Below are 55,445 nucleotides of genomic sequence, written 5' to 3' on the forward strand. Positions count from 1 at the left end.
AAGTGCATGTGCGCGGGACGCCAAGGATGACGTTCGACCCGTTCGAGCATCTGACCAACAGGCCCATCGTCGGGGATCGGATAGGAAACGGGCTTTATGCCGCGAAACCAGTAACGTCCATCCTCTCCGGTTCGGAAAACACCGCGGTTGTTCCATTTCGGTTGGGTGTCTGGCTGCTGCACGTCATAGAAACCCTCGGCATTGTCCGACCAGACATCCACGATTGCGCCCCTCACGGGCCGGCCGTCAAGGTCAAGAACCCGCCCCTGGAACAGGCAGGTTTCACCCCGCCCGTCTAGCGAGATGTTATCTCCCATCGCGCGTTCGGGTGCACCCTCGACGTGGAAAGGGCCGAAAACGGTGTTTTCCGTCGCTCCGTCCGGGCGACGGTGATTGATTGCGTCGACCAGCATCGAAACGCCCAGCACGTCCGACAGCAGGATGAACTCTTGTCGCGTGTCCGAGCACATCTGGCCCGTGCGCGTCAGAAAATCGATTGCAGACTCCCATTCCTTCGTTGTCGGCTCGACGTCTTTGATGAAAGCATGCAGATGGCTCACCAGCGCGTGCATCACCTGCCTCAGGCGTGGGTCCACCTCGGCACCCATGCGGGCGTTGACGACCTCGGCCGAGGCTTCTTCGGTAAAATAGTCGGTCATCTGAGCCTCCTCTCAGCGCGCCAGGATCTTGGTCAGGACACGGCGCAGCTCGGCAACCGGGTCGGCGGCCATCGCCTCGGTGCGCCAGGCCACGTGGTGGTCGGGCCGAACCAGAACGCAGCCGGAATCCGAGATCTCGCGCGCGCGGGCCCAGTCACCGGTGTGATCGACGATCGATCGGCGTGGGCCGATGACATGCACCTTGATATCCAGACCGAGTTCCGGTCCTACCTTCGTCGCGGCGTCCTGCCATGCTTCGCCACCTATTCCCGTCAGTATGGTGAACTTGCCACGGCCGCAAAGATCGAGTGTCGAGACCTGATCGCCAGTATCATGTTCGAATACCCAGACATGCGGAAGCCGCGCCCCGGGCCAGGTCGTCGGCTGATAGTGCAGTTCGGCGTCGATTTCGAACGCCGGCTCGATCTGCCCATCCGCTTCGACCGCATCCGACCGGTAACGCTGGTTCATTTCCACGCCATGGGCATCGAATTCGTACTTCTTGAAGGCGATGGCGTCGCGGATCGCCTCGCGCTGCTTTTCGCCCTCGGGCGTGGCATTGGTCCGGGCATCCATTGCCGCCTGAATCTTTTCGACATCGGTACCCCCGGTCATTCCCAACGCTTCGAAAATCGGGCCGAATTCCCCGATGGATTGGTTCGCACGGGTCACGATCTGCTTGGCAATGGGCGCGCGTTCGGTCGAGTAGCTATCAAGAAGCTGCTCGCCCGCCTGTCCTTTCAGCACCGCAGCCAGTTTCCATGCAAGGTTGAACCCGTCCTGAATGGAGGTATTTGACCCCAGACCGTTCGATGGTGGATGCCGATGGGCGGCATCCCCCATTATGAAAACGCGGCCCTTCTGCATCTGGGTCGCGTACATGTTGTTCACGGTCCACGTATTCGCCGACAAAAGCTCGATCTCGAGTTCGGGATCACCGACGAGTTGCCGGGCGACACCCGTTGCGAATTCCTCATCGACCTCGGGGGCCGGTTCGTTGATGTCGTACCCCCAGACGATCAACCACTCGTTCCATGGCCTGACCATGCGAACAAGGCCCATGCCGATGCCGCCGACATCCGCACCCGGCTGCATCACCCAGTACAGCACAGAGGGACGATGCGCGACGTAGCGCGACAGATCGGCCCGGAACAGAATGTTCATCGACCCTCCAACGCCCATCTGACCTTCGAAAGGCAGGTTCTCGGCTTCGGCCACAGCCGAATTGCCCCCGTCTGCGCCAACGAGATACTTTGACCGAACCTCGAACACCCGTCCTGAAACGCGGTCACGGCACGTTGTCGTCACACCCTCGGCATCTTGTTTATGGCTGAGATACTCGGTGGACATCCGCCCCTGCGTGCCGCGCCGGCAGGCCGTGCCATATAGGATCGGCTCCATGAAGGTCTGCGGCAGATCGATCATGTGGCAGGGCGATGCAAGCAGGTGTTCCGCACGGCTCAGAGGGTGCTTGCCCCAACTTTTCATCCGCCCGATCTCTTCACCGGCAAGGCTTTCGCAGAATACGTTTTCGCCCATCAGATCCTGATGCGTTCCGTGCAGATAAGCCTCGTCCTCGACCTCGCGTCCGAGGTCACGCAGAACCTCCATGCAACGCTGGTTGGTGATGTGGGCCCGCGGCGTGTTGGCCAGCCATCGGTAACGGTTGATCGCCATGTTCTCGATCCCGTAGCTGGACAGCAACGCCGCAGTTGCGGACCCTGCCGGCCCGGTGCCGATGATTAGAACGTCGGTTTCGATTTCGGCCATGTCAGCCCTCCCTGCCTTTCAGACTCCCGCCGACGAGACGCCGCCGCACGGGAAAGAGTTGCAATCCGGTTTTCTCCGAGATCAGCCCCCAGAGACCACGAGGCGCAAAAAGCATGACAACAATTCCGATCAGCCCGAGGACCATCAGGTACCAACTGCCATAGTCGGCCAGCATGTTCTGGAGAATGAAGAAGACGATAACGCCGAGGATCGGCCCCTCGATCGTCCCGATACCGCCGATGACGACGATAAAGATGACATAGGCCGTCCAGTCGACGACACTAAAAGCCGCGTCAGGCGATATCCGTGCTTTTTGGAGGTAGATCAGCCCGCCGGCCAGGCCCGTTCCAAAGGCGGATGTCAGAAACACCAGCCATTTCATGCGCCCCGCATCGACACCTACGGACTTGGCAGCCTCGGTGTTGTCCCGCACAGCTGCTAGCGCCAGTCCACGCTTGGTCCGTAACAGCCAATAGATGCCTGCGATGGTCAGAACCGCCAGCACCAGCGCCAACCAGTACGCGAGGATATCTCGTGCGGCACTTGCGCGCGTGTCGAACAGGTCCCCGATCCATTCGACCAGTATCATTTCCTTCAGCGCGTCGCGTGGTAGCGACGTTCCCGTGCCACCCCCGACAGATCGCCATTGCGCGACACTCAGCCTTGCGACTTCGGCGATGACCCAAGTACCGATGGCGAAATAGGCTCCCTGCAAACGGAAGGCGAAAAACGCGGTCGGAACCGCAAGGATAAGAGCAGCGATGCCCGCGAGAAGGATCGACACAACCGGATCGACACCACCCAGTATCACTGCGCCGTAAAGCGCATAGGCGCCTAGCCCTACGAATGCCTGCTGCCCGACCGATACGAGCCCCCCATAGCCCGCGAGCAGGTTCCAGAATTGCGCCAGCGTCAGCATGGTCAGAATAAAGAACAGATCCTGGATCAACCCACGCGACACAAAGGCAGGCGCGGCGAACAGCGCGAGCACAAGGACAAGGGCGACGACAAATGCAAAGGTCGAAGCAGCGGTACGCGTTCTTACGGAATAGACGGCGGCCATGTCTCAACCTCCCCTGGGAAACAGGCCCTGAGGGCGTATGAGAAGAACCAGAAGGAACGCGACATGCCCGGCGAGTATCTGCCATTCCGGATTGATCGCCGCCCCGACCGTCTGCGCGACCCCGATGATCACACCTCCGGCAAGGGTGCCCCACAGGCTGCCGAGACCACCGATGATCACGGCTTCGAACGCATAGATCAGCCGGGCCGGCCCAACGGATGGATCGAAATTGGCACGCGTCCCCAAATAGAGCGCGGCGATCGTCACAACCACCAGGGCGATGGCCGTGGCGGTGGCGAAAACGCGATCCGGCCTGACACCCATGAGGCTGGCGGTTACCGGGTCGTCCGATGTTGCACGAAATGCGCGCCCGATCGCCGTACGGTAGAACAATTGGTTCAGCGCAATAATGACAGCCACGGCCGACAGGAACGTCAGAAGCGGCATGACACCCACCGTGACCGGGCCGACCGGCAGGGACGCGGTTTCCAGCGCGCCGACCGAAATGCGCTGACTGTCCGCCGAGAACCCTTCCAGAAGAGCGTTCTGGATCACGACACTCAACCCGAAAGTGACCAACAGCGGCGGTAGAATGTCCTCGCCAAGCGTACGGTTGAGAACGATCTTTTGAAGAAGCCATCCAAGTACGAACATGATCGGTGCGGCCAGCAGAACGGCAATGAAAGGATGCAGCCCGAGAACCGTTACAACGACAAGGATGAGGTAGGCACCGAGAACGATCAGGTCGCCATGCGCAAGGTTCACCAGCCGCATGATCCCGAAGACGAGGCTGAGACCGGCGGCAAACAGGGCGTATAGCCCCCCGAGCAGAACGCCCTGGACAATAGTGTCGACCCAGATCATGCTGCCGCTCCGAAATAGGCCGCGTGGATATCGTCACGGGAGATCTCCGATGGCCGGCCTTCGAGCGTTACGCGCCCTTCCATCATGCAATAGACGCGGTCGGCCACGGCCATGGCCTGACCGATATCCTGCTCCACGACGATGACACTGGCACCGGTTTCCTTGATTTTCGGAAGCGCGGCGTAAATGTCCCGGATCACGATCGGGGCGAGACCGAGGCTGATCTCGTCGCAGAGAATGACATCGGGGTTCGACATCAGCGCCCGCCCGATGGCCACCATCTGCTGCTGCCCGCCCGAAAGCGCGGTTCCGGGATTGTCCCGCCGTTCGCGAAGGATCGGAAACAGCTCATAAATCGTATCAAGCGACCAGTATCCGCGGCCATCATGTCCCTGAGCCAATTCCATCGGGTCGGGAGCGCCGGTGAACCGACTGATAATGCTGTCGATGCGATCTCCGAGGTCGCTGCCGCCCTTGTGTTGCCCACCAATAACCAGGTTTTCCTCGACACTGAGCGAAGGGAACAGCTTGCGACCTTCGGGAACCATCGCAATGCCGCGTTTCATGATCGTGTCCGCGGGCAGGTGCCCGATCTCAACGCCGTCGTGAACCACTTGGTCAGCCTGGTTCTTGAGAACCCCGGTGATGGACCGCATCAACGTCGTCTTGCCAGCACCGTTGGCACCGATGATGGCGACGGTCTCGCCACGGTTCAGGCGGATGTCGACTCCGAAAAGGGCTTGGAAATCCCCGTAATTTGCCGTTAGCCGACGTGTTTCCAACAGAGCGTTCATACGTCGATCCCCAAGTAGATTTCCCGCACTTCCCGGCTCTCCATGATCTGCGACGGCTCGCCTATCGCGATCACCTTGCCGAAATCGAGCACAAGCAATCGCTCCACAACGCTGATAAGGGCGTGCAGAACATGCTCGATCCAGATGATCGTGACGCCTTCCTCACGGATGCCCTGGATCGTTTCGATCAGAGACTTGCACTCGCCATCCGTCAGCCCCCCGGCAATCTCGTCGAGCAGCAAGAGTTTCGGACCGGTCGCCATCGCCCGCGACAACTCCAGACGCTTGCGCTCCAGCAGGGAAAGCCTGCCTGCGGGTTCGTTCGCCTTGCGCAACAGGCCCGTTCTTTCAAGAACACCTGCGCAGATCCCGGTGACCTCCGTTTCGGACAGACCGCGCCCATGCGTTGCGGCAACGACGAGATTCTCGAAAACTGTCAGCTTCTCGAACGGTTGAGGGATCTGGAACGAGCGCCCGACACCCGACAGGCACCTTCGCATCGCTGGTTCGCGCGTTACATCCCGCCCGTCAAACCGGATCGTTCCGGCATCAGGTAAAAGGTTACCGGTGATCAGATTGAAAAGCGTGGATTTTCCCGCGCCGTTCGGTCCAATGATACCCAGCGCCTGCCCGTCGGGCACATCGAAGGTCACGTCGTCCGTCACGGTCAACGAGCCGAACGCTTTTGAAACGTTATGAAGCGACAGGATGGACATGTGATCTCTTGGACGGGCCAAGAGGGCGCGAAGAACGTTCGCGCCCTGTTACCTCAGCCTTCGATCGCCTCCATGGAGCCACCGGTCGGGATGTCCGGGGCGGTCTGGTTGTCGACGATGACGAGGTCGTATCCTCCACCATCGCGTCGGCGCCACTGTCCGCCGACCAGCGGCGTCTTGGCCACGTTCCGCGCGGCGAATGGCGGCAGGCCTGCACCGTTCCAGGCCAATGGTCCGACGATGGTGTTCAACTCGGTCGCAGCGATGGCCTCGGCGACGGCATCCGGGTCGCCCGCATCATCGACTCTGCTCATGGCGTCTGCGGCGACTTCGAACAGTGCATGCACAAAGCCGATCGGCTGGGTCCACTGGCGTCCCGTGGCTTGCGTGAAACCTTCCGCCAACTCTCCCGCCGTCATGCCGTTCAAGGACGACGAAAATGGGTGCGACGGGGACCACCAGACCTCGGACGACAGGTTGTGGCCGGTATCGCCCAGCGCTTCGACGGCTTGCGGGAAGAGTATCGCTTTGCCGATCGAGGCCGCCTTGGGCGTGAAACCCTGCTGCTTGGCCTGGGTCCAGAAGGTCGTGAAGTCGGGAGGGATGACAACTCCTGTAACGATCTCGACGTTGTTCTGCTTGAACGCGTTGATCTGCGCCGTGAAATCGTCGGTCAGGTTCTGGTAGCGGCCGGGGTCGGTCAGCGTGTAACCAAGCTCGTTCAGGACCGGCGGAAAGCCCACGTTCGGATCGCCCCATGCATTGCCGTCCCCGTCATTTGGGAAAAGGCCACCGACCGATTTGTTCGTATCGAGTTGCCCCCACATGTTGGTGAATACGGCGATGACATCTTCAAGACCCCAGAAGAAATGATAGGCATAGTCGAACGGCTGCCAGCTTGCCGGATCGCCGGGGTTGCCCTGCTGGCCGATGAACCACGGCTGCCAAGGTGCCACGGTCGAGATACAGGGTATGCCTTCGTTCTCGCAGGTCGTCGTGACCGGGTTGGTGGTTTCGGGCGTCGAGGCAACCAGCATGAGGTCGATCTCGTCATCGACGATCAGTTCCTGCGCAACTTCGGCGGCACGGTTCGGATTGGATTGACTGTCCTTGACGATCACTTCGAAGTTCGCACCCGCTGCTGTCGCCTCGAACCCTTCGAGGATGAAAGGGTCCGCCTCGGCAAATGCCGCTAGTGGCCCGGATTGAGGGGTGACATAGCCGATACGAATGCGCGCCCCCTGTGCGATTGCCGGAGCGGCCAGCCCGCCGGCTGCAAGCGTCAGACCGGAAGCTGCGGTTGATTTCAAAAGTTTGCGTCGTGTCAGCATCTCGTGTTCCTCCCTTGAGATGGTCGGGGCCTCAGCTACCCGGGCTGCGCCCGTGAAAGGCCGCCACCAGCAGATTGCGTATGCCTGTCTTGTCGATCGGCGCAGGGTTCCAGTATGCGCTTTGCGTGGCGATTTCCGCGGCGCGGTCGATGTCAGTCTCTTCGAAACCCAAGTCGGCAAGCTTGAGAGGCGCCCCCATACGGTTCGCGAAATCATGCAAAGCCGCGCCGGGCGACGTTCCTCCGAAGACTTCAGTGACCGGGGCGAGAAGGTCGGGCACGGCGGTTTGGTTGAAGCCGATTGCATGGGGCAGGACCACGGCGTGCGTCTCGGCGTGCGGCAGATCGAACGAACCGCCAAGCGTGTGACAAAGCTTGTGATGCAGCGCCATCCCCACCTGCCCCAGGACCGCGCCGCACAGCCATGCACCGTAGAGCGTTTCGCCCCTTGCATCGAGATCGGCAGGATCGTCTTTCACGCGTGGCAGGGCGGATGCAAAGGCACGCATCCCTTCAACGGCGAGAGCGGTCGTCAGCGGGTTTCGATTCTGTGCATACAGCCCTTCTGCCGCGTGGGCGATGGCGTTGAGTGCACTGGTGACGGTCATCGAGACCGGCAGCGAAACGATGCGTTCAGCGTCGTACAAGATGACCTCGGGCTGCACCCTGGGATCAGTCAGGGTCGTCTTGCGCCCCTTTTCGGTCTGACCGAGGATGGGCGTGGCCTCTGACCCGGCATAGGTCGTGGGGATGACGATTTGAGGCAGGTCCGTCCGATAGGCGATGGCCTTGCCAAGCCCCGTTGTCGATCCGCCCCCGATCGCGACGAGGCAATCGGCACCGACGTCGCGCGCATGGGCCAGCGCCTCTTCGGTCACTTTGACCGGGGTGTGCATCGCGGCCTTGGAAAAGATCCCGGCGGACCGTGCGCCCACGTCTTCGGCAAGCAACAGGGCCTGCGAAGCCTGGTGAGGGGTAGACAGAATAAGCGCGCGGGTTTTGCCTAGCCGGTCGATCTCGGCCCCGACCTCGCGGCTCACGCCGGGGCCGAACCGCACTCTGACGGCGGCTGTATCGCTCACGAATTGCGGCTGGAAATACGACATATTCTTACTCCCCAAACCAGAATAACATGTCATGGCATGCCGATTGATCGAATAGATGCGAAAGTTTATAACTTCGCGTTATGAAACTGGACCCAAGGCACCTCGAAATTCTGGCCGCGATCGTCGATCAGGGCGGCTTGACGGAAGGTGCGCAGTCTCTGGGCAAGTCGCAGCCATCCGTGTCCCGCACCCTTGCCCAACTCGAGGCGCGGATCGGGTCGCCTCTTTTCTTGCCGGGACGGCGCCCGCTTCAGCCGACCGATCTGGGTCTCGCCCTGGCAGAGCAGGGCCGCACAGTCTTGCGCGCCAGTCGCATCGCCGGCGAAACGGCCGACCGCTACCGCTCGGGGCGATCCGGCATGGTACGTTTGGGGGGTACACCTATCTTCATGGATGGGGTAATTGCGCCCTTCATAGCACTGTTCCAAGGCAGCTTGCCTGACGTTCGCGTCGACCAGACCTATGGCTATGCGGGGGATCTTGTCGAAGGCGTAAGAAACACCCGCTTCGACATCGCGGTTCTTCCCCTGCAAAAAGATCAGGTGCCCAGCGACCTCGATTTCCACCCGCTCCTTCCCGGTCACAACGTCATTGCATGCCGTGCCGGTCACCCGCTGACCCGCCGAAAGCTGGTAACGCTGGCCGACATCGCCGAGTTTCCCTGGATCGCGCCGCCGACCGAAAGCCCGCTCTACAAAGACCTTCAGCAAGCCCTCGCAAAAATTGGCGCCGAGGATTTCAGGATCAGTTTCTCTGGCGGTTCACTATCTTCGGTCTTTGGTGTTCTGACCGGGTCCGATAGTCTGACGGTTCTTCCATACTCTGTCATTTTCTCGATGAAATCGCGAGAGCAGGTCGCTGCGCTATCGCTCGACATCGGTCACCCGGACAGAACACTTGGCCTTTTGGTCACGGGCCCGGATATCGATCCGGCCGTAAGACGTTTTCGGCAGTTCCTCATAGGCCAGTTCGAGGCAATGAGCCGCCGCATGGCCATGCACGGCAAGGAACGGCTGTGGCGCTAACACGATGAGCGCACCGCAGTCACAGGATCGTCGCCTAGAAAACCACGCGCGCACGCAGGCCCATGATCGCGATACTGGATTGGCCGGGATTGAGAAGCGGGTTCTCTATGAACTGGATCGAGGGGGTGATCTGCAACCCAGGCGAGACGGAGAAGCGATAGAACGCTTCTGCCGTGAACTGGCGACCGGCGATGCCCCGCGCCTCGGCCCAGTTCAGGCCGATACCGGCAAGATCGGTATTGCGCGAGAAATACCCGATGCCAGCCGAAACCGAGCGATCATAGAGAGCCGCGGTTCCCTTGGACCAACCGGCCCTCAAGAACGGCATCCATGCGTTGTCCACGAACCACGCAGCGGAAACAGCCGCGCCGTAATCCTCGGCCCTGCTGCCATCATCGGCCGCATCCGCGTGCCATAGTGTCAGGTGAACATTGTCGAAATAGATCCGGTCGGGCCCTGACGTGTACCCCACTTCAAGGCTCTTGAAGAGGTTGCCATGCGAGAAGACATCGAAATCCGGCGAGCTTGGATCCGCGTTTGCATCCGCAACCGAGGCAACCGCATAGAAGTTTGAGCCCAACTTCACTCCACCCGCGATACCCAGCCCCGGGTTGGGTGCGTTGATGGTCGGATTCGTGTTGAAGGCAAGGTTCTGGAACGCCGAGTAGGGGCTGACCAGTCCATAAACGTCAAGAAAATCCGTGACGTCGATCTGGCCCACCTGCAGCGACCACAACCCTTCGGGGTCGCGCTGCGTCCAGAAAAGGTTGGTCAGCAGTAATCCGTTGTCGTTGAATGCTGTGCCCGAGATCGAAACCGCGCCGCCGTCAAGGCCCAGAAACTGCGGGGCAACTGTCCCATAGGCGTGGCGATGTTCCACCTTGAAGGTCAGCGAACCGCTCTCGGTCGCCTGCCAACTCCCGTAAACCCGCGCGATTCCGCTGCCAGCCTCTCCCACACCAAGGTTGGACGAGGAGTTTTGACCCAAAAACAGGTAGTCGATGTTGAATCGGAAACCACCATCGGCCAGCCGATCCTTCCACGCGAACCATGCCGGAGCCGCGCTTCGTGGAAAGTCCGAGCGGAATTGCGGATCGGTCAACCCGTCGCCGGGCATCAGGTCAGCCTGTGTGGAAGACGGCCCCGACAGCCCGTCTGCCTCTGCCGCGCATTGGGTCGCCATGAACAACGCAGCCCAGAAAAATGAGCTCCTGATCGGATCACCGCTCTTTCGGACTGGAACGGGGGTTTTCACAATGAAGGACCTCACTCCCTTGATTTACCTGTGGCAGCCATTCTTCAAAATGATGCTGGACCGTGCTCAACGGGTCGTCATGAAACGCCCTGAATGAGTACGACCACCGATAACGACACAAAGAATGTTATCGTTATCCATCGACCTCCCGTCTGCCAACAATTTCAATGTTTTCCGCGTTCAGCGTCCACGCGCTCCACATCGGAACCGGACCATCGACGACGAACACGTCTCGGTTGGACTCGACGGCCTCGAGGCGACCACGCACGATAACCGGTTCGTGCATGCGCTGAAATTCGGGCAACGAGGACGCGACGATCCTGATGAGCTGGTTGGGTGGGGGCGGCGGCATGTGAGAGCACATGCCGCGTTCGGGTACAAGATATGCAGTCAACGTCCCGTTCTTGTCCGGAGGTGCTGGAATCACGAAGCCCGCCAGTAGCACTTCGACCCCGTCTACGGCCGGATTACCCCGGCTCGCCGCGCGCTTGCGCTTTTCTGCAACGACCCATCGCTGCGCGATCAGCCAATCAATATCTATGCCCGCGGCGACCAGAGCAGCCTCCGCCTTATCCAACCGGACCTCGATCCGCGCGCGGACGCTATCTGGCAGTTCCGCGTTCGACAGCTGTGTTCGCATTCGAACGATGGTCACCAGCGCTTCCATCTGATCATAACTCAGATCGCGGTACGGGTCGTCGAATGTCTGTGCGGCAGGATCGATCAGGTCGCCCCAGTCAAACTGCCCATCAGCCGCGCCTGCCCCCGCCGAGAGCAACATAAATACGAACGCAAGAAACCTGTGCATTGGTGCCTGCCCTTTCAGAATACGCCGCCCTGCGCCTTTCACACCCCGCCTCGAAACAAGATGCATCCAAGGTACAAAGCGCGCGGAACACCAGCCTTGTGAGCCTCGATTCAGTTCAGCGTGTTTTTGTACATGACGCCGTCCTTCATGATGATCCGGATGGTCTCCGGGCTCTCCGGACGCGGTTCTGCGCCAAACCATTTGTCACCCGTTCCCACCACCGAGAAATCCTCAAGCGGGTTGCCGTCGATCAGAAGGATGTCCGCATAGGCGCCTTCCTCGATCACGCCAAGCTTGCCCTCGGTGTAGGGGTTGGTGAAATCGCCGGAAAGCGCCGCAATCTCGCCGCCGATGGAGGTCAGTGTGACCATCGACTGGTAAGGGCCGAAGAACTCGTTGTTCAGGTGCTTTTCGTAAGCGATCTGGATATTGCAAGCCTCAACGGTTCCTACGCAATCGGTTTGGAACCCACGCTTGACCGGGCACTCCTTCATGTTCGGAACATAGTTGGCAAATGTGGCCGATGCAGAGATCGCCTTCGCGAGGCTCGAAGGCTGGTTCTTGACCGCTGGAATATCGAGAAGACCTGGATCGAATGCCGTCAAGTTCGTGGTGATGTAGGCCCCGATTTCGTTCATCTTTTCAGCGATCTCGCAATCGAACGAGAACCCGTGCTCGATGGACATAACGCCCGCGTCGAGCGCATTCATGATCGCTTCCTTCCGATACGAATGCGCCATCACGTAAGAGCCATATTCACCGGCGACCTGAACCGCGGCCTCGATCTCTTCCTTTGATCCGGCGAGCAGTTGCCAAGGGTCAAAGGCCGACACCACGCCACCCGACTGCATGAATTTCAATTGTGTCGCACCCATCCGAAAATTGTTGCGACCATACAGGTAGATGTCGTCGACCCCGCTGACTTCTTGCGCCATGTTCAGACGGCCGAAATTCGTCTCGCTTCCCGGGGGTGCCGTGAAATTCCCGAAATCAGCGTGTCCGCCCCGAGTGCTGAGGAAGGCGCCCGACGGATAGTAGCGCGGACCGACAATCTGCCCTGCGTCGATGGCACGGCGCAAACCGCCGTTGGCCCCCCCGGCATCTCGTACCGTCGTGAAACCCTGCAAAAGGTACATCTTCGCCATCAGGGTTGCGTGGATCCCGAAATCTTCCCAAGTCGAATTGGCCTCCATCGCGCTGAGGCTCGGCCCCATCAGCATCAGATGCGCGTGGTTCTCGATAAAGCCAGGTGTCAATGTGCGGCCCTCGCCGTCGATCACCTCTGCATCGGGTGCCTCAATCGGGTTGGCCGATACTGTCTTGATCAGGTTGCCTTCGATCAGGACCGATCCGTTTTCGATCAAGTCGGCGTTCACACCGTCAAAAATATTCACGTTGGTGAAAAGCACTTGTCGTGGCGCGTCTTCCTGCGCCTCGGCAAGGCCGAGATTTGAAAGCGCGATAACCGTCGCGAACATTACCGACCTGAATGAACTTGGCATGGCACAAGCCTCCGAAACCGTGTTGTCCATCAATTCATATCAGCGGGTGCACGTATTTCGGTTGCCAGTTTCGGAGGAAAAAGTCGGTTTCTTGCGTCAAAACAGGCAACAGAATCCCGAATGGTCGCTCTATGCTGGCCTTAGGAGGCACCGATGCCAATCAACAGCGATACGCACACTCATCATGAAGGGTTCGTCCGTCTCGCCCTTGCGGCCCCTTTCCTGCAACACCTCATGGAACGGCAGATCGACCCAAGCCCGGCGTTGGAACGGGTCGGCCTCAGCCCAGGTCAGGTTAACGATACAAACCTCTACGTCCATTCCGAGCTTGTCTATGGACTGCTGAATGCGCTCTCGGACCTCGCAGGCGACAGGTATTTGGGTCTGCGCGTGGGCGAGGCGTTCGACCTTAACGCATGGCCGCCATTCGCAACGTCCCTGCAGAAGAGCAAGACACTGTTTGAATTTCTTGCCGCGTATGTGCGCCGCGTCCCGCAAGAAGCGAGCTCGGTGCGCCACAGCCTTATCGTGGAATCGGATCAGGCCGTCTACCGCGTCGCCCGCCTGCAGGAACCTGCAGTAGCTCCGGTCCAGTCCGCCGGTTTCGGCTTGGCGGTCCACGTTAGAATTCTGCAATCAGTCACCGGCGACAGCTGGGACCCGAGCCTTGTAGCCTGTGAAACAAGGTACATATCCGGGGTTCCACCGCGATATGCAGGTGTCGAAACCCGGCTCAGCCCCGACCCCGGAATGCGGCTGAGTTTCCCGGTGGACTGGCTGTTCCGCGAAGTCACCAAAATGTCCAGGCAAGCCCCACCGCAGCCGGCAACCCGAAACGAGGAGGTCACCCTAGTCGCCGCGATGCGGTCCATATTGCGCAACCGTCTGGACGAGCCGGACCTTGGACCGGAAACCATCGCGGGCTGGCTGGGCATTCAGGCGGACCGTCTTCAAAAGGCGCTGAAGCAGCACGGCACGAGCCTCCCTCGCGAGATCAAGCGGCTCAAGACTGACGTTGCCAGGGAGCTACTGTGCAACTCAGACAAAACTGCCGCTGAGATCGGAGCGAAACTGGGCTACGCCGACAAGGCGCATTTCACGCGCTTCTTCAAGTCTCAGACAGGCATGACACCTTCGGAGTTCCGGACAGACTCCTCGAAACCGCAAACCTAGTGGAAATGCACGTGTGTCGTGTTCTGGTGCGCGTGTTGCAATCCCTCACCGCTTGGTGCCGAAGCGATCCAGAACGTTGCGCGTTACCTGTTCCACTTGCCAGTCGCGGCGGGACAGGCCCATGACCCACTCGCAAGTACCGGCGGTGAACACCTCGCCCTTGCCGCGCGACCATGAAACGATGACGCCATTCCCGCGGGTGGATCGGTCGAGTGTTTCGGGGGTGATCTCGCCGAACAGGACAGATGCCTTGTAGGCCGCGTCGGCATCTCCGATGTAAATCGTCTCGCCCCATGTTCCGTGATCAGGCTCCAGGTTCGTGGCAAGGCCCATAGCCAGGATTCGTACATCCGGGTCCGCACCGTCCGCGCCCGTGGCAAAGGGCAGGCCGTCCTCCATTCTGTAATCAAGGCCATCGACCTCGTAGCCGAAGATCCGCGAGGCCGCGCCCAACTGGTCACCGTAGCCGAGATGCGCGCCATCGAACGCCCAATGCCCCGGTCGGTACACCGTAAAGCCGCCGCTTCCCTGTCCGACACAGCGGCCAAGCCCCGCATACACCCCCTTTAACCCGTTGACGCCGAAGGTACGGGCCCCGGGCCAGTTAACTGGTGCAACCTCCCATGCGCCGGTGACCAGATGCTGCCGATCCGTGCCGTAAAGCGGATCCTCGGTGGCGGTATACTTGTAGCAGACCTGCCTGCGGCCCTCATCTTCGATCCGGGTTTGCCAAGTGAAATTTCCGGCAAACCGTGCAATCCGACCACCGGCATCGGTGAACCTGTCCACGGCGCTGCGCATGTTCGCGCTCCAGTATTCGTCATGCCCGACGAACACGGCACAGGCATGGCGGTTGAGCAGGTCGGGATCGGCTTCGAGGTCGTGCTGCGTGGCAAAGTCGAATTCATAACCATGCGCCTCGGCCCAGCGGGCGAAATGACGTTCATAGCTTGCCCACCCGGCCGAGGCGTATTTCTTGGAATACCCGTATGAATATGCCCATTCCATGTAGGGGTATCGCACCATCCCGCCAGGAACATGCGCCATTTCAGGCACAGCGCGCGGGGCACCTTCGGGTAGTTTGCAGAAACCTCTCGTCCACGGGCGCAGGGCAGACAGGACGGGAGAGAACGCATTGCCCTTCGGTCCGGTTATGCCTTCGTAATGGTTGGATCCGCCCCAGCAATTATAGGCCATCCACGTGCCGGTCGAACACACAAGCACATAAGGCGCGACTGGACGGTTCTCGGCACGCCGCAACAGGAAGAGGTGATGTTCTTCGACCGCGTCACCGTCGCGGTCTGCCCGAAACGTGACCAGGTATCCGCCTTCCTTCCAATCATGCGGGATGACGAACTCATAGCTTGGCGCCCAGTTGCAACCATTCACCGAGCAATCCGTCGGCGTGTGCTGATAGACCCCAGGCAAGCCTATCTCTTGCAAGATCGGCTGATAGCTTGCGCCGTCGCGACCAACCTCCAGATCCCATGTTTCGGCAGTGGTCGAGACATGGAGCGCGACCCGGTCGCCCGGGGAATAGGAAAAGCGCTCGGTATAGCCCCAGATCTCCAGCACGTTCACATCCCGCGCAGGGCCTATGTAATAGTTATCGAGGATGTGGCGCGCCTTGGCGCGGGTGCGCGAGGTGGTCGAAGGTCCGGCGGTCTCTGAAATTGACATCTTGTCCAAACCTCCGGGTGCCGCGAACGCGTCCTGCCTTCGCAGGTTATCCCGGTCCGCACTTTTCGGGCCAGCATTGTTTCGCATGGCCCGAAGCAACGACCCTCTGCGACATCAACGTCCCGGCAACCAGAGAGCCAATTCCGGGAACGCGATCAGGATGCCGACAAGGACCAACGAACACCCGATGTAGGGAAAGGCCGCCATGTAGATATCGCGCATCGTGGTTCCCGGTGGGGCAACCCCCTTCATCACGAACAAAAGCAATCCGAATGGCGGCGTGGTAAAGCTGATCTCGAGCGCCAACAACATAACCAGACCGAACCAAACCGGGTCGAACCCGAGCGTCTGGATCAGCGGGAAAAAGATCGGAACGGTCAGCAGCATGATCGAGATCTGCTCCATGAACATTCCAAGCATCAACAGCACCCCGAACATCACCAACAACATCATCAGCGGCGCCAGCTCGAACCCGGTTGCCCAGTTGATCAGCCCACGCGACGCCCCCGAAAAGGCCAGCAACTGGCTGAAGGTAGCCGAGCCAAAGACGATGAGATAGGCCATCAGCGTGACCTTGAGCGCACCATGCACCGAGTTCTTGAGCGACGCCCAGCTCAGACCGCGATAGATGACCGCCAGAACAAGAACACCCAGCGCACCAAAGGCCGCCGCCTCGGACGGGGTAAAGACACCACCGATCATGCCGGCGACCGTCAGCACCATCACCGACAGCATCGGGATCACGTCGCGCAGAACCAGTGTCAGCTTTTCCGCCAGCGACATCGGCGTGACCTCGTAAGCCGGTGCGGCCTCGGGGTCGATCTTGACCTGAAACCAGATGAGCAGGATGTAAAGACCGGCCAGGATCAGCCCCGGGATCACCCCCGCCAACAGCAGCGCGCCAACGTCGATCCGCGCAAGCGTGGCAAGCAGAACGGCCAGGGCCGAGGGCGGTATGATGATCGCAAGGCCACCGGTTCCCATGATCGGCCCGATCGACATGTGCTTTTTATAGCCGCGCTTGATCATCTCGGGCACCATGAGCGAGCCGAGCAGCGCGGTGGATCCCATGGATGAGCCCGACAGTGTCGAGAACCCTGTTCCGCCGATCACGGTGACATAGGACAATCGGCCCGGCACCCTGCCAAGGAGCTTGTCGATCGCGCTGAACATCCGGTTGCCAAGACCGGTATGAAAGAACAGCTCTCCCATCAGCAGAAAGAGCGGGATCGGGACAAGCGCGAAACTCGTCACCGCGCCGAAGCCGTTGTTCAGCATCTGGGTGATACCGGCCCATCCGCCCATGAACACCCATGCCCCGATGACATTCGCGGCCAGAAACGCCAGTGCCACCGGCATCCCGATTGCCATCAGAACCAGGATCGAGCCCAGCAAAAGGCCGAGCGCGTCATACCATTCCATCATTCGTGCAGTCCCGCTTCGCCCGAGTGCAGCAGATCGTCACCATGGACGAAACGCGCGAATTCCAACGCCATCAGGGTGAAGCTGACCGGAAAAGCGATGGTGAGTATCCATTTCGGCGTGAAGTACGCCCTTACGTCATAGTCCTGACGCTCGATATTGCTCAGGAACAGCTCGGCCCCGCTCCAGGCCAGAATAACACAAACCAGTACGCAAAGCACGGCCACGAACCGGCTGACACCGCGTTGCAGGCGCGGCGGCAGAGCCGATGTCAAAAGCTCGATATGCACGTGACCCTTCTCACGGACCAGCCAGGGCGCACCCAGCATCGTCATGTAAAGAAGCGCATATTCCGAAGAGGTGAAGAGCCAGGCATAGGGTTGCATCCCGAGGTTTCGCATCGTGACCGATACCACGATCGAAACCATCAGCCAGATGAGCATGGCGCCGGCAACGATCGCCATCAGGGGAACGATGCCAAGATAGATGCGACGGAGGATTTCCATGAAAGCGCCTTTGCCGTGGCAGATAGGCGGCGCCGAATGCACGGCGCCGCCAAAAGGGGTTACTGTGCGTCGGCCGCAGGATCGTAGAACCGTTCGATCAGCGCATCATAATTGCCGGCACCTGCGGGATGCTCTTCCATCAGGCCGCGCATACGGCCCCATGTCTTTTCGCGCGCGGCGGCAAGGTAATCGGCGGCAGCCTGACCTTCCAGAGTGACCACCTTCATGCCCTGCTCGTCCAGCGCGGCGAAATCGTCGTCCCGCTTCGACATCAGCGCCTCGGTCGAGCTGGCCTCGTGCTCGATCGCGACCTCTTGCAGGATCTGGCGCGATTCATCGGACAAGCTGTTCCACTTGTCGAGATTCACGATCACGCCAAGATCGGTCGAGAAAAAGCAGGGCTCGATCCGGTAGTTCAGGAATTCGTTCCATTTCAGATCGATCAGGCCAATCTGCGTCCATCCGGTCGCATCGACCACGCCGCGTTCAAGCGCCGAGTAGACGTCGGTGGTGGGCAGATCGATCACCTGCGCGCCCAGATACTCGGTGAAAAAGGCGTTATAGACGGCGTTCCCGCGCAGCTTCAGCCCCGAAACGTCCAGGTTGCCGTCTGCATCAAGCTGGGGCTCGTTGCGGGTCCAGAGATTGTAGCAAACCCCGGAATCGAACCAGCCCAGGTATTTGACACCCATCTTTTCCTGGTGGATCTGGTCGAACAGTTCGATCCCTCCATTCTCGCGCGCCATGGCGGCAGGAATGTTCGACGCGACCAGCGCATCCTTTTCCGGCACGGTGCCCGCGTAGAAAGAACCGGGGGTATAGACCATGTCCACAACGCCGTTGCGTACCGCATCCGGCTGCTGGAACATGCCGATGGCTTCGGGTCCGCCACGCACGTCGATCCGGACGACGCCCTCTCCACGTTCGTTCACCTTGTCGACGAACTCCAGAAAGCTCTTGGTGTAGATCAGCGTTTCGGGAAACGCATGCACGGCGCTCAGCGTGTCCTCTGCCTGCGCCGCGGTCGTCAATGCCAGCAGGCCTGCGAAGGTCCCACCAATGGTCATCATTTTCATTATATCACTCCTTGTTATGTGCCGCGGTTTTCATCCGCCGGTCGTTCGCTGTTTGATTTCTTGATTCCACCCGGGCCGAACACCCAAGGGGCAGCTTTCGCGCGGCCCGCGCGAAAAGTCCTTATTTCGTCAAGATTGGCGCGGGTCAGGTCGATGTCGTCCCACCCGTTCACCAGCTTTTGCCGCCACATATCGGGCAGGGCAAAACCGTATTCGCGCCCGTCAATGAACAGGCTCCCGGCCTGCAGGTCGACACTCGCCTTGACCTTGCCGGTCCCGATGATGCTCAGTATCTCGTCGGCCTGCTCCACCGCGGCGGGCAGCAGCCCGTTATTCACCGCGTTTCCGGCAAAAATATCGGCAAAACTCTCGGCAATGACGAGACGAATCCCGGCATCCACCAGGGCATAGACCGCCGCCTCCCGCGAAGAACCGCAGCCGAAATTGGGCCCGGCCACAAGCACGCTGGCATCGACGTGGCGATCCAGTGGAAACTCTTCGGCGCCGTCACGCAGATCGGCGAACAGGAAACCGCCATATCCTTCGGCCCGACTGGCCGACATGAATCGGGCCGGGATGATCTGGTCCGTATCGACGGACGCGCGCGGCAGGGCTATGGCGAAACCTTCATGCGTGCTCCAACCCGCCATCACGCGCACCCCTCCAGATACTGCCGCGCATCCGTCAGTCGGCCGGTTACTGCGGCTGCGGCAACCATGACGGGTGACATCAGATGCGTTCGTGCGCCCCTGCCCTGACGGCCCCGAAAGTTGCGGTTCGTGGACGAGGCACAGCGTTTTCCGGGACCGACAACATCCCCGTTCATGCCAACGCACATCGAACAGCCCGACGCGACCCAGTCGAGCCCCGCGTCTGTGAAAATTCGGTCGAGACCCTCTTTCTCGGCCTGCGCGCGCACCAGCATGGAACCGGGCGACACCAGGCCCGGAACACGTGCCTTGCGCCCTTTCAGCACCCCGGCCGCGGCGCGCAGATCCTCGATCCGCGCGTTGGTGCATGAACCAAGAAACACCTGGTCGACCTCTACCGTGTCGAGCCGTTGGCCGGGCCTCAGCCCCATGTATTCCAGCGCGTCACGCACGGTGTCGGCTTGTGCCCCGCCCAGCGCGTCCGGGTCCGGAACAGTTCCGGTAATCGGCAGCGCCTGATCCGGTGTCGTACCCCAAGTAACCGTCGGCGCGATCTCGGCGGCATCGATCTCCACTTCGCGGTCGAACACGGCATCCCGGTCCGAAACCAGCGTCCGCCATGCGGTTACGGCGCTGTTCCAGTCGGATCCGTCAGGTGCGTATGGGCGGCCCTTGACATATTCAAACGTCACATCGTCTGGCGCCACAAGCCCGAACCGCGCGCCGCCCTCGATGGACAGGTTGCACAGCGTCATGCGCCCCTCCATCGACAGGGCCCGTATGGCAGAGCCCGCGTACTCGACGGCATGGCCCGTCGCAGCCCCGGTACCAAGGCGCGCGATCCAGTGCAGCGCGATATCCTTCGCGGTGACCCCAAGCGGCAGTCGCCCTTCCACCTGTATCCGCATGGATTTCGGACGCGTTGCACGGATGGTCTGCGTGGCCAGGACATGCGCGACCTGCGTGGCCCCGATGCCGAAGGCCAGCGCGCCGAACGCCCCGTGGGTCGAGGTATGGCTGTCACCGCAGTTGATCGTCAGCCCCGGCAGGGTCAGCCCCTGCTCGGGCCCGATCACGTGAACGATGCCCTGCCGCGGGTCGCGCAGCCCGAATAGCTGGATACCGTGTTTGCCGGTATTCTCCTCCAGTCGGGTCAACATCTTGGCAATATCGGGATCGGCAATCGTGTCTCGGTTGCGCGTAGGCGCATAATGATCTGCCACGCCAAATGTCAGGCTCGGCTCTGCCACCGGCAATCCACGCTCATCGAGCTTGGCAAAGGCGTGGTGGGATCCCTCATGCACCAGGTGCCGGTCGACCCACAGCAAAGAGGTACCGTCCGCCTCCACCCGCACCTCGTGCGCATCCCAAAGCTTGTCTACCAGGGTGCGGCTCATGTGGCACCGCCTTCGGGCAGTTGCTCGCCCACGACGGCCTCCCAATGCCGGGCGTCATCACTGCCAACCCGGTTGAGCGACATTTCCAGCTTAAAGCGGTCGGACCGGTACAGCGCAGAAAGATATTCGACCGCGCGCCCGTTTTCGTCCCGCACGATTCGGCGCAGTGACAGCAGCCCGGCGCCGGTCGACACCTCAAGCGCCCTTGCCACCTCGGGCGAGGCGAGTGTTGCGCTTACCGTCTGATGCGCCGACTCCACCACCACGCCGGACCGTTCGAGCAGCTGGTACAGCGGCACGCTGGCCAAATCGGCCTCGGAGTAGTTGCTGGCGATATCCTCAGGCACATAGGTCGTGAGGTGAGAGAACGGCTGCCCCTCGGCCGATCGGACGCGTACCGCGATCTGCACCCGCTCATTTGGGCCGATCCCCATTTCCTGCGCGACAGTCGCAGGAGGGGCATCATAGGAAAAAGACAGTAACCGCACCGAATGCTGGCCCATGCGCACCAGTTGCGGAATCAGGGTCGTCAGATCCGCGGACATCGCCTGGTCGGCACCGGTGCTGGCCACCCGCGTACCGCTGCCGGCGCGCCGATCGATCAGACCATCGGCCGCCAGCGAATCCAGCGCCCTTCGCACCGTGACACGGCTCACATCGAATTGCTCGGCCAGCCGTTTTTCACCGGGCAGCATGGCACCGGGTGGAAACTGCCCCGACGAAATCTCGTCGCGCAGCAGCAGATAGACCCGCCGGGCCTTCCCACCTTCCGGTAAAATGGGGCGCACAGTCTCGCTCATCGAACCTCCAATTCAGGCCAGAGGCTAACCGGTCCGAAAAAGAACGCAAGAAATTTGTATCATTCACCGGTCAAAAAATGTTCTTTTGATATACCCAAAGCTGTACTATCAAAAATACAAGTTGGGATGAGGAGACTCCGATGCCGGTGATCGAACTGCACCTTCTGGACGGCTACGATGACAAGGCAAAGACCCGCCTTGGCGAGGCTCTGACCGATGCCGTCCGGCTTGTCGTCCCGGCCGATCCCGATGCCGTTACCGTCATGATTCATGAGCGCAGCCCCTCGCAATACATGCGCGGGCGCCAGCGGCGCGAGGGCGCGCCAGCCCTGCCAGACCCTGCGCGAATTGTCCGCGCCTATCTGGACGCGATGGAGGCGCGCGACCTCGATTCGGCGCGCGCGCATCTGGCCTCTGGCTTCACGATGACCTTTCCGGGGAGCGGTCCGATGACCACCCTCGAGGAACTGATCGAATGGTCGCGCCCGCGCTACCAGAAGATCGGCAAGACCTATGACGCGTTCGAAACCTGCCCGACACCCGGGCCCGCCGTGGTCTATTCCCGCGGAACGCTGCACGGCATATGGCCGGACGGCACACCGTTCGAAGGCATCCGGTTCATCGACCGTTTCGAGTTGGAAAACGGAAAAATCACACGACAGGACGTATGGAACGACATAGCGGAGGTGCGCGCGTGAGCGACCAGGGGCTCGACCCGATCACACTGGCGGTTTTGGCCGGACGGATGGAACAGATCGCAGACGAGATGGACGCGACGCTGTTCCGCTCGGCTTTCAACCCGATCATTGCCGAGGCGCATGATGCCAGCCATGGGCTGTATCACGCGGAAACCGGCGACACGCTTGTACAGGGCAAGTCCGGGCTACCGATCTTTGTCGGCGTGATGTCCTTTGCCGTGCGTGCCGTTATCGACAAGGTCCGCGCCAGCGGCATTGCGCCCAAGGATGGGGACATCTGGATATTTAATGACGCTCATCTGGGCGGCACCCACCTGAACGACATGCGGCTGGTCAGGCCTTACTTTCGCAATGGCGAGTTGTTCTGCTGGCTGGCTTCCGTCGGGCATTGGCATGATCTAGGTGGCGGCGCGCCTGGAAACTACAACCCGGCAGCCAAGGACGCCTTTCAGGAGGCGTTTGTCCTGCCACCGGTCCTGTTGTCGCGCGCCGGCGAGATGGATCAGGGCATCCTCGACATCATTCTGCGAAACACCCGCCTGCCCCAGTCGGCAGAGGGGGACCTGAACGGCCAGTTGGGTGCGCTCGATCTGGGTCACAAGCGGATGGAAGAGCTGCTGGATGAATACGGTGCCTCTACCGTGGCCGCCGCTCTCGACGCGCTTTCGGTCCGTGCCGAAACACTGATGCGCGCCGAGCTGGAGGCTCTGCCCGATGGCCGATGGGAGGCCGAGGATTTCCTCGACAATGACGGCATCACGGACGAGCCGCTGGCAATCCGCGTCGCGTTGGAAATCAAGGGCGGCCGGATGACGCTCGATTTCGCGGGAACCGCCCCGCGCTGCCAGGGCCCGGTGAACATCGCCCTGCCCACTGCGGTGGCCACGGCTTATGTCGCGATCAAGCACATCTTTCCTACCCTGCCCGCGAATGCCGGTGTCATGCGCCCGATCGAGGTCAAAATCCCGGAAGGCTCGCTGCTGTCGGCCGAGTTTCCGGCGCCAGTGGGTGGATATACCGAAACCATCTTGCGCATGATCGACGTGATTTTCGCGGCAGCGTCGCAAGCTGCACCCGACCGGGTCGTCGGCAACGCCTATGGCACGATCAACGCCCTTTCCATCGCGGGACGGCGGTCGAACGGTCAGCCTTGGGTGATGTTCTCGTTTTACGGGGGCGGGCATGGCGGGTCATCGGAATCCGACGGGCTCAACCATGGCAGCGCACCGATTTCGACCGCGACGATCCCGCCGATGGAAATACTCGAAGCCGCCTACCCGGTGATGTTTCGGCAGTGGGCGCTGCGTCCGGATTCCGGCGGCGCGGGTCGCCATCGCGGCGGGCTGGGCGCTGTCTACGAGATCGAGGTGCTCGAGGATAACGGGGCCGAGGTGTTCCTCTTCGGCGAGCGTGGGCGGCACGCGCCCAAGGGCGTGGCGGGCGGCGGCGAGGCCGCGTTGAACCGCTTTTCCTATGAAACCGACGATGGCTGGGCGCGCCCGCCAATGGTGTCCAAGATGCGGGGAATCCAGTTGCACAAGGGACAGGCAGTTCGCCTCGAAACGCCGGGCGGGGGCGGGTACGGGCCAGCATCGGAGCGTGACCCCGAAGCCGTGGCACGCGATGTCGAGCGTGGCTTGATGAGCAAGTCAGAGGCCGAACGTCTTTATGGCTGGACCGGAGGTGCGGCATGAGCGGCAAACGCATGATTGGCGTCGATGTCGGCGGCACCTTCACCGATGTATTCTTCCTCGACGAAGCCGCGGGAACCGCGCGTGTCGCAAAGGTTCCGACGACCCGTCCCGATCAATCGGGCGGCTTCCTCGAAGGGATACGCCGCGAGACGCAGGACCTTTCGGGCGTAAGTGCCGTCATCCACGGCACCACCGCCGGAACCAACGCGCTGCTCGAACGCAAGGGCGCCCGGATCGGGGTAATCACCACCCAGGGGCTGCGCGACGTGCTTGAGATGCGGCGCCGTGACCGGCCACGAACCTGGGGGCTGCGAGGGGAATTCACCCCTGTCGTGCCACGCGACCTGCGCATCGAAGTGCCCGAGCGTACACTGGCCGACGGAACCATCCGGGTGCCTGTCGACCTCGACGCTGTAAGAGCGGCCGCTCGAACCCTTCTCGACAGCGGATGCGCCGCAGTGGCGGTGCTATTCGCCAATTCCTACGCCAACCCCGAAAACGAACAACGCGCGGTAGGAGTCCTCAAGGACCTCTGGCCCAACCCGCACGTGTCATCTTCTTCCGAGATCCTGCCCGAGATACGCGAGTTCGAACGCTTTTCGACGACGGCTCTGAACGCCTATCTTCAGCCCGAAGTGTCCGGCTACCTGAAACGGCTGGAGGACGCGCTTCTTGCCAGCGGGTTCGGCTCGGAATTCATGATCGTGCAGTCGAATGGCGGCGTGATGGGCGTCGACACGGCTTGCCGGCTTCCGGTGCGCACGGCGCTGTCCGGCCCGGCCGCAGGCGTGATCGCGGCCGGCTATATCGCGGGCGAGGCGGGCTATCCCGATGTCATCACAGGCGACATGGGCGGAACAAGCTTCGATGTTTCGCTGATCGCCGATGGCCGCTCGATGCTGGCCCCGCAGACATCGATCGATTTCGGCATGGTCGTTCGGACCCCGATGATCGAGATCACCACGATCGGCGCGGGTGGCGGATCGATCGCCTGGGTCGATAAGGGCGGTTTGCTGAACATCGGCCCCGAAAGCGCGGGATCGACCCCCGGTCCCGTCGCCTATGGGCAAGGTAACGACCGCCCGACAGTCACTGACGCCAATATCGTGCTGGGCCGTATCGACCCGGACAATCCCATCGGCGGCAAGCTCGACCGTCTGGATGTAGAGGCTGCGGGCCGCGCCATCGACCACCATGTCGGAGAGAAACTGGGCCTTTCGACGGTTGCAGCGGCCGAAGCGATCCTGAGGGTTGCAAACAGCCGCATGGCGGGCGCGATCCGCCTTGTTTCGATCGAGCGCGGCTTCGACCCCAAGCGGTTCGCCTTCATGCCCTTTGGCGGCGGTGGCGCGCTTCATACCGGGGCTATGATGGCAGAGGTCGGGATCGGCCGCGCCATCGTGCCGCGTTACCCCGGCGTGACCTCGGCCATGGGCTGCGTTATCGCCGATATGCGGCAGGACTTCGTCCAGACGATCAACGCCACGGTCGACACGCTCGATACCGCGGCACTGCAAAGCTTCATGCAGGATCACGTGGATACCGGGATGAAGATGCTGGACGCGACCGAAACCCGCTTCGAAGCGCGCGAAACGCTGTTTGAGCTGGACATGGCCTATGTCGGGCAGACCCATACCGTCGCCGTCCCGATCCCTGTCACGGTGACGGACGGGCAGGTCACCGCCCCCACCGTTGACGAGGTGGCCAAGGCGTTCGACACCGCCTATCACGCGGCTTATGGCAGGTTGCTGTCCAGCGGGACCCGGCGGATCATGAACCTGCGCAGCGCAGTGATCGGCAAGCGACCCAAGTTCGACCTGACCACCCTCGCACCCGAAGGCGGCAGCATCGACGCCGCCCGCAAGGGCACGCGCAAGGTGCATTTCGGCGATGCCTGGCACGACACGCAGATCTATGACCGCCTGGCCATTCCGGTCGGCGCACAGATCGACGGTCCGGCGATCCTCGAGCAGGCAGATACGACGGTTCTTATCGAACCCGATCTGACCGGCCATGTTGACAGGTTCGGCAACACAATCATCACGCGGAAGGCTGATCATGGCTGAGAGCTTCGACCCACGGCGCGCGGCGCTTTTGACGATCGACCTGCAAAATGACTTCCTGCACCCCAAGGGCGCCTATGGCCGCGCGGGCCAGGGTTCACCGGAAATCGCTGCGCTGCCTGATCGCATCCGTCCGTTGCGCGACGCGCTGCGGGCGGCGGGCGGAACCTATGTCTCGGCCCAGTTCACGCTTGTGCCGGGTCCGGGGGGCGAGCCGCTGATCGCACCGCATCTCAAGGCGCTGCGCCCCTTCCTGACCAAGGGCGATTTCGCACCGGGCGAATTCGGCCACCAGTTGGTCGATACGTTGGCCCCCGCCGATTACACCGTCGAAAAGGTCGCCTATTCGGCCCTGTACCAGACACGCCTGGAATACATCCTGCGCGCGCTCGACATCGACACCCTGATCATTGGCGGGATCGTGACGAATGGCGGCGTTGCTTCGACGGTTCGGGACGCGCATCTGCGCAATCTGCATACGATCCTGCTGACCGATGGCTGTGCCGCCTTCAATCCCGAGGTTCACGATGCCACGTTGATTTCACTCCGATCGCTTGGGCCGCAGATGACTTGCGCCGAGGCGACAGCCATGCTGGAGGGTGCGGCATGACCCTTCGCAAACGCCTGTCCTTGGAATCGATCCTCGTCGCGCCCGGCGTTTATGACGGGCTGACCTCTGCGCTGGCGGCCGAGGCCGGGTTCGAGGCGCTTTATCTCTCTGGTGCCGCCGTCGCGTATACACGGCTCGGACGCCCCGACATCGGGCTGACCAGCGCGACCGAGATGGCCGACACGATGGCCTTGATTGCCGACCGGGTTGACCTGCCGGTCATCATCGATGCCGATACCGGTTTCGGCAACGCGCTCAACGCCCAACGCACGATGCGCATGTACGAGCGTGCAGGCGCCGCTGCCCTTCAGGTCGAGGATCAGAGCTATCCCAAGCGATGTGGCCACCTTGCCGACAAGTCCCTGATCCCGACCGCCGAGATGTCGGGCAAGATCGCCGCAATGGCCGAAGCCCGCGCCTCTGACGAGACGCTGATCATTGCCCGCACCGACGCCATCGCCGTCGAGGGTATCGATGCCGCCTTCGCGCGGGCCGAGGCCTATATCTCGGCCGGCGCCGATGCGCTGTTCATCGAGGCGCCGCGTTCGGGCGACGAACTGAAACGGGTGTGCGACACGTTTGCCGGGCGCATTCCACTGCTCGCCAACATGGTCGAAGGAGGCGAAACGCCGATCTCCTCCGCCGCCGACCTTGAGGCGCTGGGTTTTTCCATCGTCATCTTTCCCGGCGGGATCGTGCGTGCTCTGGCCCACACGGCGCGGGACTACTATGCCAGCCTCAAGACCAACGGATCAAACCGGCCGTTCTCGGACCGAATGTTCGATTTCGGGGGCCTGAACGACGTGATCGGAACACCCGCCATGCTGGCCGAAGGCCGCAAGTGGGAAGGTGGCGATGGCTAAGGTCGAACCCGCCCCGGACTCGTTCGATTTCAGCGTCGAAACCCTGATCGTCGGGGCTGGTGCCTGCGGCCTTGTCGCCGCGCTCGCCGCGAAAGAGGCCGGGCAAGAGGTCTTGGTGATCGAGGCCGACGCCGTCCCGCAGGGCTCTACTGCGCTGTCGGCAGGGCTAATCCCGGCGGCTGGCACGCGGTTTCAGGCCGAGGCCGGGATCGCGGACGACGCCGAGCGCTTTGCCGACGATATCCAGGCCAAGGCAAAGAACGAGAATGACAGGGCGCTGGTCGCCGCGCTTGCCAGCGGCTCGGGCCCGGCCGTCGAATGGCTGGCCGACAGGTATCACCTGCCCTTCTCGGTCGTGCATGATTTCGACTATCCCGGCCATTCCCGCCGCCGGATGCATGGGCTGCCATCGCGTTCCGGCCGCGAGTTGATCGACCGCCTGCGCAGCACGGCCGAAAGCGAAGGCATCGACATCATCTGCGAACGCCGCGTCGAGACGCTCTATCGCGACAATCGCCGGGTTCTCGGCGTCGCGATGCGACGGCCTGATGGTGGCATCGAAACCGTTGGCTGCGCCAAGCTGGTGCTCGCCTGCAACGGCTTTGGCGGAAACCGCGAGATGGTTTCGCGCCACATGCCGGACATCGCAGATGCCGTCTGGTTCGGGCATGATGGTAACCGCGGAGAGGCAATGATTTGGGGCGAGGCGCTTGGCGCGGCAACCCGGCACATGGGGGCCTACCAGGGTCACGGCAACGTCGCCCAACCGCATGGCATCCTGATCACCTGGGCCGTCATCACCGAGGGCGGGATACAGGTCAACCAATCCGGCCATAGGTTCTGGGATGAAAGCCAGGGCTATTCCGAGGCTGCCCGGGCTGTCCTGGCCCAACCCGGTGGCGTGGCATGGTCGATCTTTGACGCCCGCATCGCCGGCATCGCCCGCCAGTTCGAAGATTTCCGACAGGCCGAGGCACAGGGCGCGATCCAGCAGGCCGATACGCCCGAAGCCCTCGCAGCCAAGCTGGGCCTGCCGGCCAAGGCGCTTGCGTCGGAATTGAAGGACCTGCCGCGCACCGGAACGGACTCCTTCGGTCGCAACTGGACCGGTCAGGCGCTTTCGCCCCCCTTTTGCGCCGTGAAGGTGACCGGCGCCCTGTTCCACACCCAAGGCGGGCTGGATACCGACACGCAAGGCCGGGTGCGCGATAGTGCCGGTCAGGTCTTTCCGAACCTCCTTGCCGCCGGTGGGGCCGCCTGCGGTGTCTCCGGGACGGGCGACAGCGGATACCTGTCGGGAAACGGGTTGCTGGCCGCAATCGTGTTGGGCCGCAGCGCTGGCATGTCACCAGTACAGTGACGATATCCTACTTGTCTCAGCGGGCTTTGTCCCGCTCTCAGGACACAGGGTTGAGGGGCGGCAAGCCGCTTCCACGCGCAGTCTGGCCACGGGATACGGCTCTTGCCGCATCCAGCGCGCTCGCAACTGCGCTCCATGCCGCAGGATCGTCTTGGGGCGCGGTGCCGTAGCGCGACTCACCCAGCCGCAGCATTGCCGCCTGAACCCCCGGGTCGCGTCGCGGATCCGGCCCGTCGACCCTCGCCGCCCAGACGTCGATTGCCGCAGGCAGACGGGCCATGTTCCGTGCCGAAACCTCCTGTCGAAGCAGCTTGTAGGCATGATCCTCGGAAGCCAGATAATCGGCCCGGCGCTGCGCCCGCCATGCCGCAACCCGAGGCATCAACCACCGATAGAGAACCAAACCAACACCCAGCACCGCCAAGGCCAAAAGGATCATTGGCAAATGCGCCCGCCAATCGCGCACCTCTCCGTCAACGGCGGGTGGGCCTGAAACCTCGATGGCGAACCCATCTACCGTGGCGGTTTCGACGGCGCCGGTCCGAAGGTTGTACCACTCGACCGAAACGCCCGGCACGTCACCGTTCCCGCCGCCCTTTGCCACGTATGTCACGCTTTCGACCCGCGTTCCGGACAACACGCCCCGTTCCTCGCTCTGCTCGACAACGGGGTCCTCGGGATAGGCCGAGACACTCGCGATCTGCGCAGTCTCCAGCAGGTCCGGCAGAAAGATCGGCGAGGTGCCGCGCACCCGCGCGGTCACGGTGCGGGTCACGCTGTCGCCGGGCGCCAATGCGTCAGGACTGCCCTCGACACTCTGTTCAAGCTCCAGCGCCTCGGCGGCGATGAACGGATCCAACCCCTCGGCACCGTCCGGCAACAAGCCCGTGAAACTCAACGGTTCGGTCTCCAGCGTCACCTGCACCGGGTCGCCGCTTTCCGGATCGGAATAGGTCACGACCACTTCTTGCGACGGGATCGAGAACTCACCCGGCACCATCGGCGAAACCTCATAGCGACGGGTCACGCCCGACCATGTCTCTCCCCCGACCGACGCACTGGTCGGGCCGGTAGAGCGTTCCGGCAGACGCACCATCAGGTTCGGGGCATCGAGGGTCGGCCAGACGGGCGGTTCAGGCAGAAAGGTCGGCACCAAAACCGTCATCCGCAATGTCAGCGACTGTCCGGGGATCGCCTCGGTTTCGTCGAACGTCACCTCCAGCACGGGATCGCTGCCACTGTCCTGCGCCCAAAGCGGACAGGCAAACACAAGGACTAGCACAATGCCAAGAATCCGCATCATTCTTCCGCCCCGTCATCGGCCTCGGTCGCCGCAGCCGGGCCGCGCGCCTGTTCGATGGCAAAGCGCTGACGCAGGAAGTCGCCGGTTCGGGTATCGACCGTCTGCATCCACTGGTCGGTCGTCATCAGGCCCATGCCCTCTTCTTGCGGGGCCTGCATCTCGGTGTCGGCACCCCGGTTCGCCTCGTTATCCAGAACCACCTCGTCGGCCCCGATCCCCGTCTCTTCGCCCGTGTCCGACTGCTCTCGCGCGGTTTCAACGTAATCGACGATCTCGCGCGACAGTTCGAGGTTCTCGGCGGCACCGGGATAATCCGGATCGCGCTCCAGTGTCGTTTCGAATGACCGTACACCGTCACGATAGGCGCGCGATTTCATCTGGGCCATCCCCTGGATGAAAGCGGCCTGTGCCGTCTCGACCCGGTCCAGAACCGTGACGGCCTCCTCATACTGGCCATCGCGGTACAATGCATATCCGCGCCACAGCGGATCGACGAACAACTCGGCCGCGCGCGCGTATTCGCGCCGTTCGAACGCCAACCGGCCCTGTTGATCGGGCGTCAGGAACCAGTCGATCACACCTGCGCTGGCAGGCTGCGGCAGGCCCGACCCCAGCATCAGGCCCGCGATTGCGACCCACCGCATGGTCCAGCCGCGCCGGAACCACAACAGGGCCAACAGGGCCAGCGGCCAGGCCAGCAGATACCCACGATCCAGCCACGGCTGGTCGGAATTCTCGAGCATCGCGCGCCGAAAGGCAGCGTCGAGCATCTGGTTTATTTGGCGGATGTCGCCCTCGTCCGGCGTTACCCGGATGACCGGAACGCTCAATGCGTCCAGACCGCGATCGGCGACACCGCCGGGGAGCATTGCCAGCACCGTGACCAGCGGCCCGCCCGACGCCGAAAGCGCGGCCGCGTCAGCCGGATCGACGGAATCGGCCACGAACAGAACCCCACCCGGAACTTCCTCGCGCGACAGGATGTCGGTGGCAAGCGCCAGCGCCTCTGCCGCCACCTCGCCATCCTCGGGCATCACGTCGGGCGTCAAACCGGACAGGTAGGGCGTCATCACACCGGGATCATCGGTCATTGGAACAACCCTATGCGCGCTGCCGGCATAGGCGATCAAGGCGGTACGCGCCCCCGCCCTCAGGGTCAGCAGGTCGCGGATTTTTTGCTTGCCACGCTCCAGCCGGGACGGGGCGATATCCGTCTCTTCCATCTGCGTCGTGACCTCGAGCGCGATCACAAGCGGTGCCGATTGTGCCACGAACGGATCGGGCATGCGGGACCATGTCGGCCCGGCGGCCCCAAGCGCTGCCAGCACCAGCGCCACCGCTACCCCGTCAATCGGTTGCACCCGGCTCCGGGCGCTCTTGCCGACAGTCAAAGCCTCCCGCAGATGCGGTGCGATCTGGTCGACCGATGGATCCCGGCTGACCCGGAGGCTGCGAACACGCCACCACAACAGGGCAACAATTGGCAACAGGGCCAGCCACCATGGCCGCAGAAAGTGGAACGCCTCCAGAAACAGCTCAAGACCGCTCATGCCAACGCCTTTCGCCTGCTTCCGAAATGCAGGATGGCAACGGCCACGAGGCCAACAAGCGCCACCGCGGCCAATGGAATCCAGGCCAACGACAGGCGCGGCCGATAGGACAGCGTCTCGACTTCGCGCGGGGCCAGATCGTCGATACGGGCATAGGCGGCTTCCAGAGCCTTGGCATCGGTCGCGTAAAAGAATTCTCCCCCCGTGCGCGATGCGATCGCCTCCAGCGTGACAAGATCGACCCGGTCCTCGCCCTGCGCATTGGGATCGCCCACACCGATGGTAAAGATCTCGACCTGCTGATCTGCCGCGATTTCGGCGGCGTTGACCGGGCTCATGCGGCTGGCCGTATCGGCCCCGTCCGACAGCAGGATCAGCAACCGGCTTTCGATCTCGCTGGTCTCGAAGGTCCGGATCGCAAGCCCGATGGCATCGCCCAAAGCGGTGTGCGGTCCGGCCATTCCCACCTCGGTGCTGTCGAGCAATTCGATGATCGTCGGCAGATCCTCGGTCAACGGGGCCTGAACATAGGCCTTTGAGCCAAAAACGATCAGCGCCATCCGATCACCCTCGCGCGCCTCGACGAATGTGCGCACCACCTCGCGCACACCGGCAAGGCGCTGCATACGCTCGCCTTCGGGCGTCTCGAAATCGCGCGCGTCCATCGAGCCCGAGATGTCGATGGCCAGCACCACATCCCGCGCGGCCTTGGTGATTTCGACCGGCTCGCCAACCCGCTCGGGCCGCGCCAGCGCAAGGACGATCAGACACCATGCAAGGATGCCGAAAGCGCGCTGCAGCCGCGTCCTTGCCAGAACGACAGAGCCGGGGCCGGGCTCCTCTCCGGCGGCGTCGGCAACCTGGCGAAAGAACGGAACGCGCAAGGCCGGCACCCGCTCACGATGCGGCGGGAAAAAGCGCCAGATCAGCAGCGGCAAAGGCAGCAACAAAAGCGCCCAGGGAAAGCCCAGCGATATCATCGCCCGCCCCCCGCATCATGTTGCCGAATCCACCGCGCGGCCATCTCCGTCAATTCGGGCATGGCCGTCGTTCCGCCGCGATAGACCGCCGCCTCCATCGCTTGACCGGGTCCCGCGGCGAACCCTTCCTTTCCGCCGGTCCTGTCGAGAAAACGCAACCAGGCCTCTCCTGTGAGGCTTGCAACCTCCTCGCGGGGCCAGGCTGCAAGGGCGGTCCTCCGCAGCACCGCCGCGATGACAGCGGGATCGTCACCCGCCGCGCCAAGCTCGGCCAGCGCCGCGCGGCGATAGGCATTGGCGCGCCATCGGCGCACAAAGCGTAGCACCAGCCACAGCAGCCCCAGAAGGACAAGCACCGCCAGAACCGCCCAGCCCGCCGTCTGCGGCGTCATCGCCACGGCTTCGGGCACCGGCGGTTCGACAAGACCGTCAAGCAGGTCGATCAGGTTCAGGGCCTGCGGGGTGTCCTCCTCGTTCATCGTGGACCAAGCCCCATCAGGCGGCGCATCTGCGGCAAGGTCTCCTCGGCCGCCGAAAGCGGCAGAACCGGCACCCCGAACCGCCGCTGCCAATCGATGATGGCAGCCAACCGGCCCTGCGCCATGTCGCGCAATCCTCCATGCGCGGTGCGGTCCGACGTATCGACCTCGACCTGCAATTCACCGTCCGAGGCCACGAATTTCAGTCCGCCAGGAATGTCTTCGGCAAAAGGATCGGCAACCAGCCCCAGTATCAGATCGTTGCGCCGTGCCAGCCCTGACACGAGGTTTTCGGTCTCGGCATCGACCATGTCGAAATCGCTGAGCACAATGACCAGGTGATCGCGCGGCGCGATCCGCGCCACCTTGCGTAGCACCTGCGTCAGCGCCACGGGTTGAACCGTTGGCGCATCGGCGCGCAAGTCGCCATTGGCCCCAGCAAGCACAGTCAGGAACCGGTTGAGGGAGGCGCGACTGCGTTGCGGGCGGCACTCCACGATGCCGCTATCGGTAAAGACGATGCCACCCACCCGATCCCCTTGCTCGAGAATGCGAAAGGCCGCAAGGGCCGCGGCCTCTGCCGCCGTCACCGACTTCATGTTAAGTTGCGACCCGAAAAACATCGACATTCGCTGGTCGACCACGATCAACGCGGGCCGGTCGCGTTCCTCGGTCATCACGCGCACATGCGGCTCGCCGGTGCGCGCGGTCACCTTCCAGTCGATCGCTCGAATATCGTCGCCGGGCAGGTAATTCCGCAATTCTTCGAAATTCAGTCCCCGCCCGCGCAGGCGCGACGCGTGCCTACCGTTCAGGACAGAACGCGCAGGCTGCCGCGGCAGAAAGCTCAGGCTGCGCGCACGCCCCTCGAGCGCGCGCAGATGGGCCAGCGTGACATTGATCCGCATGTCCGCATCGGCGGTCGGCCGCGTGCGTGGCGCCGTGCCCGTCCTGATCCGTGCCGCATGATCCCGCATGACGCCCCCCTCACGGCAGCGCGACGTGGCGGATGATCTCTTCGACCACGCGGTCGGGCGTCACATTCTCGCCCTGCGCCTCGTAGCTGAGCCCCAGCCTGTGGCGCAGCACGTCGGGCGCGATGGCCCTGACGTCCTCGGGGTCGACATAGTCGCGCCCGGCCAGCCACGCATGGGTTCGGCCACACTTGTCCAGCGCCAGCGAGGCGCGCGGGCTGGCCCCGACCTCGATCCAGCGCTCCAGATCCTCGCTGAACTGGCCCGGAACACGGGTCGCATTCACCAGGTCGGCCATGTAGCGCTCCATGGCGTCGGCTACCTTGATCGCCCCGATCTCGCGGCGGGCCGTGAACACGGCCTCTTGCGGGACAGGCACCACCAGCGCTGCCTGCGCCGCACCTTCGGACGCCGCGCCGGCGGCGACCTCCTCGCGACGCACCAGTCGGATGACCTCGACCTCGTCCTCCACCGGCGGATAAGTAATGTTCACATGCATCAGGAACCGGTCCATCTGGGCCTCGGGCAAGGGATACGTGCCCTCCTGCTCGATCGGGTTCTGCGTGGCCATCACCATGAACAGTGGCTCCATCCGGTGCGTCTTGCCCGCCACCGTGACCTGGCGCTCCTCCATCGCCTCCAGCAAAGCGGCCTGCACCTTGGCCGGGGCGCGGTTGATCTCGTCGGCAAGCACGATATTGGCAAAGATCGGTCCCGGCTCGAAACGAAACTCCGACCCCTGATCGCTCTGATAATAGACCTCTGTCCCAGTGACATCCGACGGCAGAAGGTCCGGCGTGAACTGGATCCGGCTGAAGTCGCATTCGAGGTTTCGGGCCAGCGCCTTGATCGCACGCGTCTTGGCCAGGCCGGGCAGGCCCTCGACCAGCAGGTTGCCGTTGGCCAGTAGACCGATCAGCAGCCGTTCGATGACATCTTTCTGACCGATGATCGCCTCGCCCATGCGCGCCTGCAACTCTGCGATGCGGGCACGCGCCCCGCTGTCGTTCTTGTCACTCATGTCACCATTGACCCTTTCGTCGGACCGCGGATATCCGACCGCGAGTCGGCACTGCCGCTGTCAGGCTTGCCCACAAGCGCCGCGCGATCAACCTTTTTGATCTTTTCTACCATCGGGCGAGCAACCGGTCGATTGGCGCGTGATCATCGGTCAGGACCCGCGGCCGCAACCGGCCCATCAACTGGTCCACGAACGCGTCGGCCAACGGGGCGAACTGCGTGGGCTCGGGCGCGTCCGCCATCAGCGAGGCGACAGGTGTCGGCCCGTCGCCCGCGGCCAGCACAAAGACCCGCTGCGCGCCGGGCACCGGCGCTGTGGCCTCTGTCCATATCTCGACACTGGGGAAAACGGCCTGCAGACCTGCCGCGATTGCCGCAAGCGCCTGCATCCGATCAGGATAGTCGATCACGTTCATCACGAAAAGGCCACCCGGTTCCAACCTTGCGCGGACAAGCTCAAAGAACTCCCGCGACACCAAATGGGCAGGTACGGCAATGTCGCCGAACGCATCGCCCACGATCACGTCATACCGCGCCTCGGGCCGCCGCAAGAGCGCCGCGCGCGCGTCTTCGTGCAACACGGTGACACCCTCTGGGTCGAACCAGAAGGACTCGCGCGCTATTTCGGTCACGGCCGGGTCTATCTCGGCCACGGTGAGCGGCCCGATCCCGCGATCCGCCCAGGCGCGCGGCACGGAATAGCTGCCACCACCGATGAAAAAGGCCGAAAACGGCCCATCCCCCATGCGCACACGGGCGATCGCGTCGATCATCGCGGTGAACTCAGTGAACATCACGCGCGGCAGGTCACGCGCCGATGCGCCATGGCTGAGGTGGTCCAGAACCAACAGGTTGACCGGGCGCGCCGGGTCCGAGGCGACGTCGATGACCCGAATGCAGAAATAGGCGCTTTCCCGCGTACAAGGACCCGGCCTCGCAAGCGAGAGCCCCACCAACCCGAGCGCCGCAACGCAAAGCGCTACCGCGCCCGCCCGCCGCAAGGCCCCTGCCATGATCAGAAACAGCACCGCCGCAAGCACGTAGATCACCGTCACCAGTGCCAGTGTCCACGCGCTGCCCAACCACGGGATGAACACGAAACCGGCAAGCAATGTGCCGGCGATGGCCCCCACGGCGCCCGCAGCGAACATCGCGCCCAGCGCCCGGCCCGAACGCTCGCTATCCCTCGACACAGCGATCTGTGCCAGTACCGGGGCAGGTACGCCGGCAAACAGCGAAGGCAGAAAGAACACCGCCGTCGTCAGCGCGACGATGGCCGCCACCGGTTGGGCCACGACGTTCATCACCGGCCCTGCCACCGCCTGCAACAGAACCAGCGCGCCGCCCGTGCTCAACGCCGCCGCGCCCATGATCCACCCGGTCAGGCGCAACGCCCGGTCGGGCGTGCCATCCGCGATCCGCCCGCCCCACCAATGCCCGGCTGAAAACCCGGCCAGAACAACCGCGATCACCGATGTCCATGTGTAAAGCGACATGCCGACATAGGGCGCCAGCATGCGCCCCGCGACGATCTCCACTACGAGGCTGACAGCCGATACCGCCGCCTGCAGAGCAACAAGAAGGGAAAGCGGGGCCGCATTGCGCATCGGGAAACCTCGAGGGAACGATCCGCGCCCATCCTTGCCGGGACGTGACGATTGGCGCAAGTTCCCCCTCAGACCGACAGGAGCCGCCATGCCCGATCTCTTTCGCCCGACAGATGCTGCCGCCCGCGCACAGGCAAGCAGCCTGATCGACAGTGCGACCTATGCCGCGCTCGCCGTGACCGACCCCGACAACGGCCGCCCCTCGATCAGCCGTATCGCGCTTGCAACGGATCAACGCGGCATGCCCTTGTCGCTGATTTCTTCGCTCGCGCCGCATACAGCCGCGCTGGAGGCCAATCCGGCCTGCGCTCTTCTGATCGGCGAACCCGGCGACAAGGGCGACCCGCTGACCCACCCGCGCCTGACGCTGCATGCAACCGCACGCATCATCGCGCGTGAGACCCTGGATCATGCCGAATTGCTGGCCCGGTACCTTTCACTCAGACCCAAGGCCGCGCTCTACGCCGATTTCGTGGATTTCCGCTTTGTCCTCTTCGCGCCCGAGGATGCGCTGCTCAATGGCGGGTTCGGCAAGGCCTTTCGCCTCACCGCCGCCGATCTCGACCATCGGGGTTAATCGTCCGGCGTGACAGGCCTGCCGTCTTGCCTGGTCAGGCGGCCACCGGGATGCAGGACCAGATCGATCTCGGCGTAATGGCACCGATCCAACGGATCCTTTGACCCCACGACAAGGAAGGTTGCCGGCTCCTGCGACCCGTTCCGCAAGCAATGGCCATTCTCGACCCCTGCCGGAAAAACCGCGATGTCACCGGCACCCAACCGGGTTTCGCCGCCATCCTCGACCAGCATTACCTCGCCGCTCAGCACGACCACCAACTCGTCGTTGCTGTCGTGCCAATGCCGGTGCGAGGACGCCGCCCCCGGCATCAGCGTTTCGACATTGGCTCCGAGCCGTTCCAGCCCATGCGCCTGCGAGATCGCCCGCCCTTCATAAGGGCCGAGCGGCCCGGCGACGGCCTCGACCGCGTCGGGCCCGTCATGAACCGGCAAATCGTCAAGCACGACCTTGGGCATGTCATTCCTCCGGGGTCACGGCCACATCGTGGTCACCGTACCACATGAACCGCGCATTGCGCATGGCGCACCACCTGCGCCGCCGTGGACCCCAAAAGAAGGTCCTGCATCCCAGGCCGGTGCGACGCGATGATGATAAGGTCGGGATGGTTCTCTCCGGCCCAGTCCAGGATCGACCGTCCGGAATGCCCCTCGATGACCACGGCCTTGGCATTGGGCAACTTGCTGGCCATGTCGGACAGTTCCGACTGGATCGCCTGCCGGGCCTCTTTCAGGTAATCCCCCGGCAAATATGAAATCGCGTAGTCGGGGATATGCTCGACCACATGCAGCAACGTGATCTGCGCCTCGGGTGTCGCCAACAGCTGCGCCAGCTTCATCGGCGCTGACACGTCGCGTTCCTTGTCAAAGGAAATCGGGACCAGGATGTTGTGATACATGGATGCTTCTCCTCTCATTTGCCGGATCAACCTGCGTCAGGCTGGCCCGGCTCACATTGATCCACGTCACACACCAAGGTCGAAGGTTTCGGCAACGTCGTACATCACCGGCTCGAAGCTGCGACACAGCTCGTTGATCCGCCGATTGCGCTCGCGCATTTCGGGCGTGCGCAACATGGCCTGGAAATCCTCGCGCCGCTGCCATTGCGAGTAGTTTGCGATCCGGGTCTGCGCATCGTTCACATGCAGGCCTGCCGAAATGAAACCGGGTTGCTTCGAGATGAAGTCGGCATAGGCCTCGGTCAGCGCTTCCAGCAGGTCCTGGCAGGTTCCCGGTGTCATCTCGAAGGTGGTGATGACCGTCTGGATGCTGGCATCCTTGGAAATCTTCGGCATTGGCTCCTCCACTGCTAAGGGGAGCCTATCACAGATTTTCCAGAATGCCCTCGATTTCCTGCATCAATCCAGTGACTTCGCCATGAGCAGGCCCCTTCGGCGCCTCAAGCGCCGTACGCCCCTGCCCCAAGGTCTCGGCATAGACGATGCGGTTGGCCAGCATGTGCGCTGCAACCTCGGCCTCCATCTCGGCCGCCTTGGCCGCGACGTCCTTGGCCAGGCGTGTTCCGGGCCGCGCCCGCGTCATCACCATCATCGCCGGTTTGCGCTCGCGGTCGGCAAGGTACAGAACCACTTCGACAGCCCAAAGATCGAGATGCGAGGTCGCAACCGGGATCAGCACCAGATCCGCCGCGCGCATCGCCGGGCGCAGGTCGCTGTCGGCCTTGGGCGGGGTGTCGATGATGACGATGTCATGCGCACGGGCAAGCTTGCCCACCTCATAGGACACACCCCATGCCGACGCCGTGGAAAACTCCAGACCGGGCTCGTCGCCCTGCTCAACCCGCGTCATGAACCAGCGACCGGCGCTGCCCTGAGGGTCGGTATCCATCAGCGCAACCGACTTGCCAGCCCGCGCAAAGGCCACGGCGAGGTTCACCGCCATCGTGGTCTTGCCACTGCCGCCCTTCTGTTGCGCGATCGTGATTACATGCCCCATGCGCCCCTCCTACGCTGCACCGCAGCATACAAGGTCGCAACGCCGCCGCAATGGGGAAATCGACGCAGGGGCCTGCAACCCGGTAACGGCTCGTTAACCTTCTTTAACCAAGGTCGGCCGCAGGAGGGCTCGGGGCATGTGGCGTATCCTGATGGTGTTGGTGCTCGCCTGTCAGGCGATGGGCCCGGCATCCGCCGGGGCGTGGATGCGCGAGCATGGCACCGGCTTCACCGCCGCAACGGCAACGCTGCGACAACCGCGCGACAGGTTCGAGTATGAAAGCGCGGTCTACACCGAATGGGGACTGTCCCCGCGCGTCACCCTCGGTTTCGACGTGAACGAAAACGCCGGGCTGGCGGGCCACGTCCTTGTCTTTGCGCGCTATCCCCTGTGGGATTTGGGCAGGCACGGCCGCTTCGCCACCGAAATCGGCATCGGTGCCTGGCACTGGCAATCCGACTGGGCACCGATGCACAAGTTCACGCTGTCCTACGGGCGTGGTCTGACCACCGGCTGGGGAAACGGCTGGCTGGCGGTTGACGGGGCCCTTGAATACCGATCCGGCGAACCGATCCGCAAACTCGACATGACGGTCGGCCTCTCCACCCCTCGCCGCATCGACCCGATGCTGTCGCTCGAGACATCCTATGCCCGCGGCCAAATGGCATGGACCCTGACCCCGGGCCTGACCATCGACAGGAAAAAGGACAGGGGAACATGGGTGATCGGGCTGGAACGCAAGTCCGCCCTGCCCGATCAGTTCGGCTTCAAGCTCGGCCTGTGGAAGACCTTCTGACGATCACTTGTCCACCCGCACCAGCACCTGGATCTCGCCCTGCAGCGCCTCGGGCCAGTTCGCGCGCACCTGCCTCTGGTTCGGCCCCTGCTGCAGCTGGACATACGGCGTCGCGAATTTCACCGCCCCGCCGGGGCCGCGCAACGGGCCCAGTGTCGTGATCGCGTCGATGCCGCGCGCCTCTGCGTCAAAGGGCAACTCCCCGTCTGTATCGACGGTCCAGACCTGCGCCGCCGTGTTCTGCGCATGCCGCAGTCGCAAAGGGTTGGCCGCCTGCTTGACGACGCCGTGATAGGTGTTGCCCTCGTAATGGATATCCGCGAACCGGTCGAAATTCATCGCACCGAAACTGGTATCCAACCGCTCCGCCCTGTCGATATAGCCGTTGATCGAGCGGAACTTGTTGCCCGTCACCGACAGCCCGTTCAGGAAATGCCCAGCCCCAAAGGGGCGCACGACGATATAGCTGAACCATTGCGCGACCTCGCCCGACAGAAAGATGTTGTCGGTGATGCTCATCGCGCTGAACGAGAACCCGTTCACGAAATCGGGAAAATTGTCGTGCTCGTTTGTCCACTCGATATGGCAGTTGTCGACATAATTCTCAGCGATGGTCGAGCTCGTGTAGGTGCCGATGATGATGATGCCCGCAGTCCGCGTGCCGTTCTCGATCTCATCCCCCTGGAAAAAGTGATTGCCCAGGACCAGGTTGTTCGCACCGCTCAGCACCGCGAAATGACGAAACCGCGTCGCCCGGCAATGGCGCAGCTTCACATCATTGGCATTGGCGTTGATCGCGATCGAGGATCGGTTGGGTACCGTCTCACCCTCTTCCGCCGACAGGAACTGGCAAGTATCGATGAGCATGCCCTGGCACCCGCCTCCCATCGAGGTGATGCCACGATCCTTGGGCCGGCTCACGAAACAGTTGGTCAGTGAAAACCCGGATCCGCGCTGTGCCACGCGGATGCCGCTTGCCCGGCTGTTGCACTGGAACTCGATCCCTTCCATCCCGAATTTCGACAGCGAGTCGAACCCCGAGAAATCGAGCATGCACTTGAAGTGGCGAAAGGTGTAATTCTGCGCGCCCGCCGCATCGTAAAGAGGGGCATTCAGCGTAACTTCCTGTGCGGCCACGTTGACCTCGCGCACGTAGATCTCGCGCCCCACGCCGTTGCCCGAAACGTGCGATCCCACAAGGATATTGGCGGCATTCGCCACGTTCTTCAGCTTGCGGGAATCATTGGGGTCATAACTGGCCTGAGACGTCACCACGGTCGTGTTCCAATGCGGGCTGTCCAGCGCATCGATCTGACCGTTTCGGATGATCCGCCTCGTGGAATAGCTGTTGCGATTGGGAACCGCCGCCTGCATGTCCACCGGGTAGGTCAGGCCGATCTTGCGCCCGCCCATGTCCAGCGACTCGTGGTCGGAATTGTTGAGCAGCGCCTGAAACGCCTTGCGAAACGCGATCTGCTCATCCCCGAACGCCTCGATATAAGTCGGCAGGTCGAAATTCTTGGTCAGCAGCAGCATGGCGTCGACCGGCATCGTCACCGTTCCCACGAACTCGATCTCGGAGACGATGCTGGTGGTCTGTGCCAGTCGATAGGTTCCTTGCGGCACCAGCACCCGCCGCCCGTTGGCCGCGGTATCCGCCGCCTCGAACGCGGCGGAATCATCAGTCGTGCCGTCTCCCACCGCTCCGAAATCGCGCACGTCGACGACACCGATCATGTCGCGCAGGAACGCACCGGTGACATCTGTGATCTCGATATCGTCGATCCGGACGATCCCGCCATTGGGTCCGGTCAGGTCCAGCCCGAAATGACCGTAAAGCGCCGAGGTGCCCCATGGCATGTCCACACCGCTCCGGCGTCCGGTGCCGACGATGGCGGTAACCTCCACGACATCGCCATAGCTCGACAGCGCGACGCTCGGCCCGGTCTCGACGACGCCCGCAAGGTGATTGCCACCCGCGCCACCGGCCCAGCCCGCAATCCGGACCGAGGGTAGATTGCCGCTGATCGCCTTCACACGCGCGCGCACCTGCAGATAGCAGCCCGGCAGGATCGGCGTCTGCCCCATATATCGCAGCCGCTGGACGTTGTCCGTCTTGCGCAGTTCCAGGCAGCCGCCGAAATCGGCATCCGCCGGGACATAGGCCGCATCTGCCGCACCCGCATAGGTGTCCGAGCCGGGCGTCCCATCGCCGCTGGACCACGCCGCCAATCCGTTCTCGAACGCGGGCGGCATGAAAACGATGCCGTCGGTGATTGCCTTGTTCATCCAGTTCCCTTTCCCAATCGCCAGCAGGGTCCGGGCCTCACCCGGAACGCAGGATCGATTGAGTAGGGCAGAGGCGTTAACCCCGCCTCAGGGCACCGTCACGGTGGTGTTGCGCCAGACAGACGCCTAGACGGACGGATCGCTTGCGCCCAGTATCTGCACGCCGTTGATCTTCCAGCCGTCTTCCAGCTGAACCATCTGGTAATCGAGGATATGCACCCGCCCTTGCGCATCGGTGACCATCACCTTCTGCCACAGGTTCCCGGCAATCTCGCGCAGTTCCAGAAAACGCAGGCTGCCCGGCCGCCACACCATGGGATATCCGTTCTGGACCATCGACCCGAAATTCTCCGGCGTTCGGAAAAGATCGCGGATCGTCGGGCTGGCATAGGTAAAAGCGGTGGTGAAATCGTCGGCGCGGAACGCATCGATCTGTGCGCGGATATTGGCCTCGATCTCATCGCTCTGCGCCAGTACCGGGCCGGATAGGCCAAGGGCGATGACGGCGGCAATCAAGTATCGCATGGGGCTACCTCCTGTTTAGTAGCTAGCCCCGCGTGTCGCATCGTCAATTCGCGCGTGGCAGGGTTCCCCCCACCGCGCGCGTCAGGCCAACTCGCCCGCCAGCGCCTTGTCGATCAGCGCGATCGTGTCCTCGACACCGTATAGCGCGATGAACCCGCCGAACCGCGGCCCCTGGCTTGCACCCAGAAGCACCTCGTAAAGCGCGGTGAACCAGGCCCGCATCGGATCGAACCGCTCGCGGCCAACCGAATAGACGATGGATTGCAACGCCTCGTCCTCGACCGGCCCGTCATAGGCCGCCAACTCCGTCCGCAGGGCTTCCAGCGCCTCGCGCTCCTGCTCGGTCGGGGCACGGTACTGGCGGGTGGGCTTCACGAAATCGTTGAAGTACCGCACCGCAAATCCCGCCGCCTGGTCGAGATCGGGATGGCTCTCGGCGCTTGCCTCCGGCGCATAGCGACGGATGAAACCCCACAGCGCCTCCTTCTCCTCTGCGCCCGAAACCGAAGCAAGGTTCAGCAGCATAGCGAACGGCACGATCAGCGTGGATTCGGGGACGTCCCCGCCATGGATATGCCAGACAGGATTGTTCAGCTGCGCCTTCAGGTCCTGCCCCGGATAGGCCCGCAATTGCTGGTGATACTCGTCCACCGCCTTGGGGATGACGTCAAAGAACAACCGCTTTGCCGTTTTGGGTTTCTGGTACATGAAATAGGACAGGCTCTCGGCGCTGGCATAGGTCAGCCACTCGTCGATGCTCACCCCGTTGCCCGACGATTTCGAGATCTTCTGCCCGTTCTCGTCCAGGAACAGCTCATATGTGAAATGCTCCGGCGCCTTCTCGCCCAGCACACGGCAGATACCGTCATAGATCGGCGTGTTGGTGCTGTGATCCTTGCCATACATCTCGAAGTCGACGCCCAGCGCCGCCCAGCGCGCGCCGAAATCGGGCTTCCACTGCAACTTCACGTTTCCGCCGGTCACCGGCAGGGTCCATTCGCGCCCGTCCTCGTCGTCAAAGGTCACCGTGCCGTCCTTGGCGTTGACCTCCTTCATCGGAACATACAGCACCCGGCCCGTTTCGGGATGGATCGGCAAGAAGATCGAATAGGTCTGCTGCCGCTCCTCTCGCAGGGACTTCAGCATGATCTTCATCACGTCGTCATAGCGTTCCGCGGCGCGCAGCAGGATTTCGTCGAACTGGCCGGACTTGTAGAAATCGGTCGCGCTGATGAATTCGTATTCGAACCCGAACGTGTCCAGGAACCGCCGCAGCATGGCGTTGTTGTGATGGCCAAAGCTCTCATGCGTGCCGAACGGGTCCGGCACGGCGGTCAGCGGCTTCTGAAGGTGCTCGCGCAGCATCTCCTGGTTGGGCACGTTGCCCGGCACCTTGCGCATCCCGTCCATGTCGTCCGAGAAACAGATCAGCTTGGTCGGAATGTCGGAAATCGCCTCGAACGCGCGGCGGATCATCGTCGTGCGCGCCACCTCGCCGAACGTGCCGATATGTGGCAGACCGCTGGGGCCATAGCCGGTCTCGAACAGGACGAATCCCTTCTCCGGCGGCGCCTTCTGGTAGCGTTTGAGCACCCGGCGCGCCTCTTCAAAGGGCCAGGCCTTGGACGCAAGTGCGGTGTCACGCAATTCAGACATTTCGAAGGGTCTCCAGAACGAAGGGTAAAGCCCGCGCGCATCATGCGCGGGGCGCGGCTCCTCCTATTGTGCAGCCGCGGCAAGAGTCAACAAACATGCAAGGCGAAAGGCGTCAGGAAACAAGGCCCAGCGCCTCGTCCGAGGCACTGCCGGCGTATTTCTCGCGCGGGGGCCAGGGCCGGTCGCGCCAATCCGGTTCAAAGGCGAAACTTGACACCTCCCGTCCCTCGGGCAGGGCACCGTTCCCCTTGCCCATGGCGTAGTCGTAATACAGCTTCACGATCTCCTCGCGGCTTACCTGCTTGGCGGCCCGATGCTCCATGCAGGCTTCCCGCCACTGCCGGACCCGCGCATATTCCGCTTCTTCCGGCAGTTCGAACCCCTCGTAATATTCAAGGAACCAGAACCGCATGAACATCGGGGTGAACACTGCCTCGGCCAGCCCGAATTCATCGAAGAGGAACGGCCCCTCGGGCGCGTGATGGCGCAGGAAATCGTCAATCTGCCGATACAGCGTCAACAGCTTGTCGCGATGCTCGTCACGGGCTTGCATGTCCTGGTTCATCACGTACAGGTACCCCGCCATCGTGAACGGCCCTTCAAGACCGATCAGCATCGACTCGACGGCATGTTCCAGCGGGTCCGCGCGGCGCAACGGTCCGCCCGGGATGACCTCGTCCAGATAACGCAGGATCACCAGGCTTTCCTTGACGATCGCGCCTTGGGCCGTCTCCAGCACCGGCAGGGCCGTCGTGCCGCGCGTCTTCTTCAGCAGCTCCGGATCGCGCGGTTTGGTGATGTCGACGACCCGGAACTCCACCGCGTCCTGCGCCCCGCGCAGGGCCAGCATGATTTCCAGCCGCTGCGAAAACGGGCATACGGGAATGTGATAGACGATGGGTTTCGCGCTCATGGGAAGGTCTCCAATCCTCTGCTTTCCCAGGCTAACGCAGAACGCGCGCAAATGGCAGCATGCTGCGCGGAACGCACCCATGCTTGAACCGCCCCCTCGCCGCGATTACGGTGCGGCGCGAACACCCAGACAGGACCGCACATGACCGATCCACGCGATACCGAACTCAGCCCCCAGGATTGCCTCGTCGCGATCATGGTCGCCATCTCCGCCTCGGACGAGAACATCCGCACCGCCGAGCTGGTCAAGATCCAGTCGGCGATCAACATGCTGCCGGTCTTCGGCGGTTACGACTCCGAACGGATGAAGCATGCCGCGCAGATCGTGTTCGACCTGTTCGAACACGAAGACGGGCTCGACGCGCTGTTCGAACTGGTGCGCCAATACCTGCCCAGCCGCCTGTTCGAAACCGCCTACGCGCTGGCCTGCGACGTCGCGGCGGCCGACGGCAAGCTGGCCGAGACCGAGCTGCGCCTGCTCGAAGAGATGCGCTATGAGCTCGATATCGACCGGCTGCATGCCGCTGCCATCGAACGCGGCGCCCGCGCCCGTCACCTGACCTGAGGCCGATGGCCGCCCTGGCCTTGCTGCGAACCCTCGCCGCCGCATGTCTCGCGGCGGCTGGCACCATGGCCCAGGCCGATCCGCTCGAGGCCCATATCGACAAGTCCGACCAGGAAATGTCGGTCTATCTCGACGACGCGCTCATCCACCGTTGGCCCGTGTCCACGGCCCGCGCCGGCAAGGTCACGCCGTCTGGACGATACCGCCCGCAGGTCCTCAAGCGGATGCACTACTCGACGCTCTACAACAACGCGCCGATGCCCTTCTCCATCTTCTTCCACGGCAATTACGCAATCCACGGAACGGACCAGACCGAGAAACTCGGCTGCCCCGCCTCCGCCGGCTGCGTCCGCCTGCACCCCGAGAACGCGGAAACCCTGTTCAACCTCGTCCGCGAAATCGGACCCGAGAACACGCTCATCGTGATCCGCGACTGACCGGGCGCGTCAGGCCGCCTTGATGCCCGCCTGGTTGTCAAAGATCGAATCCGCTCCGGGCGCACGTGGCAGCGGCAGGCGCATCGGCACCCCGGTCGCCCGCGGCGCAAGCGTTGTCGCCCCGCGCAGCACCCGTGCATCGAATGCCGCCAGATCCTCGGTGTGGAACACCGGAAACGCATCGACCGCCGCATAGGAAAACAACAATAGCGGCCGCTCCCGGTCGGACCTGTTTTCCGAAGACGCGTGCAGCGTCCGCACGTGATGAACCGAGATCGACCCGGCACGCGCCGTCAGCGACACCGCCTTGTCCAGATCGTCCGACAGGTCAGCATCCCGAATACCTCCGACGAACACGCCATCCTGATGATGATCGTAAATCGGCCCCTTGTGCGATCCCGGAATGACCTGCAACGGCCCGTTCTCCTCGGTGCAATCTTCCAGCATCACGCCGACGGCCAGAAGGTCGTCATTGGTATGCGGATAAAATGCCCAATCCTGATGCCACGCGATATTCGCCTTGCCGCCAGCCGGCTTGAAATTCAGTTTCGAGTGGTCGAACCGCACCGTCCCGCCCAATAGCGGCGCGATGATATCCACCAGCACCTTCGATCGCATCAGCGCGTCAAAGGCCGGATCCTGCTCCACGGGGTCCTTGATCCGGCGCAGCTTGGGCGCATCGGGCGTGTGGCCCGGACCCACGTCGAAAATGCCGTCCGAGGACGATACCTGCCTCGACGCGTCCTTGAACCGCGCGACCACCGCACGCAACGCGTTCAGCTGCGCTGGCGGAATTACGCCCTCCACCACCAGATACCCGTTCTCGCGATAAAACTGCTGTTGCGCGTCCGTCAGTTCCATGGCCCTGTCTCCTCCCTGACCCTAGGATCATGGTGATCCCCGCGCCCGGAACGGGTCTTGGCCTTTTGCGACAGATTCCGGTCAGCTTCCGTAAAGGGCGCCCCAGCGTTCGATCAGCGCCTGTTGCAACCCCTTCGCCCGCCGGTTCCACGATCGGGCGCCGTCGGGACGCTCGCGCTGCGCGCGCGGGATCTTGGCCCGCGTCTCCAGGTCGGCGGTAAAGATGGCAAAGGCCAGCTGGGTGCCATCCGCCGCCGTCATGTACCCGCCCAACCCCGAAACGAAGTTCAGCGTGCCGGTCTTTGCGTCCACCTTGATCGGATGGGTCGTCATCACCCGCCCCGACGCGTCGCGCATCAGGAACGGCTTCATCAGCGACCGCAAGGTTCCGTCCCCATGCATCGCCACCAACGCGCGCACCAGGTCCTGCGGCGCAAGGCGCGAGGCCGGCCCAAGGCCCGAATGATCCACCATGGCCGGTGACTGCATGCCGAACCGCTCCACCGCCCACGCATTCATCTCCTGCGCCGAAGCCTCCAGCGAGGCCGGTATCCCGGCCCGTGCGGCCGTCGCACTCATCCCCACCATCTCGGCGGTGATGTTGGTCGAGTATTTCAGCATCCCCCGCAGGATGTCGCGCATTGGCTCGCTTTCGTGGCGGGCCAGTTCGGTCGTGCCCTGCGGCAGGTCGCGCACGACCTCTACCCGGCTCAGCGCGATGCCATGCGCGCGCATCAGGGTCTGGAACACGTCCCCGGCGTAAAGGCCCGGCAGCCGCACCGGCAACCAGCGCGCACCGCCATTGCCCAGCGCACCCGACGCAACAGTCCAGCTGTCCAGCCGCGGCCCGGACTCGTAGGTATAGATCGGCAGCGACCGGCGGGCGACCTGCATCTTGGCCATCGCGACAGCGGGCCGGTAATCCCCGGCAGGCGCATCCATGCTTACGGCATAGCCCGAACCCGCGCGCTTCCACTCGAAATGCACACGGTTGAAATTCAACGCGATGCCGCTCACCGCGGGGCTGTAGCCCACATGGTCCGGCTGGCCGGGGTCGATGCTTTTCACAAAGGGCAACGCCCCGTCATAGACCTTGAAGGCGCCCTGCACCTCGTGGATCCCGGCCTGTTTCACCCGTGCCGCCAGCCCGGCCAGGTGTCGCGTATCCAGAAGCGGATCGCCTCCGCCCGCAAGGATCAGGTCGCCCTTCAGGATCCCGCCCTCAACCGGCCCCGCCGCCAGCACCCGCGTGGCAAAGCGGTGGTCGACCCCCAGCACATCCAGCGCGTAAAGCGCAGTCAGCGCCTTGGCCACGCTCGCCGGAGGCAAGGTGCTGTCGCCCCCGAACGCCTCGAGGCCGAGACCCGTCTGCGCGTCCGCGACCGCGAATGCCACATCGCCGCGCAGCCCGGCCGAGCGGATCACGCGCTCCGGCCCGTTCAGCCCGTCGGGCCGCGCCTGCGGATACAAAGAGCGCTCCGGCGCATTCGCCGAGACGGCCCCCGGCGCAAGAAACGCCGCGGCAGCACCGGTCAGAAAGGAACGTCGCGAAAGATGATCAACCATGGCTCGAATCAAATCCGATCTTCTTGTCAGTCAAGCGACGTCTTTCGGGTTTTTCAACGACATGAAGCATGATACCGGCCGCGCATGCTGCGCGCGGTTCTCATCATGTCGGTGGCGATGTCCTGTATTCCGCTTGGCGACATGGCGGGCAAGCTGCTGACCTCGGGCCAGGGCGCGGCACCCGTTTTCGTCGCCTGGTCCCGCTTTGCGCTGGGCGCGTTGATGATTTTGCCCTTCACGCCCCCCGCCGCGTTCCGCCTGCTGGGGGACTGGCGCATCTGGCTGCGCGCGCTCCTGATCGCTGGCGGAATCCTCTCGATCCAGACCGCGCTCAGCACCGAGCCGCTGGCCGATGTCTTTGCCGCCTTCTTCATCGGTCCCATCGTCAGCTACGTCCTTTCCGCCCTGCTGTTGCGCGAACCCGTCACACCGTTCCGAAACGTCTGCATGGCGATGGGGTTCCTCGGGGTACTGCTGGTCGTGCGCCCCGGTTTCGGCGGCGGCACCGGGCTGATCTTCGCCCTGCTCGCGGGGGTGTTCTACGGCTGTTTCCTGACCGCCTCGCGCTGGCTGTCCCATCTCGGCAGCCCCGAGGCGCTGACCTTCACCCAACTGGCGATTGCCGGACTGGTGCTCATGCCGCTCGGTCTCGCCCACCTGCCCCCGCCCGACGCCACGACGGCCGGTCTTACGCTGCTCAGCACCGCAGGTTCGCTCGCGGGCAACCTGCTCCTGCTCTACGCCTATTCCCGTGCGCCCGCGACCGTGCTGGCCCCCATGGTCTATTTCCAGCTCGCCGCCGCCACGGCGCTGGGCTGGGCGGTGTTCGCGGACCTGCCTGACATGCTGACATGGATCGGGCTCGCACTGGTGCTGGGCTCAGGGCTTGCCTCGGCCCTCATCCGGCGCTGACCAGCCGCCCCGCGCCCTGATCTCGGTCGAGCTCAGATCGACCATCGGCATGTTCACGAAACACCACGCAGGCGCCACCGCCCGGCCCAGAAGGTGTCGCGCCTGCCCGTCCAGCCTGTAAGCCCGGTAGGCCCGCGCCGTGACCGACCGCAGGGCACGCGCCCTGTCGCCGGGACGCGCCACCACCCCGACCGGCACCGTCTCCATGATGTATCGCCAGTCCTTCCAGCGATGAAACTGCGCCAGGTTGTCGGCCCCCATCACCCAGACGAACCGCACGCCGGGATATAGCGCTACCAGCCGCGCCAGAGTATCCGCCGTGGCCCGCGTTTCCAGCCGTGCCTCCAGATCGGTGATCGCGACGCGCGGATGATCCACCATCGCCCGCGCCGCCTCCAGACGCCATTCCAGCGGCGCAGGTCCATGCGGTTTGAGAGGGTTGCCGGGCGTCACCAGCCACCACATCCGGTCCAGGCCAAAGGCCGTCATCGCCGCCAGCGAGGCCTGCACATGCCCCTCGTGCGGCGGATCGAACGACCCGCCGAACAGCCCTATGGCCTGCCCCGGCCGTGCATATGGAAAACCATTCCGCATCACCCAAGGCAAAGCGCAAAATCGGTCAGGAGAGTCAACCGCTTCCGCGCTGGCCGCGAACGCGGCCCACACGGACCGGGCAAATCCCTTCCTTTGACCCCTCCCTCCCCTTACCATCGACGCACCGATGCTTTGGAGGTGCGCCATGAAACGCCTGTTCCCGTCCCTGCCGCCGGACGCCACGCTGGGCCACGTTTACCGCGCCTTTCCGGAAAAACTGGGCCCGCTGGCCGAATACCAGAACCGCGTGATGCGGGGCGACAGCGCCCTCAGCGTCGCGCAACGAGAGCTCATCGCCACCTACGTGTCCGGGCTGAACGCCTGTGCCTTTTGCTACGGGGCGCACAAGGTGCACGCCAAGGCCTTTGGCGTCGATATTGGCATCGTTGATGCAATGATGACCGACCTCGAAACCGCCGATATCGACGACCGGATGAAGCCGCTTCTGCATTATGCCGGCAAGCTCACCACCAGCCCGTCGCGCATGACCGAAGCGGATGCACAGGCAGCCTATGACGCCGGGTGGTCCGAGGCCGCGCTTTTCGACGCCATACAGGTTGCGGGCGTGTTCAACCTGATGAACCGGATGCTCGAAGGGACCGGCATAACCGAATACTATCTCGATCCCGAAACCGCGGCCGAAGACATGCTCGACGGCTTGCGAAGCAAGACCTGTTACGCCGATTTCGGCAGGGCAAACGGGCTTTTCGACTGATCGCTTTCCCGCACGCCTCAGCACTGTCAGGCAAGCAGGCACACACGAACACCGCCGCGCAAAAGCAAAAGGCCCGGATGCTCTCCGGGCCTTCTTCTTTCCAATCTGTCGCGGGATCAGAACTTGTATGACGCGCGCACGTGAACGGTGCCGAAATCGACATCGTTACCCGAAGCACCGAAATCGTCGAACTTGTGGTACTGGTACTCACCGCCGACGACCCAGTTCTCCGAGATCTTATGGTCGTAACCGACACCCACGACATAGCCCGGATCGTCGAAATCAAGGTTGGTCACACCCGACCCGCCGTCGAAATTGGTATAGGCAAGGCCGGCGCTGGCATAGACCAGCCCATCGCCCAGATCGCGACCGCCACGCACCTTGAGGCGCGCGATATTGTCGAACGTGCCCGAGTTGCCGCCGTCGTTGAACGACAGGTCCGCGAAATCATATTGCAGTTCCGGGCCGACGACCCAATCGCCGAAATCCCACAGGTAGCCCACGTGGAAACCGCCGATCACCCCATCGGTGTCAAAGGTGTTGGGCGGCGTCACGTCGAACTCGCCAAAGCCATAGCCCAGCTGCCCACCGACATAGCCACCTTCCCACGAGCCGCTCACCGGCGTTGCGGGAACGACCGGCGCCGCGATCACCGGCTCGGTGGCGGCGGGTTCGAGATTGCCTGCCAGCGCGGCCGAAGCCATTCCGCCAGCCAGGATCGTCGACAGCAATACGGTACGTTTCATTTCAGGTTATCCTTCGATTTTCTTCTGCTTTCCGGCCCCCGAAAAGGCCGTTGCCGATCAGCTATGCGCGCCACCGTCCGGTAAAAGCCCCCGCTCGACCTGCCCTCCCGTCATGCGTCAAAAGCCGCCGGTCGCCCGCCCGAGGGCAAGCCATTCCCCGCCGAATGACGGATCTGAAACCAGTCGTGAAGGAACCTTTTCGACGGAACCGCAACGCATGTGCGTTGCGCCGTGGCGGCGCGGTTTCGGCGACCGTTTCACCGCTGCCACGGACAAAGCCCCCGAATACGCGCCACAGGATCGCGCGCCGGATTGCCCCTGCCCCGTCCAACCTGTATCAGGCTTCCCGACACGCAGGACCCAAACCGGAGCATTCCATGGCCTCTTATCAATACGTCTACCACATGCAGGGCGTCTCCAAGACCTATCCCGGTGGCAAGAAATGCTTTGAGAACATCCACCTCTCCTTTCTGCCGGGGGTGAAGATCGGCGTCGTCGGCGTCAACGGCGCCGGTAAATCGACCCTGATGAAGATCATGGCCGGCATCGACACCGATTACTCGGGCGAGGCCTGGGCCGCCGAAGGCGCCAAGGTCGGCTACCTCCCGCAGGAGCCGCAGCTCGACTCCTCCCTCACCGTCCGCGAAAACGTCATGCTGGGCGTGGCCGAAAAAAAGGCCAAGCTCGACCGCTTCAACGAACTGGCGATGAACTATTCTGACGAGACCGCCGACGAGATGGCGCAGCTTCAGGACGAAATCGACAGCCAGAACCTGTGGGATCTCGACAGCCAGATCGACGTCGCGATGGAGGCGCTGCGCTGCCCGCCGGACGACGCGAACCCTGACAACCTCTCGGGCGGTGAGAAACGCCGCGTCGCGCTGTGCAAGCTGCTGCTCGAAGCGCCCGACATGCTGCTGCTCGACGAACCGACCAACCACCTCGACGCCGAAACGATCGCCTGGCTGCAACAGCACCTGATCGACTACAAGGGCACGATCCTGATCGTCACCCACGACCGCTATTTCCTCGACTCGATCACCGGCTGGATCCTCGAACTCGACCGCGGCCGCGGCATCCCCTACGAGGGCAACTATTCCTCCTGGCTCGACCAGAAGGCCAAGCGGCTCGAGCAGGAAGCGCGCGAAGACAAGGCAAAGCAGAAGACGCTCGAACGCGAACTCGAATGGATGCGGCAGGGACAAAAGGCCCGCCAGGCCAAGTCCAAGGCCCGGATCCAGGCTTACGAGGAGATGGCGAACCAGTCCGAGCGCGAACGCGTCGGCCGCGCCCAGATCATCATCCCCAACGGCCCGCGCCTCGGCTCCAAGGTGATCGAGGTCGAACACCTGTCGAAACACATGGGCGACAAGCAACTGATCGAGGATCTGTCCTTCTCGCTGCCCCCCGGCGGCATTGTCGGCGTGATCGGCCCCAACGGCGCGGGCAAATCGACCCTGTTCAAGATGCTGACCGGGCAGGAGACGCCCGACAACGGCTCGATCGAGCTGGGCGACACCGTGCAGATGTCTTATGTCGACCAGTCCCGCGACGACCTCAAGGATGGCGAAACCGTATGGGAAGCGATCTCCGGCGGGGCCGAGGTGATCCAACTGGGCGACGCGCAGGTGAACTCGCGCGCCTATTGCTCGTCCTTCAACTTCAAGGGCGGCGACCAGCAGAAAAAGGTCTCGCTGCTTTCGGGCGGTGAACGCAATCGCGTCCACATGGCCCGGCTTCTGAAAGAGGGCGGCAACGTCATCCTGCTCGACGAACCGACCAACGACCTCGACGTCGAAACCCTCCGCGCGCTCGAAGACGCCCTGACCGAATTCGCCGGCTGCGCGGTGGTCATCTCGCACGACCGCTTCTTCCTCGACCGCATCTGCACCCACATCCTCGCCTTCGAGGGCGACGCCCATGTCGAATGGTTCGAGGGCAATTTCGAGGATTACGAGGAAGACAAGAAACGCCGCCTCGGCCCCGACGCGCTGGAGCCCAAGCGGCTGAAGCACAAGAAGTTCTCGAGGTAATCACAAGAAGGGTGGGCAACCCGCCCTTTTTCTTGCCGCCCGGTCTTGCGCGTGGCTCGGGCTATCTTAAAGCCCAGCCATTGTAGGCTCGCTCGCAAGACTGCCCGGCCTAATACCCAAACCCAGTTTACGCGTAGGCACCTGCACCCTAGTTGAGCAGAACCGGCTACCGCTTGACAAACGTCACAAAGCTCAGGCTTCGGCGACCACGGCACCTTTCATTTCGCCGGTCATGCGGGTCATGTCTTCGTGGTGGACCTTGTCGCGCACCGCGGCGATTGCGGCCTCGGCGGCGTCGCGGGTGGCCTCGTCCGGCCATTCGGTGATCGCGGCGCTGGTGCGTTCGCTGGTGCGCACCACGGTGACGCGGCTTGCCCCCAGGTCCTTGAGCGCGGGCAGACGCTTTTCGACGATGCCGCGCAGGGTGATGTCGTAATCCGTCCCGTCCGCGATTTCCCAGGTGGTAATGGTGACGTATTTCATGGTCGTCTCCCCTCGTCCCAGATATGCAAACCATAGCATATCCCGCCGATTTTCGCAGCATCCGACAGGTCGGACCGAACAAAACGCTTGCAAAACGCCGCGATCACACCCATATGCCCCATGCTACGTTTTTCTATCTCGACCCACTGTCTCCTTACGGCGCTCAGTCTTCGATTTCAGACCGACTATGCCGGGCCGTCGCATCCTGCGGGCGGCGTTACATACAGGAGACCACGGATATGGCTACTGGCACCGTGAAATGGTTCAACACCACCAAAGGTTACGGCTTCATCGCGCCCGATGGCGGCAAGAAGGACGTTTTCGTCCACATCTCTGCCGTTGAACGTTCGGGCCTGACCGGTCTGGCCGACAACCAGAAGGTCAGCTTCGACATCGAAGCAGGCCGCGACGGTCGCGAAAGCGCGTCGAACCTCGAACTGCTCTAAGCATGTTCTGCCGGGGTCTTTCCCGGCCACGAGATCAAGGGGACGGGTGCGCGGCGCCCGTCCTTTTTCGTTTTTGCCCCCGGCCCGCCCTGCGGCGGCCATAGTCCCGCCACATTTCTTTGGCCCCCTGAGGCGGGGGCAAGGAACAGGTGCGATCATGGCCATCATTCTGATCGGGTTGGGCAGCCTCATCGGCTTTGTCACGGCGCTGGTGAACTACCTTCTGCTCGAAGCGAGTCTTCTCGCGGCGCTCGGGATGTGGTTCCTGATCGGCTTCGGCCTGCCGCTTCTTTTCATCCTCGTGGGACTCGCGCAGGCGCATCTGCGCAACACCGCCGGCACTGCCCGCGACACCCGCGCCCGCACCGCAGGCTAAGGTTTCGGGCCCGCGCTGCCGGGGGTACCGATTGTACAAAACGGTCAATGAGCCCCTGCGAGGGGGTACAAAACGGTCAATTCGTCAGGTTGCCCGCACCCAGTCGATGATCTGGCCCGACCGCAGCGCGCCCGACTGCCGCTTGACCTCTCGCCCTTTTGCAAAGGCCACCATGGTCGGGATACCCCGTATCCGGTGCCGCGC

The 55,445-nt window shown here is 62.9% G+C and carries 56 protein-coding genes (2 of these 56 running past the window's edge); 17 read left to right on the forward strand and 39 right to left on the reverse strand.

Annotated elements, in window-relative coordinates; translation table 11 throughout:
- The 8 genes in view from ACFORG_RS00795 to ACFORG_RS00830 are tightly spaced (at most 53 nt apart) and all read right to left on the reverse strand, a layout consistent with a single transcriptional unit that may run on beyond the window.
- Positions 1-659 carry the 5' portion of an intradiol ring-cleavage dioxygenase gene (locus tag ACFORG_RS00795; protein WP_386733468.1) on the reverse strand. 181 nt of this gene lie to the left of the window's left edge, so 659 of the gene's 840 nt are visible here — the first part of the coding sequence; its start codon is at positions 657-659; its stop codon lies off the left edge, out of view.
- A gap of 12 nt (positions 660-671) precedes the next feature.
- Positions 672-2,429: an FAD-dependent oxidoreductase gene (locus ACFORG_RS00800; RefSeq protein WP_386733469.1), complete on the reverse strand. Its 1,758-nt coding sequence runs from the start codon at positions 2,427-2,429 to the stop codon at positions 672-674.
- Position 2,430: 1 nt separating this feature from the next.
- Complete coding sequence (locus ACFORG_RS00805; protein WP_386733470.1) at positions 2,431-3,492, reverse strand: branched-chain amino acid ABC transporter permease; 1,062 nt, start codon at positions 3,490-3,492, stop codon at positions 2,431-2,433.
- A 3-nt stretch (positions 3,493-3,495) separates the two neighbouring features.
- A complete protein-coding gene (locus ACFORG_RS00810) occupies positions 3,496-4,356 on the reverse strand; it encodes a branched-chain amino acid ABC transporter permease (protein WP_386733471.1) in 861 nt (286 codons plus the stop codon).
- On the reverse strand, positions 4,353-5,150 hold the full coding sequence (locus tag ACFORG_RS00815; RefSeq protein WP_386733472.1) for an ABC transporter ATP-binding protein: 798 nt from the start codon (positions 5,148-5,150) through the stop codon (positions 4,353-4,355). Before ACFORG_RS00815 ends, ACFORG_RS00810 begins: the two co-directional genes overlap by 4 nt.
- On the reverse strand, positions 5,147-5,866 hold the full coding sequence (locus tag ACFORG_RS00820) for an ABC transporter ATP-binding protein (RefSeq protein WP_386733473.1): 720 nt from the start codon (positions 5,864-5,866) through the stop codon (positions 5,147-5,149). The genes ACFORG_RS00815 and ACFORG_RS00820 overlap by 4 nt, the downstream gene beginning before the upstream one ends.
- Positions 5,867-5,919: 53 nt before the next feature.
- A complete protein-coding gene (locus ACFORG_RS00825; protein ID WP_386733474.1) occupies positions 5,920-7,197 on the reverse strand; it encodes an ABC transporter substrate-binding protein in 1,278 nt (425 codons plus the stop codon).
- 31 nt (positions 7,198-7,228) lie between these two features.
- Positions 7,229-8,302, reverse strand: a complete 1,074-nt coding sequence (locus ACFORG_RS00830) for a maleylacetate reductase (RefSeq protein ID WP_386733475.1) — start codon at positions 8,300-8,302, stop codon at positions 7,229-7,231.
- 80 nt (positions 8,303-8,382) lie between these two features.
- Here ACFORG_RS00830 and ACFORG_RS00835 point away from each other — a divergent pair, with 80 nt between their 5' ends.
- Entirely contained in the window at positions 8,383-9,327 is a 945-nt protein-coding gene (locus tag ACFORG_RS00835) for a LysR family transcriptional regulator (RefSeq protein WP_386733476.1), read from the forward strand.
- A gap of 34 nt (positions 9,328-9,361) precedes the next feature.
- Here the strand turns inward: ACFORG_RS00835 and ACFORG_RS00840 are convergent, their stop codons facing one another.
- The 3 genes from ACFORG_RS00840 to ACFORG_RS00850 form a co-directional block, all read right to left on the reverse strand.
- Positions 9,362-10,510, reverse strand: coding sequence for a carbohydrate porin (locus tag ACFORG_RS00840; protein WP_386733477.1), 1,149 nt, complete (start codon positions 10,508-10,510; stop codon positions 9,362-9,364).
- 205 nt (positions 10,511-10,715) lie between these two features.
- Entirely contained in the window at positions 10,716-11,390 is a 675-nt protein-coding gene (locus ACFORG_RS00845; RefSeq protein WP_386733478.1) for a DUF3299 domain-containing protein, read from the reverse strand.
- A gap of 110 nt (positions 11,391-11,500) precedes the next feature.
- A complete protein-coding gene (locus ACFORG_RS00850) occupies positions 11,501-12,892 on the reverse strand; it encodes a metal-dependent hydrolase family protein (protein ID WP_386733479.1) in 1,392 nt (463 codons plus the stop codon).
- Positions 12,893-13,045: 153 nt separating this feature from the next.
- Between ACFORG_RS00850 and ACFORG_RS00855 the strand changes: the two genes are divergently transcribed.
- Positions 13,046-14,065, forward strand: coding sequence for a helix-turn-helix domain-containing protein (locus ACFORG_RS00855; protein WP_386733480.1), 1,020 nt, complete (start codon positions 13,046-13,048; stop codon positions 14,063-14,065).
- A gap of 45 nt (positions 14,066-14,110) precedes the next feature.
- On the opposite strand, the gene ACFORG_RS00860 is transcribed toward ACFORG_RS00855, so the two are convergent.
- The 7 genes from ACFORG_RS00860 to ACFORG_RS00890 all read right to left on the reverse strand — a co-directional run bounded on the left by ACFORG_RS00860 (position 14,111) and on the right by ACFORG_RS00890 (position 21,596).
- On the reverse strand, positions 14,111-15,745 hold the full coding sequence (locus ACFORG_RS00860; RefSeq protein ID WP_386733481.1) for a N,N-dimethylformamidase beta subunit family domain-containing protein: 1,635 nt from the start codon (positions 15,743-15,745) through the stop codon (positions 14,111-14,113).
- Between the two features lie 114 nt (positions 15,746-15,859).
- Positions 15,860-17,167 carry a TRAP transporter large permease gene (locus ACFORG_RS00865; RefSeq protein ID WP_386733890.1) on the reverse strand — a complete coding sequence of 436 codons (1,308 nt, stop codon included), beginning with the start codon at positions 17,165-17,167 and terminating at the stop codon, positions 15,860-15,862.
- On the reverse strand, positions 17,167-17,673 hold the full coding sequence (locus ACFORG_RS00870; protein WP_386733482.1) for a TRAP transporter small permease: 507 nt from the start codon (positions 17,671-17,673) through the stop codon (positions 17,167-17,169). Before ACFORG_RS00870 ends, ACFORG_RS00865 begins: the two co-directional genes overlap by 1 nt.
- A 59-nt stretch (positions 17,674-17,732) precedes the next feature.
- Positions 17,733-18,749 carry a TRAP transporter substrate-binding protein DctP gene (gene dctP, locus ACFORG_RS00875; protein ID WP_386733483.1) on the reverse strand — a complete coding sequence of 339 codons (1,017 nt, stop codon included), beginning with the start codon at positions 18,747-18,749 and terminating at the stop codon, positions 17,733-17,735.
- Between the two features lie 14 nt (positions 18,750-18,763).
- Complete coding sequence (leuD, locus tag ACFORG_RS00880) at positions 18,764-19,399, reverse strand: 3-isopropylmalate dehydratase small subunit (RefSeq protein WP_386733484.1); 636 nt, start codon at positions 19,397-19,399, stop codon at positions 18,764-18,766.
- Positions 19,399-20,796, reverse strand: a complete 1,398-nt coding sequence (leuC, locus tag ACFORG_RS00885; RefSeq protein WP_386733485.1) for a 3-isopropylmalate dehydratase large subunit — start codon at positions 20,794-20,796, stop codon at positions 19,399-19,401. Before leuC ends, leuD begins: the two co-directional genes overlap by 1 nt.
- Positions 20,793-21,596: a GntR family transcriptional regulator gene (locus ACFORG_RS00890; RefSeq protein ID WP_386733486.1), complete on the reverse strand. Its 804-nt coding sequence runs from the start codon at positions 21,594-21,596 to the stop codon at positions 20,793-20,795. Before ACFORG_RS00890 ends, leuC begins: the two co-directional genes overlap by 4 nt.
- A gap of 140 nt (positions 21,597-21,736) precedes the next feature.
- Between ACFORG_RS00890 and ACFORG_RS00895 the strand changes: the two genes are divergently transcribed.
- Genes ACFORG_RS00895 through ACFORG_RS00920 form a run of 6 tightly spaced genes read left to right on the forward strand, consistent with a single transcriptional unit; the run spans position 21,737 to position 28,884 of the window.
- Positions 21,737-22,294, forward strand: a complete 558-nt coding sequence (locus ACFORG_RS00895; protein WP_386733487.1) for a nuclear transport factor 2 family protein — start codon at positions 21,737-21,739, stop codon at positions 22,292-22,294.
- The gene (locus ACFORG_RS00900; protein WP_386733488.1) at positions 22,291-23,988 is read left to right on the forward strand and encodes a hydantoinase B/oxoprolinase family protein; all 1,698 of its coding nucleotides are present in this window, start codon (positions 22,291-22,293) and stop codon (positions 23,986-23,988) included. The genes ACFORG_RS00895 and ACFORG_RS00900 overlap by 4 nt, the downstream gene beginning before the upstream one ends.
- Entirely contained in the window at positions 23,985-26,054 is a 2,070-nt protein-coding gene (locus tag ACFORG_RS00905; RefSeq protein ID WP_386733489.1) for a hydantoinase/oxoprolinase family protein, read from the forward strand. The genes ACFORG_RS00900 and ACFORG_RS00905 overlap by 4 nt, the downstream gene beginning before the upstream one ends.
- A complete protein-coding gene (locus ACFORG_RS00910) occupies positions 26,047-26,661 on the forward strand; it encodes a cysteine hydrolase family protein (RefSeq protein WP_386733490.1) in 615 nt (204 codons plus the stop codon). The genes ACFORG_RS00905 and ACFORG_RS00910 overlap by 8 nt, the downstream gene beginning before the upstream one ends.
- Positions 26,658-27,524, forward strand: coding sequence for an isocitrate lyase/PEP mutase family protein (locus ACFORG_RS00915; RefSeq protein ID WP_386733491.1), 867 nt, complete (start codon positions 26,658-26,660; stop codon positions 27,522-27,524). The genes ACFORG_RS00910 and ACFORG_RS00915 overlap by 4 nt, the downstream gene beginning before the upstream one ends.
- Positions 27,517-28,884, forward strand: coding sequence for an FAD-dependent oxidoreductase (locus ACFORG_RS00920; protein WP_386733492.1), 1,368 nt, complete (start codon positions 27,517-27,519; stop codon positions 28,882-28,884). The genes ACFORG_RS00915 and ACFORG_RS00920 overlap by 8 nt, the downstream gene beginning before the upstream one ends.
- 37 nt (positions 28,885-28,921) lie before the next feature.
- Here the strand turns inward: ACFORG_RS00920 and ACFORG_RS00925 are convergent, their stop codons facing one another.
- The 7 genes from ACFORG_RS00925 to ACFORG_RS00955 all read right to left on the reverse strand — a co-directional run bounded on the left by ACFORG_RS00925 (position 28,922) and on the right by ACFORG_RS00955 (position 36,797).
- A complete protein-coding gene (locus ACFORG_RS00925) occupies positions 28,922-30,187 on the reverse strand; it encodes a hypothetical protein (protein ID WP_386733493.1) in 1,266 nt (421 codons plus the stop codon).
- A complete protein-coding gene (locus ACFORG_RS00930) occupies positions 30,184-31,737 on the reverse strand; it encodes a VWA domain-containing protein (RefSeq protein WP_386733494.1) in 1,554 nt (517 codons plus the stop codon). Before ACFORG_RS00930 ends, ACFORG_RS00925 begins: the two co-directional genes overlap by 4 nt.
- Positions 31,734-32,717, reverse strand: a complete 984-nt coding sequence (locus ACFORG_RS00935) for a VWA domain-containing protein (protein WP_386733495.1) — start codon at positions 32,715-32,717, stop codon at positions 31,734-31,736. The genes ACFORG_RS00930 and ACFORG_RS00935 overlap by 4 nt, the downstream gene beginning before the upstream one ends.
- Complete coding sequence (locus tag ACFORG_RS00940; RefSeq protein ID WP_386733496.1) at positions 32,714-33,196, reverse strand: DUF4381 domain-containing protein; 483 nt, start codon at positions 33,194-33,196, stop codon at positions 32,714-32,716. The genes ACFORG_RS00935 and ACFORG_RS00940 overlap by 4 nt, the downstream gene beginning before the upstream one ends.
- Positions 33,193-34,173 (reverse strand): DUF58 domain-containing protein, encoded by a 981-nt coding sequence (locus ACFORG_RS00945; protein ID WP_386733497.1) that lies wholly within the window; start codon positions 34,171-34,173, stop codon positions 33,193-33,195. Before ACFORG_RS00945 ends, ACFORG_RS00940 begins: the two co-directional genes overlap by 4 nt.
- A gap of 10 nt (positions 34,174-34,183) precedes the next feature.
- Positions 34,184-35,191, reverse strand: a complete 1,008-nt coding sequence (locus tag ACFORG_RS00950; protein WP_386733498.1) for an AAA family ATPase — start codon at positions 35,189-35,191, stop codon at positions 34,184-34,186.
- Positions 35,192-35,297: 106 nt separating this feature from the next.
- Positions 35,298-36,797, reverse strand: a complete 1,500-nt coding sequence (locus ACFORG_RS00955; RefSeq protein ID WP_386733499.1) for a fused MFS/spermidine synthase — start codon at positions 36,795-36,797, stop codon at positions 35,298-35,300.
- Positions 36,798-36,885: 88 nt separating this feature from the next.
- Between ACFORG_RS00955 and ACFORG_RS00960 the strand changes: the two genes are divergently transcribed.
- On the forward strand, positions 36,886-37,374 hold the full coding sequence (locus tag ACFORG_RS00960) for a HugZ family pyridoxamine 5'-phosphate oxidase (protein WP_386733500.1): 489 nt from the start codon (positions 36,886-36,888) through the stop codon (positions 37,372-37,374).
- On the opposite strand, the gene ACFORG_RS00965 is transcribed toward ACFORG_RS00960, so the two are convergent.
- From ACFORG_RS00965 to parA, 4 genes are all read right to left on the reverse strand, one after another.
- Positions 37,371-37,832, reverse strand: a complete 462-nt coding sequence (locus ACFORG_RS00965; protein ID WP_386733501.1) for a cupin domain-containing protein — start codon at positions 37,830-37,832, stop codon at positions 37,371-37,373. The genes ACFORG_RS00960 and ACFORG_RS00965 overlap by 4 nt on opposite strands.
- Before the next feature lie 32 nt (positions 37,833-37,864).
- On the reverse strand, positions 37,865-38,272 hold the full coding sequence (locus ACFORG_RS00970; protein WP_386733502.1) for a universal stress protein: 408 nt from the start codon (positions 38,270-38,272) through the stop codon (positions 37,865-37,867).
- A 66-nt stretch (positions 38,273-38,338) separates the two neighbouring features.
- Positions 38,339-38,668, reverse strand: a complete 330-nt coding sequence (locus ACFORG_RS00975) for an antibiotic biosynthesis monooxygenase family protein (protein ID WP_386733503.1) — start codon at positions 38,666-38,668, stop codon at positions 38,339-38,341.
- 28 nt (positions 38,669-38,696) lie between these two features.
- Positions 38,697-39,329: a ParA family partition ATPase gene (parA, locus tag ACFORG_RS00980; protein WP_386733504.1), complete on the reverse strand. Its 633-nt coding sequence runs from the start codon at positions 39,327-39,329 to the stop codon at positions 38,697-38,699.
- 136 nt (positions 39,330-39,465) lie between these two features.
- On the opposite strand from parA, the gene ACFORG_RS00985 reads away from it, so the two are divergent.
- Positions 39,466-40,125, forward strand: coding sequence for a hypothetical protein (locus ACFORG_RS00985; RefSeq protein ID WP_386733505.1), 660 nt, complete (start codon positions 39,466-39,468; stop codon positions 40,123-40,125).
- Between the two features lie 3 nt (positions 40,126-40,128).
- Here the strand turns inward: ACFORG_RS00985 and ACFORG_RS00990 are convergent, their stop codons facing one another.
- The 4 genes from ACFORG_RS00990 to ACFORG_RS01005 form a co-directional block, all read right to left on the reverse strand.
- Positions 40,129-42,414, reverse strand: a complete 2,286-nt coding sequence (locus ACFORG_RS00990) for a right-handed parallel beta-helix repeat-containing protein (protein ID WP_386733506.1) — start codon at positions 42,412-42,414, stop codon at positions 40,129-40,131.
- Positions 42,415-42,540: 126 nt separating this feature from the next.
- Positions 42,541-42,939, reverse strand: a complete 399-nt coding sequence (locus ACFORG_RS00995; protein WP_386733507.1) for a DUF4864 domain-containing protein — start codon at positions 42,937-42,939, stop codon at positions 42,541-42,543.
- Between the two features lie 81 nt (positions 42,940-43,020).
- Positions 43,021-44,595 (reverse strand): lysine--tRNA ligase, encoded by a 1,575-nt coding sequence (locus ACFORG_RS01000; RefSeq protein WP_386733508.1) that lies wholly within the window; start codon positions 44,593-44,595, stop codon positions 43,021-43,023.
- Positions 44,596-44,707: 112 nt separating this feature from the next.
- On the reverse strand, positions 44,708-45,508 hold the full coding sequence (locus ACFORG_RS01005; protein WP_386733509.1) for a glutathione S-transferase family protein: 801 nt from the start codon (positions 45,506-45,508) through the stop codon (positions 44,708-44,710).
- Between the two features lie 141 nt (positions 45,509-45,649).
- Between ACFORG_RS01005 and ACFORG_RS01010 the strand changes: the two genes are divergently transcribed.
- Positions 45,650-46,072, forward strand: coding sequence for a tellurite resistance TerB family protein (locus ACFORG_RS01010; RefSeq protein WP_386733510.1), 423 nt, complete (start codon positions 45,650-45,652; stop codon positions 46,070-46,072).
- 5 nt (positions 46,073-46,077) lie between these two features.
- Entirely contained in the window at positions 46,078-46,509 is a 432-nt protein-coding gene (locus tag ACFORG_RS01015; RefSeq protein WP_386733511.1) for a L,D-transpeptidase, read from the forward strand.
- 9 nt (positions 46,510-46,518) lie between these two features.
- Here ACFORG_RS01015 and ACFORG_RS01020 read toward each other — a convergent pair whose 3' ends face one another.
- Both ACFORG_RS01020 and dacB read right to left on the reverse strand, forming a co-directional pair.
- A complete protein-coding gene (locus tag ACFORG_RS01020; protein ID WP_386733512.1) occupies positions 46,519-47,370 on the reverse strand; it encodes a phytanoyl-CoA dioxygenase family protein in 852 nt (283 codons plus the stop codon).
- Between the two features lie 81 nt (positions 47,371-47,451).
- On the reverse strand, positions 47,452-48,936 hold the full coding sequence (dacB, locus tag ACFORG_RS01025) for a D-alanyl-D-alanine carboxypeptidase/D-alanyl-D-alanine endopeptidase (protein ID WP_386733513.1): 1,485 nt from the start codon (positions 48,934-48,936) through the stop codon (positions 47,452-47,454).
- A gap of 84 nt (positions 48,937-49,020) precedes the next feature.
- Between dacB and ACFORG_RS01030 the strand changes: the two genes are divergently transcribed.
- Positions 49,021-49,848: a DMT family transporter gene (locus tag ACFORG_RS01030; RefSeq protein WP_386733514.1), complete on the forward strand. Its 828-nt coding sequence runs from the start codon at positions 49,021-49,023 to the stop codon at positions 49,846-49,848.
- Here the strand turns inward: ACFORG_RS01030 and ACFORG_RS01035 are convergent.
- Positions 49,816-50,442 carry a nicotinate-nucleotide adenylyltransferase gene (locus tag ACFORG_RS01035; protein ID WP_386733515.1) on the reverse strand — a complete coding sequence of 209 codons (627 nt, stop codon included), beginning with the start codon at positions 50,440-50,442 and terminating at the stop codon, positions 49,816-49,818. The two genes, ACFORG_RS01030 and ACFORG_RS01035, sit on opposite strands and share 33 nt — an antisense overlap.
- Positions 50,443-50,587: 145 nt before the next feature.
- Between ACFORG_RS01035 and ACFORG_RS01040 the strand changes: the two genes are divergently transcribed.
- Positions 50,588-51,157 carry a carboxymuconolactone decarboxylase family protein gene (locus tag ACFORG_RS01040; protein WP_386733516.1) on the forward strand — a complete coding sequence of 190 codons (570 nt, stop codon included), beginning with the start codon at positions 50,588-50,590 and terminating at the stop codon, positions 51,155-51,157.
- Between the two features lie 116 nt (positions 51,158-51,273).
- On the opposite strand, the gene ACFORG_RS01045 is transcribed toward ACFORG_RS01040, so the two are convergent.
- A complete protein-coding gene (locus ACFORG_RS01045; RefSeq protein WP_386733517.1) occupies positions 51,274-51,903 on the reverse strand; it encodes an outer membrane protein in 630 nt (209 codons plus the stop codon).
- Between the two features lie 377 nt (positions 51,904-52,280).
- Between ACFORG_RS01045 and ettA the strand changes: the two genes are divergently transcribed.
- Positions 52,281-53,936: an energy-dependent translational throttle protein EttA gene (ettA, locus tag ACFORG_RS01050; protein ID WP_386733518.1), complete on the forward strand. Its 1,656-nt coding sequence runs from the start codon at positions 52,281-52,283 to the stop codon at positions 53,934-53,936.
- 192 nt (positions 53,937-54,128) lie between these two features.
- Here the strand turns inward: ettA and ACFORG_RS01055 are convergent, their stop codons facing one another.
- Complete coding sequence (locus ACFORG_RS01055; RefSeq protein WP_386733519.1) at positions 54,129-54,419, reverse strand: hypothetical protein; 291 nt, start codon at positions 54,417-54,419, stop codon at positions 54,129-54,131.
- Between the two features lie 239 nt (positions 54,420-54,658).
- On the opposite strand from ACFORG_RS01055, the gene ACFORG_RS01060 reads away from it, so the two are divergent.
- Both ACFORG_RS01060 and ACFORG_RS01065 read left to right on the forward strand, forming a co-directional pair.
- Positions 54,659-54,865 (forward strand): cold-shock protein, encoded by a 207-nt coding sequence (locus tag ACFORG_RS01060; protein ID WP_386733520.1) that lies wholly within the window; start codon positions 54,659-54,661, stop codon positions 54,863-54,865.
- Positions 54,866-55,022: 157 nt separating this feature from the next.
- The gene (locus tag ACFORG_RS01065) at positions 55,023-55,241 is read left to right on the forward strand and encodes a hypothetical protein (RefSeq protein WP_386733521.1); all 219 of its coding nucleotides are present in this window, start codon (positions 55,023-55,025) and stop codon (positions 55,239-55,241) included.
- 84 nt (positions 55,242-55,325) lie between these two features.
- On the opposite strand, the gene trxC is transcribed toward ACFORG_RS01065, so the two are convergent.
- Positions 55,326-55,445 carry the end of a thioredoxin TrxC gene (gene trxC / locus ACFORG_RS01070; protein WP_386733522.1) on the reverse strand. It continues 306 nt past the right edge of the window, so only the last 120 of its 426 coding nucleotides appear in the window; its start codon lies off the right edge, out of view; its stop codon occupies positions 55,326-55,328.

The organism is Lutimaribacter marinistellae (assembly GCF_042648365.1).
Taxonomy (GTDB): domain Bacteria; phylum Pseudomonadota; class Alphaproteobacteria; order Rhodobacterales; family Rhodobacteraceae; genus Lutimaribacter_A; species Lutimaribacter_A marinistellae.

Excerpts from the sequence above, each read along its gene's own strand:
- ACFORG_RS00800 (WP_386733469.1), bottom strand. The coding sequence starts at position 2,429 with ATGGCCGAAATCGAAACCGACGTTCTAATCATCGGCACCGGGCCGGCA.
- ACFORG_RS00805 (WP_386733470.1), bottom strand. The coding sequence starts at position 3,492 with ATGGCCGCCGTCTATTCCGTAAGAACGCGTACCGCTGCTTCGACCTTT.
- ACFORG_RS00810 (WP_386733471.1), bottom strand. The coding sequence starts at position 4,356 with ATGATCTGGGTCGACACTATTGTCCAGGGCGTTCTGCTCGGGGGGCTA.
- ACFORG_RS00815 (WP_386733472.1), bottom strand. The coding sequence starts at position 5,150 with ATGAACGCTCTGTTGGAAACACGTCGGCTAACGGCAAATTACGGGGAT.
- ACFORG_RS00820 (WP_386733473.1), bottom strand. The coding sequence starts at position 5,866 with ATGTCCATCCTGTCGCTTCATAACGTTTCAAAAGCGTTCGGCTCGTTG.
- ACFORG_RS00825 (WP_386733474.1), bottom strand. The coding sequence starts at position 7,197 with ATGCTGACACGACGCAAACTTTTGAAATCAACCGCAGCTTCCGGTCTG.
- ACFORG_RS00830 (WP_386733475.1), bottom strand. The coding sequence starts at position 8,302 with ATGTCGTATTTCCAGCCGCAATTCGTGAGCGATACAGCCGCCGTCAGA.
- ACFORG_RS00835 (WP_386733476.1), top strand. The coding sequence starts at position 8,383 with ATGAAACTGGACCCAAGGCACCTCGAAATTCTGGCCGCGATCGTCGAT.
- ACFORG_RS00840 (WP_386733477.1), bottom strand. The coding sequence starts at position 10,510 with ATGGCGACCCAATGCGCGGCAGAGGCAGACGGGCTGTCGGGGCCGTCT.
- ACFORG_RS00845 (WP_386733478.1), bottom strand. The coding sequence starts at position 11,390 with ATGCACAGGTTTCTTGCGTTCGTATTTATGTTGCTCTCGGCGGGGGCA.
- ACFORG_RS00850 (WP_386733479.1), bottom strand. The coding sequence starts at position 12,892 with ATGCCAAGTTCATTCAGGTCGGTAATGTTCGCGACGGTTATCGCGCTT.
- ACFORG_RS00855 (WP_386733480.1), top strand. The coding sequence starts at position 13,046 with ATGCCAATCAACAGCGATACGCACACTCATCATGAAGGGTTCGTCCGT.
- ACFORG_RS00860 (WP_386733481.1), bottom strand. The coding sequence starts at position 15,745 with ATGTCAATTTCAGAGACCGCCGGACCTTCGACCACCTCGCGCACCCGC.
- ACFORG_RS00865 (WP_386733890.1), bottom strand. The coding sequence starts at position 17,167 with ATGGAATGGTATGACGCGCTCGGCCTTTTGCTGGGCTCGATCCTGGTT.
- ACFORG_RS00870 (WP_386733482.1), bottom strand. The coding sequence starts at position 17,673 with ATGGAAATCCTCCGTCGCATCTATCTTGGCATCGTTCCCCTGATGGCG.
- dctP (WP_386733483.1), bottom strand. The coding sequence starts at position 18,749 with ATGAAAATGATGACCATTGGTGGGACCTTCGCAGGCCTGCTGGCATTG.
- leuD (WP_386733484.1), bottom strand. The coding sequence starts at position 19,399 with ATGGCGGGTTGGAGCACGCATGAAGGTTTCGCCATAGCCCTGCCGCGC.
- leuC (WP_386733485.1), bottom strand. The coding sequence starts at position 20,796 with ATGAGCCGCACCCTGGTAGACAAGCTTTGGGATGCGCACGAGGTGCGG.
- ACFORG_RS00890 (WP_386733486.1), bottom strand. The coding sequence starts at position 21,596 with ATGAGCGAGACTGTGCGCCCCATTTTACCGGAAGGTGGGAAGGCCCGG.
- ACFORG_RS00895 (WP_386733487.1), top strand. The coding sequence starts at position 21,737 with ATGCCGGTGATCGAACTGCACCTTCTGGACGGCTACGATGACAAGGCA.
- ACFORG_RS00905 (WP_386733489.1), top strand. The coding sequence starts at position 23,985 with ATGAGCGGCAAACGCATGATTGGCGTCGATGTCGGCGGCACCTTCACC.
- ACFORG_RS00910 (WP_386733490.1), top strand. The coding sequence starts at position 26,047 with ATGGCTGAGAGCTTCGACCCACGGCGCGCGGCGCTTTTGACGATCGAC.
- ACFORG_RS00915 (WP_386733491.1), top strand. The coding sequence starts at position 26,658 with ATGACCCTTCGCAAACGCCTGTCCTTGGAATCGATCCTCGTCGCGCCC.
- ACFORG_RS00920 (WP_386733492.1), top strand. The coding sequence starts at position 27,517 with ATGGCTAAGGTCGAACCCGCCCCGGACTCGTTCGATTTCAGCGTCGAA.
- ACFORG_RS00925 (WP_386733493.1), bottom strand. The coding sequence starts at position 30,187 with ATGATGCGGATTCTTGGCATTGTGCTAGTCCTTGTGTTTGCCTGTCCG.
- ACFORG_RS00930 (WP_386733494.1), bottom strand. The coding sequence starts at position 31,737 with ATGAGCGGTCTTGAGCTGTTTCTGGAGGCGTTCCACTTTCTGCGGCCA.
- ACFORG_RS00935 (WP_386733495.1), bottom strand. The coding sequence starts at position 32,717 with ATGATATCGCTGGGCTTTCCCTGGGCGCTTTTGTTGCTGCCTTTGCCG.
- ACFORG_RS00940 (WP_386733496.1), bottom strand. The coding sequence starts at position 33,196 with ATGAACGAGGAGGACACCCCGCAGGCCCTGAACCTGATCGACCTGCTT.
- ACFORG_RS00945 (WP_386733497.1), bottom strand. The coding sequence starts at position 34,173 with ATGCGGGATCATGCGGCACGGATCAGGACGGGCACGGCGCCACGCACG.
- ACFORG_RS00950 (WP_386733498.1), bottom strand. The coding sequence starts at position 35,191 with ATGAGTGACAAGAACGACAGCGGGGCGCGTGCCCGCATCGCAGAGTTG.
- ACFORG_RS00955 (WP_386733499.1), bottom strand. The coding sequence starts at position 36,797 with ATGCGCAATGCGGCCCCGCTTTCCCTTCTTGTTGCTCTGCAGGCGGCG.
- ACFORG_RS00960 (WP_386733500.1), top strand. The coding sequence starts at position 36,886 with ATGCCCGATCTCTTTCGCCCGACAGATGCTGCCGCCCGCGCACAGGCA.
- ACFORG_RS00965 (WP_386733501.1), bottom strand. The coding sequence starts at position 37,832 with ATGCCCAAGGTCGTGCTTGACGATTTGCCGGTTCATGACGGGCCCGAC.
- ACFORG_RS00970 (WP_386733502.1), bottom strand. The coding sequence starts at position 38,272 with ATGTATCACAACATCCTGGTCCCGATTTCCTTTGACAAGGAACGCGAC.
- ACFORG_RS00975 (WP_386733503.1), bottom strand. The coding sequence starts at position 38,668 with ATGCCGAAGATTTCCAAGGATGCCAGCATCCAGACGGTCATCACCACC.
- parA (WP_386733504.1), bottom strand. The coding sequence starts at position 39,329 with ATGGGGCATGTAATCACGATCGCGCAACAGAAGGGCGGCAGTGGCAAG.
- ACFORG_RS00985 (WP_386733505.1), top strand. The coding sequence starts at position 39,466 with ATGTGGCGTATCCTGATGGTGTTGGTGCTCGCCTGTCAGGCGATGGGC.
- ACFORG_RS00990 (WP_386733506.1), bottom strand. The coding sequence starts at position 42,414 with ATGAACAAGGCAATCACCGACGGCATCGTTTTCATGCCGCCCGCGTTC.
- ACFORG_RS00995 (WP_386733507.1), bottom strand. The coding sequence starts at position 42,939 with ATGCGATACTTGATTGCCGCCGTCATCGCCCTTGGCCTATCCGGCCCG.
- ACFORG_RS01000 (WP_386733508.1), bottom strand. The coding sequence starts at position 44,595 with ATGTCTGAATTGCGTGACACCGCACTTGCGTCCAAGGCCTGGCCCTTT.
- ACFORG_RS01005 (WP_386733509.1), bottom strand. The coding sequence starts at position 45,508 with ATGAGCGCGAAACCCATCGTCTATCACATTCCCGTATGCCCGTTTTCG.
- ACFORG_RS01010 (WP_386733510.1), top strand. The coding sequence starts at position 45,650 with ATGACCGATCCACGCGATACCGAACTCAGCCCCCAGGATTGCCTCGTC.
- ACFORG_RS01015 (WP_386733511.1), top strand. The coding sequence starts at position 46,078 with ATGGCCGCCCTGGCCTTGCTGCGAACCCTCGCCGCCGCATGTCTCGCG.
- ACFORG_RS01020 (WP_386733512.1), bottom strand. The coding sequence starts at position 47,370 with ATGGAACTGACGGACGCGCAACAGCAGTTTTATCGCGAGAACGGGTAT.
- dacB (WP_386733513.1), bottom strand. The coding sequence starts at position 48,936 with ATGGTTGATCATCTTTCGCGACGTTCCTTTCTGACCGGTGCTGCCGCG.
- ACFORG_RS01030 (WP_386733514.1), top strand. The coding sequence starts at position 49,021 with ATGCTGCGCGCGGTTCTCATCATGTCGGTGGCGATGTCCTGTATTCCG.
- ACFORG_RS01035 (WP_386733515.1), bottom strand. The coding sequence starts at position 50,442 with ATGCGGAATGGTTTTCCATATGCACGGCCGGGGCAGGCCATAGGGCTG.
- ACFORG_RS01040 (WP_386733516.1), top strand. The coding sequence starts at position 50,588 with ATGAAACGCCTGTTCCCGTCCCTGCCGCCGGACGCCACGCTGGGCCAC.
- ACFORG_RS01045 (WP_386733517.1), bottom strand. The coding sequence starts at position 51,903 with ATGAAACGTACCGTATTGCTGTCGACGATCCTGGCTGGCGGAATGGCT.
- ettA (WP_386733518.1), top strand. The coding sequence starts at position 52,281 with ATGGCCTCTTATCAATACGTCTACCACATGCAGGGCGTCTCCAAGACC.
- ACFORG_RS01055 (WP_386733519.1), bottom strand. The coding sequence starts at position 54,419 with ATGAAATACGTCACCATTACCACCTGGGAAATCGCGGACGGGACGGAT.
- ACFORG_RS01060 (WP_386733520.1), top strand. The coding sequence starts at position 54,659 with ATGGCTACTGGCACCGTGAAATGGTTCAACACCACCAAAGGTTACGGC.
- ACFORG_RS01065 (WP_386733521.1), top strand. The coding sequence starts at position 55,023 with ATGGCCATCATTCTGATCGGGTTGGGCAGCCTCATCGGCTTTGTCACG.